This is a genomic window from Nitrospirota bacterium, assembly GCA_016195565.1.
Lineage (GTDB): Bacteria > Nitrospirota > Thermodesulfovibrionia > Thermodesulfovibrionales > UBA1546 > UBA1546.
Genome location: JACPZK010000028.1, coordinates 1 through 44568, shown reverse-complemented (window position 1 = coordinate 44568; position 44568 = coordinate 1). Strand labels below are relative to the sequence as shown.

Here is a 44568-nt window from a genome sequence, read left to right as displayed (position 1 = left end):
CTGCTACTGACGCCTCATTCCTCAAGCCTGCCAATACCATTTTCTGCTTCTCTTCTGCGCTCCATTTCTTTCTTGCCATCTGCTTCCTCCTTCCGGAGGACTAACTTACCAGTTGTTCCTAATTTCGTCAAACCCTACAACATTCCCAAGTTCAATCGCTGTAGCAGTACCAATCCCTGCCAGTATCCCACCAAAGAAAGCAGCTGATAACCCTGCTACTGACGATGCAACTAAATTTTTAGAATTCATGGTGGCCGATATAGCTGACAGGCATGTTTGAAGTCCATAATCTTTGCATGCTATTTTATAATCATCGATTTTTTTTAAGTCGTCCTCAATGAATTCTTTTGATTTATTCTGATAATTTTCATAAAAAAACAACCTAAGGTTTCTAAGCTTTTTTCTTGCATTTTCATCTTTTCTTATTTCTAGTATTTGATCCCAACTTGCTTTGCTGGTATCGATAAGTGCAAGGTTATTTAAACTTACAGTAATATCTTCGGAATCCTCATTTATTTCTTTCCCACAAACAGATGGCAATAAAATTAGCGGGTTGTTTATACCAATACTTTTGATCAGCAATAAATAAAAATCACGAAAGTTCATCCCTTTTTTATCTAAAATGGGGATAAATGGGTTGCTGAGATAATGTTCAATTATTTGAGTTTTCATATAGGCATACGAATTTTTGTTGAATTCTTCTAATGCCTCTTTCGAATTATCACCCTCAAATTTTTTCTGTAATAAAATACATTGAAACGAAATGGGCAACAAAAGATATTTTTCGAGAAAATATTTATTAATTTGATTATTTGCCGGTGTTTTGCCAAATGTGAGATCGTAGAAAACGTGTTCGTGAGTTTTACTCTTAAATTCAATTTCGTGAAATTTTAAAGCACCAGAAGCTTTTGATAAAAGTATTGTATGGCAAAATTCGTCCTTGGCAAGTATATAAAAAACACGGTCAAAATATAATGCAGCTTGTTTCAAATCCCCTAAACATACAGCATGTGCTTCTTTTTCATATTTCATACGTTCGATTTTAGGCGTCTACATTAATAAATATTGAGACACACCGTTTTTAATATTTCTTCGCTTATTACAGGGACACTTCCCGTATTATACGAACTATCTATAAATAAAATGTAAAGCTGCCTGCCTCTCTCTCCTCTCCCTCAATCCGCCGAAAAAATCTGTTAGTGCTAAAATTATTAAGAATCTCAGCCTATCGGCAGCGTTCTGATTCTAATTCTGTTATCCTCAAAAACAACAATACTTCCGGCAATCAATGCATCCTTTATTTCTGAAATATGAGTTAGGAGCAAAGAGATAGGGGAAAGGGCATTGTCTATAAGAAAATTCATGCGGTGACAAGAGGTATCTGACGTTCTTTTACAGCATCGGCGGCATAAAGTAAAGCCTCACGTATATCTTCGTGTTCCAAATCGGGATAGTCATCAAGGATTTCTTTTTCAGTCATACCATTCGCTACCATACCAACAATTGTTGCAATAGGTATGCGCAAACCTCTTATGCAGGGAACTCCGCCCATCTTGTCAGTATCAATTGTAATGCGTGTGAACCTCATAATGTTACCTCCCAAACTGCTTAATTTCATTATACCAAATATTTCCATTTGAATCACAAAAATTTAGTTGAATTTATTCATCGCCTTTGCAGCGCCGCCTGAGACAATCGCAGTGACAGCATCAACTGCACGTTCAATGGCATCTTTGATTATGGGGAGTTCGTCTTTCCGGAATTTTTTGAGGACATAGGTTTCAGGAGATATTCCAGTCTCCCTCCCTATCCCTATCTTGACCCTGATAAATTCTTTTGTGCCGATGCTCTGGATTATTGACTCAACGCCCCTGTGCCCGCCTGCGGAGCCGTTCCGTTTTATCTTGAGCTTTCCTGTGTCCATGTCAAGGTCGTCATGGATTACTATCAGGTTTTCAGAAGTGACATTAAATTTTCTGAGAACATCTTTCACGGCAATGCCGCTCAGGTTCATAAAAGTCAAAGGCTCTATGAGCAGAACGTCATGTCCTGCCATAGAGCCTCTGCCTGCAATATATTCTTTCTTTTCCTGTAAGGTTATATCAAAGGACTCAGCAACAGCCTCCAACACAATGAAACCGAGGTTGTGCCTGGTCTTTGAATACTTACTTCCATAATTGCCGAGTCCGATTATAGCCCACAATTATTTTTTCTCTGCTTTCCCTTCTGCCGCTTCCTTTTCTTCTTTCTTGCCTTTCTTTATTACTTCCGGCTCTACTATCTCAGGCGCAGCAGCAACAATGCCTTCAGCCGGCGCTTCAGGCTCTTTCTCAACAGCAGGAGCAACAATATTCACAATAATTTCATCAGGTGTGGTAAGAACCTCTATTCCCTCTCCTACCTGGATGTCTTTAACATGAATGGACTGGCCTATCTCAAGCTTTGATATGTCAGCCTCAAGATGCCCCGGTATCTTATCAGGCAGGCACGTTATTTCTATTTCCCTGAGCACATGCTGCAGGATGCCGCCGTCACGCTTCACGCCTATCGGCTCTCCATGAGTCACAATACGGACATTCACAGTCACCTTTTCCGTAAGAGATATCTCAAAAAAATCCGTATGCAGGATATCTCCCTTTAAGGGGTCTGTCTGATATTCCTTGAGAATAGCCAGTTTGCTGTCGCCTTCTGAAAACTTAAGATTAACAACTGTATGTTCACCTGCCGTAGAGTCAATAAATTCAGCCATAGCTTTTTTTGAGATCGCTATCGGCAGTGAACCGCCTCCCCTGTAGATAATTGCAGGTATCAAGCCCTGTCTTCTCAGCGCCCTCGCAATGCCCTTCCCTGCTTTATCTCTTTTTTCCACATTCAGTGTAGCCCTTTCCATCTTATCCTCTTCCTCCTTTATCCCCCGTTAATATCGGGGGTTATACAAAAAGCGAACTTATTGAAGATTCTTCATGAATCCTTTTTATTGCCTCGGCAAGCAGAGGCGCAATGCTCAGAACTGTGAGCTTTTTGCATTTCTCCTGCTTGCTGTCAAGCTGTATTGTGTTCGTTACAATCAGTTCTTCTATAACTGAGCTATTAATCCTGTCTATCGCGGGCCCTGAAAGGACAGCGTGTGTGCATGCTGCCAGAACCTTTTTTGCCCCCTTCTCCTTGAGCGCAGATGCAGCCTGAGCGATCGTGCCTGCTGTATCTATCATATCATCAAGTATAATTGTGTTCTTTCCCTTTACATCACCTATTACATTCATTACCTGAGACTCGTTTGCCCTCTCGCGCCTCTTGTCTATAATCGCCAGTGATGCGCTTAGCCTCTTTGCAAAAGCCCTGGCCCTCTCCACGCCTCCTGCATCAGGTGAAACTATAACAATGTCTTTAATATTGCTTTTTTTAATGTAATCAAGGATAACAGGCGAAGCATAAAGATGGTCCACAGGTATATTGAAAAATCCCTGTATCTGTCCTGCATGGAGGTCCACTGTCAGCACCCTGTTGGCGCCTGCCACTGTTATAAGGTCAGCCACAAGCTTTGAGGATATAGGGACTCTCGGCTGAACCTTTCTGTCCTGCCTGGCATACCCGTAGTAAGGGATAACCGCGGTTATCCTTCCTGCCGAAGCCCTTTTCAATGCGTCAATGAGAAGCAGGAGTTCTACAATATTATCATTTACAGGGGTGCATGTTGACTGAAGCGCAAATATATCAGAGCCTCTTACGTTCTCGTTTATTTGAACCATGATCTCGCCGTCGCTGAATGTGGTTATCAGCGTATCACAGACAGGAATGCCGAGATATTCCGCAACCTCTCCCGCGAGCTTCCTGTTAGAATTTCCTGTCAAAAGCTTTATGCCGTTAGGCATTGTTCCTCCATACAAAAGTTACAAATTAAAAGTTCAAAGTTTAAAGTGAAAAGTTTTAAAACTCTTAACTACTAACTTTTAACTCTTAACTCTCGATTTTGCTCTGCAAAATTGAGCTGGGGCGGGAGGATTCGAACCTCCATATGGGAGATCCAAAATCTCCTGACTTGCCGTTTGTCGACGCCCCAACATCAGGTTCAAAGTTAATAGTTTAAAGTTAAAAATTAACAGTTAAAAACATTATTATTCTACCCATTATTTCATCTCACTTTTAACTCTCAACTTTAAACTCATCACTGGTTAGCGTTTCGACAACCCTGCTCCAGCACGGCTTCATCGCCTCTGCGGCATCCCCGGCTTTTTCCCTGCTGCTGAATACACCGAAGACAGTCGGCCCGCTTCCACTCATAAGAGAAGCCTCTGCCCCCATGGCAAGCAGCCTGTCCTTAATTTCCCCTATAACCTGAAACTCCCCTATCACAGGAAGTTCAAGATCATTTTTCATCATTAAGGCAATGGATTTAAAATCCTGCCTCTCAAGGGCATGACAGAAAAGTTTAATATTATTATCTCTCTTTGTCAACTCCTGAAGCAGCTTGCTCATCTCTGAATAGGCCCATTTTGATGATACGCCGAGGGCAGGTTTGACAATGACAATAATATGTCTGCTGACGGCTTCAAGTTTTGTGACTATCTCGCCTCTTCCTGTAACCACAGCGACGGGGGCTTTAAAAAAGAAGGGGATGTCAGAGCCCAGCATTCCTCCGAATTTTATTAATTCTTCATCCTTTAGCCCAAGTTCCCACAGCCTGTTCAGCCCTGAAAGGGCGCATGCCGCATCGCTGCTTCCTCCGCCCAGGCCTGCAGATACCGGGATATCTTTCTTTAATGTTATGACTGCCCCTTTATTGACCGATAACTTTTCCTTCAAGAGAACCGCAGCCTTATAAACGAGATTTTCCTCAAGAGATATGTCGGCATCCGTTATTACCTCAATCCTGTCAGAATGTTCAAAAGTAAGATAGTCATAGAGGGAAATGCTCTGCATGAGGCTTAATATCTCATGATAGCCGTCTTCTCTTTTTCCCAGAACCGACAGAAACCAGTTTATCTTTGCAGGTGTTTTAAGCGTGAACATTTTAATTGGATAAAATACAGAAAATCGTCATTGCGAATGAAATGAAGCAATCTTTTTTGTATTATTAGATTGCCACGCCCCGATTTTATCGGGACTCGCAATGACTAATAAAGTTATCGTATGCAAAATTTAAAATTACGGAATTCACTTATTTTGTCACCTCGGCGACCCGCCTGGGGCGGGAATTTTTAATTTTAAATCTTGAATTTTCTTTTCTACTCTTCCCTTAAGCCCCTCTTCTTTTTCGTGGAACTTCAGCGCGTTCTCCCATGCATCCAGCGCATCTTTATTCAGGCCCTGAGAGAGGTAGACATCTCCAAGGTGTTCATAGATTACAGGGTCATTGTTTACTATGCTCTGGGCTTTCTGCAATGCCTTTACAGCCTCCTCATGCTTGCCCATCTTGAAATACACCCAGCCCAGGCTGTCAATCATATATCCGTTGTCAGGTTTTAACTTAAGCGCCTTCTGTATAAGAGAAAGGGCTTCCTCAAGGTTTATGCCTTTATCAGCGTAACTGTATCCCAGGTAATTCAGGGCGTCGGCATGTTCGGGATTTATCTCAATAGTGCGCCTGAGATATTTCACCATCTCTTCAAATCTGCCTGTTTTTTCATACGCCACTGCCATATTGAAATGGAGTTCAGTATCGTTCGGGAAAAGCCCCAGCCCTTCCGAGAATATTCCCTCTGCTTTTTTGTAGTCTTTTAACTGTATATAACTGACGCCGAGATATACGTACACTTCAGGCTTGCCTTTCTCAAAGCTCAGTATCTCTTCATACATCTTTACCGCATCAGTGTGCTGCCCTTCTTTTGAATAGATAAAGCCGAGATGCAGGAAGGCCCCTATATTTTTTGGGTCCACGGCAATAATCTTTTTCAGTTCCTCTGCCGCCTCTTTATATCTTTCCAATTCTTCAAGGGTAACAGCTAAGTAGTATCTGATCTGCACATCCGCCGGCTTGGCTGTAAGGACAATCCTGAATTCTTCTATGGCCCTGTCATACTGCTTGCTTTCTATATAGAGGAATCCGAGTCTTCTGTGTATATCAAGATTTGCCGGCTCCTGAAGGCTCATATTCCTGAGCTGCTCTACGGCCTTGTCAACGGTCTTATCCTTCAGATAAAGCTGCGTAAGCCGCTCCTGCGCAAGCGTATTATGCGGATTAAGCTCCACGCTTTTTTTATAATGCTTCTCCGCCTGTTTCAAATCTCCCTTAAGTTCGCTTATCACCCCGAGGTTAAGGTATGCGGCGTCAAAATTCGGCCTTACCTCCGCAACCTTGCTGAAATATTCGGCCGCTTTATCATAATCCTCCAAGTCCATATTTATGAGGCCGAGATAATACATTCCCATAGCATTGTCGGGGTCTGTTTTGAGAAAAGACTCAAGAATTTCCTTTGCATCGGAATACCGCTTTTCCGCAGCATACAAAACCCCCAGAAAAAGGTATGCATCTGCCTGTGTGTTATCAAGTTTAAGCGCCTTCTCAAAAATCCGTATTGCCTTGTCTGTATTTTTCTGGCTGTTATAAAGCTCGCCAAGCAGCATAAGCGCGGGCACATAATCAGGATTTGCCTTCACAGTCTCTTCTGTCATTGCGATAGCATCAGGAATCTTGCCTGTTCTCAGAAGCACATAACTTATCTGGGTTCTGATGTAGGGAGATGCAGGGTCTATCTTAAGCGCCTTTGAATAGTTATTCAGCGCGTCTTCCCATTTGCCTGAAAGTTCTGCCTCATAGCCAAGGATATAGTGATAATAAGCCTCTCTTGGAATATCAGGAGATTCGGCAGGCTCTGTACGGAATATCGGCGCACATGAAAAAACAAAAAGGACGGGCAGTATTAACAGGATTTTTCTATACACGTTGTTATTATGACACATAAACTATAGGGGGTCAACGTTCTGTAATTAAATTTGATTCTTGTTGAAACCCGCTGATTCATGATATATTCATTTGCATGCGAAAAAATATGCCATATCACTTTTTTATAGCATTCCGCTATCTTAAATCAAAAAAAAGACATAAGGGGATTTCTCTTAACACGGTAATTTCTGTCGGCGGCGTAGCAGTCGGCGTCATGGCGCTCCTTGTTGTCCTCTCAGTTATGAGCGGTTTTCATGAGGACCTGCAGAGAAAAATACTTGGTGTAAATGCGCATATTATAGTGCTCAGCTACAGAGGGGCTATGACTGACTACAAAGAAGTATTAGAGAAGGTCAGCGGAGAAAAAGAGGTTGTCTCTGCCTCGCCCTTTGTTCTCGGACAGGTCATGTCTTCATCAGGCAAAAGGGCGCATGGTGTATTCCTAAGAGGAATAGACCCTTCTCTTGAGGCAAATACCACAGAGATAGCCAAATACATAAAAGACGGAAAACTTGAGGACCTGAAATCCAAAGACAGCATCCCGGGCATTGTAATAGGGAAAGAGCTTGCGAGCAGTCTCGGAGTTTTCAGGAATGACATAATAAACATCATATCGGCTGTCGGAGAAATCGGGCCTATGGGAATGCTGCCAAAAGTTAAGCAGTTCAGAGTAGCTGCGATATTTGAGGTAGGAATGTTTGAATACGATTCAAACCTTGTCCTCACAGAACTTTCTTATGCCCAAGATTTTTTCGGAATGGGTAATAGCGTAACAGGCATAGAACTCAAGGTTAAGGATGTGTATAAGGCAGAGGAAGTAAGGGAACAGGTTCAGAAAACATTATCATTCCCCTATTACGGGAGGGACTGGATGCAGATGCACAAGAACCTTTTTTCAGCGCTGAAACTTGAAAAACTTGCGATGTTTGTCATACTTGTTCTAATAATTCTTGTCGCCTCATTCAATATAGTCGGCACGCTTATAATGAACGTGATAGAAAAAAGCAGAGAGATAGCAATCCTCAAGGCAATGGGAGCCACAAAAAAAGGCATTATGGCCATTTTTATGCTGCAGGGGCTTGTCATAGGGCTTGCAGGCACATTGCTCGGGATTGCCGGCGGATACATACTCGGCTATATGTTTAACAATGTAATCAGACTGCCTGCGGATGTATATTATCTCAGCCACCTGCCTATAAAAATGAAACTCATTGATTTCATAGCTGTATCTCTATCTGCATTGACAATAAGTTTTCTTGCAACAATCTACCCTGCATGGCAGGCGGCAAAACTGAACCCTGTGGAACCGCTGCGGTATGAATGAAAATAAAACCAAGAAATGATTGAAGTAAGGGGATTAAAAAAATCTTTTTTCCTGCCTGCAGGCGAAGTAAAGGTTCTGAGCGGCATAGACCTTTCTATAAGCCGGGGAGAGATGGCCGCAATAGTCGGCGTATCAGGCGCGGGGAAAAGCACCCTTCTGCACATCATGGGCACGCTGGATACACCAACATCAGGCAATGTCCTATATGAAAACAAGGACGTATTTTCTCTGGATGATTATTCACTTGCCGGTTTCAGGAATAAATCAATAGGCTTCGTTTTCCAGTTTCATCATCTTCTGCCTGAATTTACAGCAATTGAGAATGTATTAATGCCGGGGCTGATAAACATGTCTGGTTACGAAGAAATTAAAGAGAGAGCGGAAATGCTCTTAAGCGAACTGGGGTTATCTGAACGAAAGAACCATCACCCGGGAGAACTCTCCGGCGGCGAACAGCAGCGCGTTGCCGTTGCACGGGCCTTGATAAATGAACCAAAGGTCGTATTCGCAGACGAACCAACGGGAAATCTTGATACCCATACAGGCCAAGAACTTTTCAAGCTTCTGCTGCAGCTCAACGAAAAGAAAGGAATCACTTTCGTGATAGTCACGCATAACGAATCTCTGTCAAGACAGTGCCACAGGATTCTTGAGATGGCTGACGGAAAATTCAGGTAAATCCCGTTAGAAAACCTTGCCCTTCTAACGGGGTAAATTTTATTGATAAAACTTATTGACAATATGTGTTGCGTCTGGTAGGATTTTGGTAGTTAAGAGTTGGTATCAATAGCATCAGTAAGATGCTAAGAATTATAGGAGGAGGTAAGGTATGATTAAGAAAAAGGCAGCAAAGAAAAAAGCAGTAAAGAAAGCTGTAAAGAAAGTCGTAAAGAAAAAGAAGGCTAAGACAAAGAGGAAACCTAATGCTGCGTTCATGAAGCCCATGAAGATCAGCAGCGCCCTCGCATTAGTTGTAGGAGACAAGCCCATTCCAAGAACAGAGGTTACCAAAAAACTCTGGCAGTACATCAAGAAAAACGGGCTTCAGGACAAAGTCAACAGAAGGATGATAAATGCCGATGCAAACCTGAAAGCGGTATTCGGAGGCAAGGGCAAAGTTTCAATGTTTGAGATGACCAAGCTGGTCAGCAAACACATGAGCTAAGAATCAAATTAGCGATTTTTGTTAGTTTAAGTTAGAGGCAGGCAAATAAATCACTTTCCGTCTCAGTGAAAGTGATTTATTTGCCTGCCTTTTTATTCTTTCTGCTCCCGCATTATTTTTTAGCATCGGAATATATCCTGATTGCCTTGTTTCACTCAGAAATGGTAGAATGTATGAAATTTTTCAGAGGCAAGATATGATGATAGAACAGAAAATACCTGTAGGCTTAACATTTGATGACGTGCTTCTTATACCCGCGAAATCAGATATCCTTCCAATGGACGCTGACATATCTACCAGCCTTACAAAGAAGATAAAAATAAATATCCCCCTGCTCAGCGCTGCCATGGATACGGTCACGGAATCAGAGCTTGCAATATCAATTGCGCGCGAAGGCGGAATCGGAATAATCCACAGGGCCATGTCTGCGCAGAGGCAGGCGTCAGAAGTGGACAGGGTAAAGAAATCAGAGAGCGGCATGATAATAGACCCTGTGACAATCTCGCCTGACGAGCCAATCTCAGAGGCAATGGCTCTGATGGAGAAATATAGGATATCAGGCGTGCCTGTTACAGTAAAAGGAAAACTCGTTGGGATACTCACAAACAGGGACTTAAAATTTGAGACCGGGTTTAGCAAAAAGGTCTCTGACGTTATGACAAAGAAAAATCTGATAACAGCATCTATAGGAACAAACCTTGAGAAAGCAAAGGAGCTTCTCCACAAATACAAAATAGAGAAGCTGCCGATTGTTGATAAAGATTTCAACCTGAAAGGCCTTATAACAATCAAAGACATCGAGAAGAGAAGAAAGTATCCTCATGCATGCAAGGATAAGTTAGGAAGATTAAGGGTTGGCGGAGCAATCGGCGTAGGAGAGGATGCCATTTTCAGGGCAAGCCTTCTTGTAAAGGCAGGCGTAGATGTGATTGCAATAGATACAGCCCACGGCCATACAAAATCAGTCATAGAGGTCTTAAAGAAGGTTAAGAAAAAATTCGGAATAGAAGTCATTGCCGGAAATGTCGGGACTCAGGAAGGGACGCTGGATTTAATAAAAGCAGGCGCTGATGCAATCAAGGTTGGAATAGGCCCCGGCTCTATCTGCACAACGAGGATTGTTGCAGGTGCAGGAGTTCCGCAGATTACAGCTATAATTAACTGCTATTCAATAGCAAAAAAATACGGAGTCCCCATCATTGCAGACGGAGGCGTAAAATATTCAGGAGATATAACAAAGGCTCTTGCAGCAGGAGCGCAGTCTGTTATGATAGGCGGTCTTTTTGCCGGGACAGATGAATCACCGGGCGAAACAATCCTCTATCAGGGAAGAAGCTATAAAGTTTACAGGGGCATGGGTTCTTTGGGCGCAATGGAGCAGGGCTCAAAGGACAGATACCAGCAGGCAGGAGTTGAAAGTAAAAAACTCGTTCCTGAAGGAGTTGAAGGAAGAGTTCCAAATAAAGGCCCTCTCTCACAGAGCGTGCATCAGTTAATGGGCGGGCTCCGTTCGGGAATGGGCTATTGTGGATGCAAAAGTCTGAATGAATTAAGGCAAAAGGCAAAGTTCCTCAGAATTACAAATGCAGGCCTCAGAGAAAGCCACGTCCACGACGTTATCATCACGCGTGAAGCGCCGAATTACAGAACAGAGTGGTAGTCACACATTAAATCTGAAATTGATTATATCCCCGTCTTTTACTTCGTAAGTTTTACCTTCAAGTCTCAGCAGTCCTTTGTCACGCGCGGCAGACATGCTGCCGTGTGATATGAAATCATCAAATGATACAACCTCCGCCCTTATGAATCCGCGCTCAATGTCAGAATGAATCTTTCCTGCCGCCTTCTGCGCATCTGTGCCTTTCTTTATCGTCCAGGCCCTGACCTCATCCTCTCCTACTGTAAGGAATGATATAAGGCCGAGGAGGTCGTACGAGACATGGATTAATCTGTTCAAGGCAGGCTCATGGATACCGAGGTCATCAAGAAATGCACTTGCCTCTTCCGGAGACAACTGCGCAATCTCCATCTCAATCTTGCCGCAGAGGTTTAATACTTTTACCTGTTTGCCTTTGAAGAATTTCTGAAGTTCGGAAGTTGTTCCGGCAGTTTTTTCAGAGTTTAAATCTTTTTCCGAAACATTTAAAACAATAACCACAGGCTTTATTGACATGAACTGGAGATTCCTCATTGTCTTTTGTTCTTCCTCTGAGAATTCAATATCTCTGAGAGGCGTCTCCTTTTCAAGAACCTCTTTACACTTTAAAAGAATCTTCTTTTCTGTTTCATCCGGCTTCTTGCCTCTTTTTTGTCCCTGCTCCATCCTTTCAAGCCGTTTTTCAACAAGTTCCAAATCTCCGAAAATCATCTCAAGCTCTACAGTCTCAGCATCGCGGGCAGGATTTACATTCCCCAGCGGATGCACTATGGATTCGTCCTCAAAGCCCCTGATGACATGGACTATGGCGTCAACGTCCTTTATGAGGTCAGATACCTTTTTGTTCTGCTCAATATCGCCTTTTGTAATGCCTATATAATCAACATATTCTACTGCCGCGTATGTAGTTTTCTTCGGCTTATAAATCGCTGCCAGTTTTTCAATCCTTGAATCAGGAACTTTTACAACACCGAGATGAGGCTCTGCCGTAATAGTGGGATAAATTGTCGTCTCAAGGTTTAAGCCTGTCAGGGCATTAAAGATTGTCGTCTTTCCTGAATTCGCAAGTCCGGTAACTGCTATCTTCATCCGATTTCCTTTCTCATTGGGGAGTTGCTTCTTAAAAAAGCCCCTTAGGTATGTTTATCCCGAGATGCTGGTATGCATGCTTTGTGGCAAATCTGCCTCTCGGAGTTCTTTCAAGGAACCCTTCCTGCAGGAGATACGGCTCATAGACATCCTCTATTGTCTCTTTATCCTCTCTCAATGCCGCCGAAAGAGTATCCACGCCAACCGGCCCGCCGCTGAATTTCTCTATAATTGTAGAGAGGAGTTTCCTGTCTATGTCATCAAGGCCCTTTTCATCAACATCAAGGGCAAGAAGAGAGTCCTTTGTTATCTTCATATCAATTGCGCCGTCTCCTTTCACCTGCGCAAAATCCCTTATCCTTCTTAAAAGCCTGTTTGCAATCCTTGGAGTGCCTCTTGAGCGCAGTGCAATCTCAAGTGCGGCATCATCCTTAATCTCTATGCCGATAATCCCTGAAGACCTCAGCACGATTTTTTTAAGTTCAGAGTGCCCATAAAATCCAAGCCTGTTTATCACGCCGAATCTGTCTCTTAAGGGGGATGTAAGAAGCCCTGTCCTTGTTGTTGCGCCTATTAAGGTAAATTTTGGCAGGCTTAACTTCAGTGTCCTTGCATTAGGCCCCTGCCCTATGATTATGTCAAGCTGATAATCCTCCATTGCTGGATAAAGAACCTCCTCCACTATCCTCGGGAGCCGGTGTATCTCGTCTATGAAGAGGATGTCAAAGTCTGACAGGTTTGTAAGTATTGCAGCGAGGTCTCCCTGCCTTTCAAGCACAGGGCCTGATGTTGACCTTATATTGACTTTAAGCTCATTTGCAATTATCGTTGCAAGGGTCGTCTTTCCAAGCCCCGGAGGCCCGCAGAAAAGAACATGGTCTAACGGCTCATTCCTCTGCCTTGCAGCAGTGATGAATACTCCGAGATTTTCTTTTATCTTTTCCTGCCCGACAAAATCATTGAATGTCTTTGGCCGCAGATTTAGCTCATAGGTTAAGTCTTCCTCTTTTATGACGGGATTTAATGTCCTTTCGGGATTGTCCCGACTTGTCGGGACTCGCTGAGGTGAGTCGTCTTTACGAATCATTTGCATTACCCGTAAGATATTTTAAAGATTCTTTGACTAAAGTTTCTATCTCTTTATGCCCTTTTTTGTAAGCCATCTCAAGCGACTCTATCGCCTCTGCTTTTTTATATCCGAGATTAACAAGAGCTGAAAGCGTGTCTTCAAAAACCTTGTCTCTAACTTTTCCCAAACGGGGGAGTTTTTCTCTTAGTTCAAGTATTAACCTGTGCGCTGTCTTCTTGCCAAGGCCGGGTATCCGGCACAGGAGGGCCACATCTTCTTCTTCAATTGCGCGCATAAAATCATCATGCGATATTCCTGAGAGTATGTTTAACGCCATCTTCGGGCCTATGCCTGTTACGCCGAGAAGGGTTGTGAATATCCTTTTTTCATCCTCGGTTGCAAATCCGTATAGCTGTAGCGCGTCTTCACGCACATGAGTATAGATATTCAGAAAAACTGTGCTGCCTTCTGCCGGAAGATTAGAGAGTATGCTTAAAGGGACATTTACCTGATAACCCACGCCGCCGGCTTCCACGATGACATTATCGGGCCTTCTTGAAATAAGCTTTCCTCTTAATGAACCAATCATTACGCCTCTGCAAGCTGCATTGAGATAACCTTTGACACTCCCGGCTCTTCCATGGTTATCCCGTAGATGTAGTCGGATGCCTCCATGGTCACCCTGTTATGCGTTATCACTATGAACTGGATATTGCTTGAAAGTTCTCTCAGCATTCTGCTGAATCTTCCGGTATTGGAGTCGTCCAGCGGAGCATCCGCCTCATCAAGAATACAGAGCGGAGTCGGTTTTATAAGGAAGCTTGCAAATAAAATAGACAGCGCAGTCAGCGCCTTTTCTCCGCCTGAAAGAAGGGTTATGTTCTGCAATTTTTTACCGGGAGGCTGTGCGATTATATCTATGCCTGTTTCAAGAATATTATTTTCATCCGTAAGAATGAGTTCCGCCCTTCCGCCTCCAAAGAGTGAGAGGAAGACCTCCGAGAACTTTACCTTCAGCGCCTCAAATGCCTCTCTGAGTTTTTTCCTTGTTGTGCTGTTTATCTTTGTTATCGCCTCTTCAAGTTCGGCAATGGACCTGTTGAGGTCTTCCTGCTGTTTTGACAGAAACTCATACCTTGTGGTTAATTCTTCATACTCTTCAAGCGTGCCGAGGTTTACCGGCCCGAGCTCCTGAATCTTTTGCTTGAGTTCAGCCAGCCGCTCTTCGTCTTCCGGCAAGATAGGCTCTGTCTCAAGCGAATCTATTTCTGTCCCGTAATTCTGCCTTATATTTTCAGCAAGGTTTTCAATCTTCAGCCTGTGCTCTGCCCGTTCCACATCAAGACTTGAGACTTTAGATGTGAGAGCGTCTATCTCATGCCTGAGCGCCTTAACTGCCTGCTCATATGAGAGCATCTGCTGGTTTTCCTGTTCAAGCGCCTCTTTCCTTACAGATATGTCATCCCTAAGCCTGTCCGCATTTAAAACCATGCCTTTTATTTTCTCTTCGTTTTCTCCGGATTCTGCCTCTCTCTGTGAGATGCGCTCCTCAACAGACTTCATCTCTTCAGTCAGTAAATTGTCCTTCTGCGATAGTTCTTCCAGAGCATTGCCTGTTGTTTCTATCTCTTTCTGCGCCGCCTCTATCTTTTCTTTATGAGCGGTTATTGACAGCCTGAGGTCTGTTATATGCGAACGGTCTTCTTCATATCTCATCTTCTGCTGGATTATCTCTTCCAAAAGGCCTGTCATATCTTTTTCTATGGCGCTCTTTTCTGCTTCTCTCGTCCTTATTGCTTTTTCCTTTTCGCCTATCATGCTTTTTAGTGATTCCTTTTCCCTGATAATCTCTTCAACTTCTATTGCAAGATAGGCAAGTTTTCTGTCTGTCCTCTCTTTTTCTTCCTGATAGTTTGCAGAGGTAAGCTTTGAAAGTGACATCTCTTTTTCTGCATTAACAATAGCAGCCTCAAGGTCCTTTATACCTGATTCCTTCTCTGAAAGTTCCTGCTGGAGCCTGTTGATGTCTTCCTGCATTCTGGATATTAAATCTGTTTTCTGGCCTATTAATTCTTCAATCTCCCTTAACTCTCTTTTCCTCTTTAAAACGCCTCTGCCTTCTCCGCCTATGACTGCGCCCGAAGGCTCAACAATCTCACCGTCAAGAGTTACAAAAACTGTTGAATGTTGAATGTTGAATGTTGAATGAAGTTCAATGGCTGTCTTCAGGTCTTTTACAATGAAAATGTTTCTTAGAAGATTTTTTGCTATGCCTGCAAATTCTGCATCAACCTTCACAAAATCTACTGCCCTTCCGATTATGCCTGCAGGGACGTCAGACGACTCATCCATTATTCTGGAATCAAGCGGGATGAAGGACATCCTGCCGCTGCCTTTTGTCTTTAATGTGGAAACAGCGGTTTCAATATCAGCAAGGGTTTTGAGTATAAGCGAATTTATTTTTTCTGAGAGGGCGTTTTCAACTGCCTTTTCATATTCTGAGTCAACATTGAGTATATCCGACAGCGAAGTGACAATATGGAGATTAGACCCTTCCTGAAGTATTTCGCGGGTAGGCGCATCAAGCACGAGTTCCTTCAAGGAACCCATGCGGGATATGTTTGATGCAAGGTCTTCTTTTGTTTTTGACAGCTCATCCCTGAGATGTTCAATCTTCTCCCTTAGAGAGGAAACCGCTGAGGTATAGACGCTCTTCTTTTCACTGAGCAGAAGGGCCTCGGAGTTTCTGTCTCTGAGCGAACCCTCCACGTCCCTGATTGATAAATCAATCTCGCCTAAAACTTTCTTTGAATCCTCAGCGTCTTTTATAAGCAAAGCTTCTTTACGCTCCAGAGCCTCAAGAGACGTCTGCATCCTGCCTGTCTCGTTTCTGAGAGCGCTCAGTTCCTCTGATGCGCTGAATACATTTCTGCGCTTTGAATCTACAGAGCTTTCTTTTTCCGAGAGTTCGTTTTCCACCGACTCAATAAGCTCATTTTTCAGCCTTAGTTCCTCTTTAAGTCCTTCCATATCACCGGAAAGTCTTGCCTCTGTTCCGTTCAGCTCGCCAAGTTTTTCCGACAACTCATTTCTCTTAGTTTCAAACTCTTCTCTCTGAGTAAAGAGTTTTGCCAGATATTCTTTCAGATGGTCCCTGTCCGTATTCAGCACAGCGATTACTCTTTCGGTTTCCGCTATTGCCTTCTCCGCATCTCTGAATTCCTGCTGTATTATTTCAAGGGCTTTTTCTTTTTCAAAAATGCCAAGCCGGTTTGTTTCTGAAATGTTTTCAATCTTTGTGAGTTCAACCTTCTTCAGGGCTTCATTCTCTTTAAGCGCAGTATATTCTGCAAGTATCCTCTCAAGAGATTCCCTTAACGCCTGATGGTCTCTCTTTGCAAGCTTGAGTTCTATGGTCCTCATCTCCGCCGAAAGTTTTTTATACCGCTCCGCCTTTTTGGCCTGCCTGTCAAGCGCATTTATCTGCCTTTTCACCTCTGTGACTATATCGTTTATCCTCTGCAGGTTTAATCTTGACGCCTCAAGCTTATTCTGAGCCTCTGTCTTCCTGACTTTGTATTTCATTACGCCGGCTACTTCCTCTATGATGAACCTTCTGTCCTGCGGTTTGGAATTGAGTATGGCTGCTATCCTGTCCTGTTCAAGTATGGAGTAACTTTTCACTTCCAGGCCTGTGTCGAGGAACAGGTCTTTTATGTCTTTAAGCCGGCATACGGATTTGTTTGCCATATACTCGCTTTCGCCGGATCTGTAGAGCCTTCTTGTAACAGATGTGAAGTTCTGGGGGTCCTTGCCATTGTCCTGCGTGGGGTCTCCCATGCCTGACACAACAAGCGTTACCTCTGCCATCCCTTTGGGTTTTTTTGTTGAAGAGCCGTTGAATATCACTTCCTCCATCTTTTCGCCCCTCAGGCTCTTTGCGCTCTGCTCGCCCAAGGCCCAGCGGAATGCATCCACCACATTGCTCTTCCCGCAGCCGTTGGGCCCGACTATGCACGTAATCCCGGGATGGAGATTAAACGCAGTTCTTTCGGAGAAAGACTTGAAACCTATGAGTTCGATTTTTTCTATACGCATAAGAAAATTTAGCAGCGAATTTTATGTAGTATAACCTAAGAATATGTTCCTGACAAGCCTATTATTTGAGCGGCAAATGTAAAATCGGGCTGTTATTTCTGAATATGCATGCTGCCTGTCTTTGACCAACAGGCAGCATGAACGATGCTTATAATTTCTAACTATTACTGCTCAGGGGGTTGACTCTTACTATGGCATGTCTTCAATCATGCCTGTCTTTTCCGCTCCCTTTGAAAATGCGAGTATGCCGTAAAGCACAAGGTCAGCAGGCGGTATAAGTAATAAGAGCCCTAACCACTTGCTTTTGCCGCGGTTCTCCGATATGCACATCCAGAGGTATATGTATATTAAAAAATTTGCGAGCGGGATGAACAGAAGGAATATCCACCACCATGGTTTTCCTGCACAGGTAACGATAGTCCAAAGGTTGACAACTGGAATCCATGCTGTCCACGGCGCAGGGATGGCAAGTTTTTTGGCGATAAGGAACAGACAGAGCAGATAATAGACTACCCAAATTGCAACAATTGCAAGTATGACAATTCCGAAACTTGCAAGCATAGCAGTCAACATCTGAGGAGAAACTCCGGGCATTTCCTTCCCGGGTTTCGGGAATGTTGGGAATCCCGCAGGAGGCTGCATTGGTTTTAACGGCTCGACTTTTTGCGGCTCAACTTTCAGTGGCTCTTGTGCAGATGGTTTCTTTTCCGCAGCGGCAGTTGCCGATTTTTCCTTTGCATCTTTTGCAGCTTCAGGTTTTTGAGGCTGCTTTTCCTTTGCTTCAGAGACAGGCGGCTTTTCTGCCTCTTCAGGTTTAGCCTCAGGCGTTTTCTTTATCAGCCCGGCTTTTTCAAGCGAAAAATCAGGGTCAAGCAGGTATGCCTCTTTAAAGTATTCATTAGCCTCTTCAAATTTTCCGAGCTTATAAAGCGAATAGCCAAGCAGGTAATAGCCTGACGGGGTTGGATTCTTTTGCTCCTGCTCTTTTAAAAGCTCAACAGCCTCTTTGAATTTTTTGCTGTTGTAATATTTAAGAGCCTTTGAATATTCTGAGTTTTCCGCTGCAAAGCTTATGTCATATACAGCAGATAAGGCAAAAACCATAAGGACAATAAAAATAAGCTTTTTCATAAGCGTCTCCTTGTTCCATAAGGCATTTTTAAATTATATCCGGCATAAGCAGTTATTCTGCATCATGCCTGTTTCACTGTGTCTCAGTAATAGGATAATCCCAGTTGTAAAATTTTTCAAGCTATTATATTCTGCTTAATCCCCATTCTCTGTCTGTGCAGAGAAGAATCGCTCATTTATATCTTCTCACTCCGAACCCTTTTATCTCAAGGTCAGAAAGTATCTCATCCAGATGCTCCCTGCCTTTTACCTCCACTGTGAATACAACTTTGGTCTTGCCTACAGACAGATCGCCTGCAAGCCTGTCATGGACAACACTCAGCACATTGCCCCTGTGAGACGCTATGACTCCGGTCACGTAATGCAGGCTTCCCGGAATGTCATCAACAACAACCTCAAAGACCCCTATCCTTCCGCTTGATACAAGCCCTTTGTGGATTATCCTGTCGATAAGCGTGAAATCTATGTTGCCGCCACTGACAACAAGGACTATTTTCCTGCCTTTAAATTTATCCTTATTTTCTATCAATGCTGCCAATGGCACTGCGCCTGCTCCTTCAACAACAAGTTTTTTCCGTTCAAGAAAGAGCAGTATTGCCATTGCAATTGAGTCTTCTTTCACGAGGAGCACTTCATCAACATATTTATTCATTATCTCAAATGCCTTTTCTCCTATCCTTCCTACAGCGATTCCATCAGCGAGTGTTGGCGAGGGCAGCTTGTCAGATATTTTTTTGCTCTTGAACGAATCATACGCTGATGTTGCGGATTCTGTCTGGACGCCTATAATCCTTGTTTGTGGGGACAATGCCTTAACAGCAGCAGCTATGCCTGAGATAAGCCCGCCTCCTCCGACAGGAATAATTACAAAATCTATGTCTTTTAAATCCTCTATAATCTCAATGCCGACAGTCCCCTGCCCTGCAATGACCTTTTCATCATCAAAAGCATGTATAAACGTATAATCTTTCTGTGAAAGCGCATGGACTAATGCGTCGCTAAAAGTTTCTCCGTGAAGGACAACCTCTGCTCCATAGCTTTTTGTCGCCTCCTGCTTTACTATGGGAGATGTTACCGGCATGACTATCTTGGCGTGAATTCCGAGGGCATTTGCAGCAAACGCAACACCCTGAGCATGATTGCCCATTGACGCAGTTATCACCTTGCCGCCCTTGATGCCGGTCAGTTTATTGAACGCGCCTCTCACCTTAAAAGATCCTGTCTTCTGAAGGTTTTCCGCCTTAAGATAAACCTCCGCGTCAATAAGTTTGCTGAATGAATTCGAAAAGATTAGAGGAGTCTTGTGGATGAAAGGCTGAATATTCTTAAGGGCACCCTGAAGGTCCTTCAGATTAACCATAGGTAAATTATATCATCAGATTAGGCGCTTGTCTCAAAAAAACATAGCCTGTATTATTAAACATGCGGCGGCTTGGGGTTCATACATAAATAGCAGGCGAACTTTATAAAAGCATTGAAAGGGCGCGTGAACTGCAGGAGGCCGAAGGGATAAAGATAACTGTAGAGCTCATCCATCAGGTCCTTGAGACCCCCAGCGTAAAGGGTGTGCATATCCAGGCCATTGAATGGGAAACCGCAATTGCAGATATCCTCAAGGCGGCGGGGCTTTACCCAAGGCCGGACATCAAGGATGCGTAAAATATCATTCCTCCAAGTCACTCGCCGCTGCGGTTCTGCATCTCATCAATAGACGCGACTTGGGTCACATCATCTCCGTTCTCATCACTGTTTCTGCCGCTAAAATACCAGACATTGCTACAGAACTTACACCATAACCTGGATATGTGGTCTGTCCCGCCTGAAATAGTCCGCTGATTGGAGAATCGTGCGGGAAATATGCCCGGAGATCAGCGGTTGGTGACAATCCGTAGACCGCCCCTTTGTAAAGGTGCATTCTATCCTGAAAATCCTTTGGACCTATCACCCGTTTCACCGCGATATCAAGGTCGTGTATGCGAGAAAGCGCCCTGACCGCAGATATGACTATTCTTTCCTTTTTTTGAGTGTCCCAATCATCCGCTGGAATATTCTGTTGTATGGGGGGAAACACCTCGATGATGCTTCCACCACGAGGCGCCAGCTCCGGCATGGTAACCGTAGGCACTGTGTAAACAGGCCATTTCACATCATCCTCATCTGGCATAAACACTTTGTATTGGTCATCTATCATTGGAAGTATGCTGTTGGAATGGCTGCGCACATCTACAAGGTTTGATAGTCCCAACTGTATGACCAATGCTTTGTGTGACAACGGAGCACTCTGCACCTTTCGTCGCATACCATTTGGTATATCCTCATCATTCAGGAGTGAACTGAAAGTAGCCATACCGCTTGCCGTTGATATTACGGCATCAACCTCAACCAGACCTTGCCCATCAACTTTCAACCCATGAACACGGCCATTCTTGATGATAATTTTGTCCGCCTTCGAATTGAGGAATATTTCACCGCCATTATTCATTAAAGACTGGCTTAGTGCTTCGGGTATTTTTCCCATGCCTCCCTCAGGCAGGTAAAATCCCTCCGTAAGCATAGCAACAAGCCCCAAGATGGATAGAACCGGTGTTTTCTGAGGTGGCATGCCGGAAAAGAGCATCACGCCTGACATTGCAGAACGAACTGCCCCGTCGCTGAAGAGATTATTTATCTCCGAGGCAACTGACCCGCGGAATTTGGGCAGATGACGCCACCCCTTTACAATAAGCCGCGACCATGAGAACGGGTGGCGAAGAATATCGTCTGCAAAGAGACGGCGAACTGGCTCCCACTTTTTCAGCATGCTGTCAAGTTCTTTTTGGAGCTGCCCCTCTTTCGCCTCGCCTTTCCTTCTGATTGTCACTTCAAGCCCGTTGCCGAAAGACACAACGGTGCCGTCTGGTAAAGTCGTCGTCTGCATGGTGATTATTTTCCGTAACGGCAGGAGCGAAGATCGGTCAAGGCCTAATCTCTCAAATACATGCTCCAGGATCCCGGGAAAGGCCAGATACAGGGCGCCATCGTGAAAAGTGTACCCATCAATGTCAGTGTTGGCACAGCAGCCACCCAGCTTATCATTGGCTTCAAAGAGTTTCACCCTCATCCCTTTTTGAGAAAGTAATCCGCCGGCAGATAATCCCGACACACCACCGCCGATAATTGCCACAGTGTTAATTTTGCTCACAGCATTTTCCTCCTTGATTTTTTTCGTTGCAGCCCAACGAAAAAAGTTAACCGAAAGTAATGATAAGTGCGTGTGAGAACTGTTCAATGCCCTGCAATCCTTTGCAGTACCCCGGGCTCAGAACATCCTTACGGTCATCACCTGTGACAGATATGCTTAATTGAAAGCTTTCTTTTTTCCGGTAGCAGGACTTTTCTATCACAAGCATATTTTCTTTACCCTCTCTCCGCGACATATTCGCCTCCTGTCTACTCATACGTCAGTGCTTCCCGGGTCGATACCTTAATTGCCCTGCGCGCCGGAATACGGCTGGCTATCCAGCCGAAAATTAAAGTTGCAATCAGGGTTATCACAAAGCCGATCTTGCTAAATGAATAACGAAGCGCGACTTCCAGCATTAAGTTGCCGAAAAACTTTGAAGCAACAATACTGAGCGGCCACGATAATAACAATCCAAAGAAAATACTGATAACGCTCACTATCATTCCTTCGGCAACAAACAGATTGTAGATGATTTTAGGAGTGGCGCCGATTGCCCTCAGCACGCCAATCTCACGGGTCCTCTCCATGATATTAATGCTCGTGGCCGATGCCATTCCTATGGCGCTGACAACCAGCACCAGCAAGGCAAAGAAAACGATTGTCACGAAAATTATTTTCAAGTGGTCGTAAATAATTTTTACCCGCTCCGCCTGCATCATCACATAGAGAACTTGCAGGTTGGACGGTTCAATCGCCTTCTCTATATCCTTTTTCAGGGCTATTACCTTGTCATAGCTTTTGTCCTTGGCGACAAACATCAAGCTGTTGACATAGTGGTTCGGATTGGCGAAGGCATCATACTGCTCCTGGGCCATATAAATCTTCGGCTTTTCAAGTTCTTCAACGATCCCGACCAGCTTTGCCTTTAATTGGTTCCCCCTGACGCTCAACGTATGATAACTGCCGATTGCCGGATTATCGTAAATCTCTGCCGCCTCATGGTTCATCACTATCTCAGGCTCGGTCGGACCGCTCAGCCAGCGCCCATTGATGGACCTGAAGGCAAGGAGATCACTGTTGTAAGGAAGGGCGATGATTCCTACTCCGGCATCCGTTGAGACGACCATGGATTGCATTCCGCCGCGGCCGCCATTCCATGTTTCTATCCGGCTTATGTTGCCAATGCCGCTAAAATATTTCAGCGCCTCTTCTTTCGGTATCTGGTTGATCAACACCACCTGGACATCATGTTTCATACTGTTGTTCACGTCCGACAGGAGGTCATTGAGGGATTGCTGCACATTGAACCCTGTGCTAAAAATCGCCACGCCGAGGGCCATAGCAGCTACCGTAATCGCAAGACGTTTTTTGCGGCGCATGGTATTCTCGAAGGCCAATACGAGATTTCTCGGAAGCGGCAATTTATCAATGATCCTGGACTTTTTCGCGACCGCGTCCTGTTGAATGCCGTAATCGCTTAACGCTTCGCGGACCGATATCCTCGTCCCTTTTAAAATAGCCGGAAGGGACAGTAAGACCGGCAGCAACAGGCTCGCGGCTATGAGATAAAAATACAAATGATGCGGCAGGGATGTGGTAAGGACTTCGAAATTAAGGACATCCGCCACAAAGTAAGCGTATGCATAGCCAAACTTGACCGCAAGCGGTATTGCAATCACGCCGGATATAACTCCTAAGACCAATACCATCGCCAAATAGATTTGAAAGACTTTGAACTGCGATGCACCGATGGCCTTGAGAATGCCGATTTGCCGTATTTGCTTAGCCAGGATAGCCGCTATTAATTGAGAAACCAGCACAGCGCCCAAAAAAAACGCAAGGAAACCGATGCTCCCCTCCATAAACAGCAGGGTGTTTAACTGCCACTGGTGGGGATGCTCCATAAATTTAGGTATCTTAACTGCATCAACTGCTATACCCAGAGATTTAAAATAATTAACAAGACCGTCTGCGGCAGCCTGAACTTCTTGTTTTGTTTTTACATTCTTAAAACGAATGATCAATCGCTGGTTGGCTGCCTCGCCGGTAATTTCCGAGTACGTCTTTTTATTCACATACGCATAAATCAAGTGGTCTTGTGTGCCCGGCGACTGGGCTGGATCAAAACTGATGCCAGCAACCGGAACATCAACGACCCTGCCGCCTGCACGAACGCGTGCAGGAGAACCGGCCTTCAAATCAGAGAAGCGAAGTCCGTCACGTTCGATTAACATAGCCCCGTCTTCGGGTGTCGTAGTCCCACTGTTGCCTTTTTGGTCAAAAATTCGCGCTAGATTAAAATTATTGAAATCTTCCACGCCGAATAACCACAATGGTATCCAGTCATCCGGGTGCGTCTCGATCCTCAGCGTGGCAAAATCCCTGAATTCAGCCGTCTCAATCTCCGGTCGGTTTTTTAGTGCCGCCAAATCCAGCCGACTAAAATCTTTGGATGTTATGGCAACGTGAAGAGGGTTGATCCTGATAAAGTTTTCATTTAGATCGCGACTCAGGATTGTATACGACACAAGGATGGACCCGACTCCCCAGAGACCGATTATTAAGGCAAAGATGACAAGCACTATGCGGCCCGGATTGACCCGAAAATCGCCGATAACTTTTCTAACTTTCATGTTCATGGGAATAATTCCTTTCAATTTAGCTACGACTGCCGCAATGATAATTACAATGGCTGCATGCATATAAACCTTCCGTTAATTCTTTCTGTCGCTTACAACCGCTCCGTCGCTAAGCGATATGATACGGCTGTATTCAGAATTGGATATGTTTTCGTGTGTCACCACAATGACCGTTTTACCGTTTTTTACCAGATCGGCAAACAGTCTTTGAATGGCCTCGGTGGTCTTGCTGTCTAAATTCCCGGTAGGTTCGTCCGCCACCAGAATCGGCGGGTCATTGGCCAGCGCGCGGGCAATGGCGGCCCGCTGCTGCTCCCCGCCGGACAATGCGGCAGGCAGCTTGTCTGCATGCTGCAAGATGCCTACCTGCGCAAGCAGCGCCTCAGCCCGATTGTTGCGCTCATTCTTTGGAATGCTACCGACGAAGTCCATGGCCAGCAGCAGGTTTTCCCGGATGCTGAGGGTTGGAATAAGCTGAAAGAACTGAAAGACTATGCCGACATTCTCTCCCCGCCACTTTGCCAAGCGGCTTTCGTTCAATGTGTGGACATCGGTGGAATTAATCTTGACGGTTCCCTGGCTGGGATGGTCAATGCCTGTCAACATATTGAGCAGGGTGGATTTGCCACTCCCCGACTTGCCGACAATCGCCACATGCTTCCCCTGTTCGATATGGAGGTCAATGTTCTTCAGAGCGTCAAAGTGGCCTGACGCCGACTCGAACCACCTGGAAACATGATTGAACTGAATAAAATTTGACATATCATTTCTCCTTGATGAATTTATACCCGTAATACGCAGCAAACATGCTCACAACGAAAGTGAGCATCCCCACACCCTCAAAAAAGAAGCTCCCTAATTGAGGAGTCATAAAAAGCTTCGCCAGAAAAGGCGGCAAATATCCGTTGTGCAGGTAATTAAGAAACACTTTGAACACGTGGTTCCAAAAACCGTTGAACAGACCGAACCCGATAATAACCCAGGCATTGAGTAATCCATAGAATACGAGAAAGATCTTGTTGCTCGTACGCCGACACATAATGTTCAAAACGCAAAGAAGAGAGATGAGGATAAACCCGGCAATGAATGCGCGGTGTCCAAACTCATAGGCATGAGTTATGGACGCCAGGATTACCGTAAGCGCAATGCTTAACAAGAACAGCTTGGCAATCGGCGTTGTTTGTTTAGTCTCTTGCAATAAATCAGTCATAATTTATTTCCACCTATTTTAATTTGTTATAATCCATGATAACCTCTTCACTCCATCTGAGAAGCGCTGAAATTGTCATGCGATATTGTTTAATAATCGCCTTGGCTGCAAAAGACAGATTGTCAGATTCTTCTTTTTCATGCTGAGGGATCCATTGATTGAGAGCAGATAATTCATCCCTTAGATTCCTTAGCATTTTTAGGCCATGTTTTTTTTCGACCTTTTCAATGTTCCAGATGAAAGCATTACAATCTAAAAGGAAGGGCGCAAAATGCGATGAGAAACGTTCCATTAAGGCAAGAAACCTTTCCCTCCCCTTTTTATTGATCCTGTAAACAGTTTTTTCAGGCAGACCGCTTTTCTTAACCGCCTCTCCATCTAAAAACCCAGCTGCATAAAGGCGTTTACAACTTTTATATATAGCAGGAGCACTAATTTTCAGAAATCGGCCAATTTGTTTTTCAGTTATAAAGGAAGCGAGCTCATAAGCATTCATCGGCCTGTCTAACAGAAAACCCAGAATGATTAAATCGATTGTTGACATAAATTCCCTCCCTCATGGATATACTATACTGTATATCACTATCCTGTATAGTATGTCAAGTACTATTTTATATCAAAGCGCAATTCAGCTTACTCGATGCTCCTCCTCGATCCATGTTAAAATAAAATAGTTTCGTTTTTAGAGAGGTGTAAGAATGCCGGTTATTGCAAAAACAACTTTACTGCTTATCCTTTCAAATGTGTTCATGACATTTGCGTGGTATGCCCATCTGAAAAACCTTAACAACAAGGCATGGTATATAGCTGCGATGGCAAGCTGGAGCATAGCATCCGTTGAATACCTGCTTCAGGTTCCGGCAAACCGCATAGGATATACTGAGATGAACCTTTCACAGCTTAAGATACTTCAGGAAGTCGTAACACTCTCTGTCTTTATTCCTTTTGCGGTCTTTTACATGGACCAGCCTGTTAAGATGAATTACCTCTGGGCAGGACTCTGCCTTATGGGCGCGGTTTATTTCATATTCAAGGGTTGAAACACTTTTGATGGCATCCATTCCCGTTTACCCGCAAACTGCATATTGCTTTATCTTCTCAGCCCTTCTGCCTTTTATCCCTAAATCCTCAATGCCGAAGATTTTTCTCTCACGCCTTGCCTTTAAAATCCGCGCTACCGACTCAAGCCCGAGTCCGGGGACTCTGAGCAGAGCCTCTTTATCCGCGATGTTGATTTTTATGGGATAAAATTCAGGATGCGTATCTGCCCATATCTGCTTTGGGTCTTTATCAAGACTCAGGTTGCCGCTTTTGTCAAAAACAATATCCTCATTTTTAAAGCCGTACCTGCGAATAAGAAAATCAGTCTGATACAGCCGGTGCTCACGCATGAATATGTTTTGAGTATCTGGAAGCAATCGCTTCTCCCCCGGAATGTCGGGATGCCCCAAGCCTTTCTGATAAGCTGAAAAATAGACACGCTGAAATTTAAGCCGCTTGTAGATGCCGAACATTGATTCTATAATCTCCGAGTCAGGCTCGTCCGATGCTCCGACGATAAACTGGGTGGTGCATTTAACCCTTGAAAACCTCTGAACCTGCATTGTGAGCCTTGCCATGAGCTTTAAGGGGCGGACGATATCATTGATATAATCCTTTTTATCTGAAAGCAGGTCAAAGCGCTTTTTGCCCGGAGCTTCAATATTGAGCGACACTGCGCTTGCGAGTTTCATGGAATCTTCTATGGCGGCATCCGAGGCCCCGGGAATGACTTTCAGATGGATGTAGCCCTTGAAATTATGCTTGTATCTCAGAATGCGCGCAACCGCATTGATCCTGTCCATCGTGTAATCCGGATTACCGATGACACCTGAACTCAAAAACAACCCAAAAACTTTTTTCTTTCTCAAATATTCCATAAAAATATTTGCGACTTCCTCGGGCCGGAGCGTACAGCGACGCACGCTGTTTTCAGACCGCAGGGGGCAATATTTGCAGTCGTTTGAACAGGCGTTGGAAAGAAGGGTCTTCAAAAGTATGGAATAACCGCCATTTGGAAGCGTTACGGGATAGAGCCATTTGCCGTCAAGCCCCCTCCTTCTGCGGTCATCTTTATTGGTTCCGCAAGCGCAGGCGAGGTCATATTGCGAATCATTTGAAAGGATTTTAAGCTTTTCTATCGTGTCCATGCAGAAATACCTGATGGATTATAACATGGATATTTATCCGTCATACAGTGTGGGGAGGCATAGCAAAGGCTTTTCATTCGGGGCTTACTGTTTTCGGATATGAATAGTGAGCTATTGCAAATTATTCTGATTTCTGATATTCTGAAATCAGAATTTGTAGTATAAGGAGGAACTATGGAGACTGTCAAAACAGCAGTGACTGAGATAAAGTCCAGAGGGCAACTGACTATCCCAAAGAAAATAAGAAGCGCAAGCCATCTTGAGGAAGGACAGGTAGTTTCTATAATTCCTGTGGGTGACTCTGTAATAATCACGCCCAAAAGGCTCGAACTCGACGAAGCGAGAAGACAGATTAGAAAGATTATCAAGGCTTCCGGGCTTTCAGAGGAAGCGCTGCTGGCAGGCTTAAAAGAAGAAAGAGAAAAACTTTATAAAGAAACCTATGCCAAGAAAAAGGTTTAAGGTTTTTCTTGATTCAAACGTTATAATTTCAGGCCTTTTCTCGGACAAAGGTTCGCCGCGCATTATCCTTGACATCTTATCTCTTGACCTTCCCCTGCTCTCTGCCGCAACAGGCGAATATAATATTATTGAGATTGAAAGGAATCTCTCTAAAAAAATGCCTAATGTCCTTCCTGTATATAATAAGTATCTTCACATGCTTAACCTCGAGGTCATACCGCTGCCTTCGTATAGAGATATAAAAAACCTGTCCGGGCATATCGCGGACAAGGATGTTCCTGTGCTTGCGTCAGCCATAATGAGTAATTCTGATTTTCTTGTGACAGGAGATAAAAAGGACTTTTCAAAATTAAGGGGCAACTATTCTTTTAAAATCCTTAGCCCGTCAGAGTTCCTTGATATAATTCTTCCTGAGATTCTGGGAGCTTTAGAATCTGATTAATCTTAATACGCACATTTTTCTTGACACAAAAATAAGCGAGGAGTATATTTAAAGCATGTTTTACAATCCGATGACAATTAATAAAGCCGTCCTTAAGAATGCCTGGCACATAGATGCCGTGGCTGAAGGGGAATTCTATTAACTGTTAATCGGACAAAGAGAAAACTTCAAAGGCCACGGAATAAACCCCGTGGCTTTTTTATTTTTGGAGGCAGAAGAAGATAGTTAACAATGGCGTGGCATTTGAGCGGCTTTTTTGCCTGCCTCAATGCAGAATGCATGGACAGGCAAAACCTCGGAGGTCGGAACGACCGAGAATGAGCGAAAATGTTATGCCATTGTCTAAACTTATTACCTTTTTGGGAGGTGCATTATGAGATGGGATGCTGAGAGGTATGACAGTGCACATGGCCCGCAGATAGATGTTGGCAGGGAGCTTATTAAGATGGCTACCGTGCGCGCTGAGGATTCTATACTTGACATCGGCTGCGGAACAGGGAAGCTGACTATTGAGCTTGCACGCCGAACATCCAAGGGATGCGTTATTGGAATTGATCCGTCTGAAGAGATGCTAAAAAGGCACACAGTGTCTCTAAAAACATAAAGTCTCTAAAAACATAAATAACATAAATTTGCTGAAGGTTGCTGCACAGTCCATGAATTTTGCTGAACAGTTTGATCTCGTATTTTCCAACTCGGCATTTCAGTGGATTAAAGAGCAGGAAAAAGTAACAGCGCTCTCGCATAAGGCTCTTAAAAAAGGAGGACGGATTGCTGTCCAATTGCCTGCAAAAGATTTCTGCTGGGCGATGATGGATAATATATACAGCGCCATTTCAGCAAACGGGCTTGAATCGGTGTATTCCAAGATGGAGTCTCCGTGGCGTTTTCCGTTAAAGGAAGAATTCGCAGGCTTTCTTAAGGACTCCGGATTCGGGAATATAAATGTCTTTTACAAAGACTACAAACTTTTATTTGAAAGCATAAACGATGTGCTTGATTGGGGATTGGCTGCGGGCTTAAGGCCGTATCTGGCGCTTCTTTCTGAAAAGAAACAGGCGCGCTTTAAATATGCCTTTGCAATAGGCTTTGAAAATTATAGGACAGAAAAAGGCATTGAGTTTGATTTCAGAAGGCTGTTTGCACTTGCTGAGAAATAATAAAGGAGAAATAACTATGCGTCAGAGCAAAAAAGAGATCAAGGATAAGGCGGTGATAATTGACCTTTTGAGCACCTGCCATGTGGGAAGATTGGGGACAATAGGCAAAGACGGTTATCCGATGGTAAAACCTCTTAACTTTGCATATCATGAGGGAAAAATTTATTTTCACACTGCGAAAGAGGGAGAAAAGATTGATGATATTAAGAAAGATAACAGGGTCTGCTTTGAGGTGGATCTGCCTATAGCCTATGTGAAAGGAACTGCGGCAGACCCCTGCAAGGCTGAATACCTTTATCGAAGCGTGATTATTAAAGGCAGGGCTTCTGTTGTGGAGGACAGGGAAAAGCGAATATTAGGCCTTAAGTGTCTCATGCAGAAATATCAGTCTGAAGGAGGCTACGGAGATTTCCTTGAGGAAAAACTACAAATAACAGGTATTGTCAGTATAGATATTGAGGAGATGGTGGGTAAGGAAGACCTCGGCAAAGATAACTTGAGAGAGGCGGTATTAAAGGCATTGAAGGATAAGGTGCAATTACCGATAGTTCTTGGATAGGAATTATGAATAAAATGAGCAACTTAAAAGATAAAGACATCAGGGTCAAAGTGCTGATAGCATTGCTGTCTGTCTATTTTATCTGGGGTTCAACCTATCTGGGCATTCGTATAGCATTGGAAGGCTTTCCTCCTTTTCTGATGGCTGGTGTGCGATTTCTGGTGACCGGAAGTGGACTTTATCTTTTCCTAAGGATCAGAGGGACTCCAAACCCCGATCGTTCTCAATGGATAGGAGCAACAATTGTTGGAGGTCTTCTGTTATTGGGCGGCAATGGCGGAGTGGTATTTGCTGAGCAGTGGGTGGCATCAGGACTGGCTGCACTGGGAGTAGCTACCGTACCGCTCTGGGCAGTGCTTTTCGCTGGAATCTGGAAACGCTGGCCTGCCAGTCTCGAATGGACCGGACTGTTATTAGGCTTTACTGGGATTATACTTTTAAACTTTGAGGGCGATTTAAGGGCAAGCCCTGCAGGTGCAATAGCCTTGATAATAGCAGCCATATGCTGGGCCTTCGGCTCTGTATGGAGCCGCCATTTGTCTCTTCCGTCAGGACTAATGGCAAGCGCAGTGGAAATGATAGCCGGAGGTGCATTGTTACTCGCAGCAAGTTTTCTTACAGGTGAGAAGATGAACGGATTCCCTGCATGGCGTTCTGTAGGAGCGCTGTTTTACTTGATGATATTCGGTTCACTAATAGGTTTCAGCGCCTATACTTATCTCTTAAGAAAGGCACGACCGGCACTTGCAACCAGTTATGCATATGTTAATCCTGTTATCGCGGTGGGGTTAGGTGTTGTACTTGCAGGGGAACGGATTACAATGGTGGGAATTACAGCAATGTTGATAATTATTGCAGGCGTGGTGCTTGTATTATTTGGCGGAAAGAGAAGTAATTAGGCTAAACAAGAGGAGTGATGGGCATCAATTTCTTTCTTAAGGGTATAATTATTTTCGGGTTTGGCATTATTGCTTTTTTAGGGCTTAAGGGAGCGAGGCTTTTCTAATATTTTTTTTAGAATAAATATTTGAAAGGAAGGTAACTATGTTTAAGCAGAACAAATCAAAGGCGCCCCGGCGGGAGCGCGATGGGCTCATATCTCATATTCTACTTCAACAAGGAGATGTTCCTGGTGATCAACTTGCTATAACCTGGGTTGACGTTCTTCCAGGCTCAAGCCAGAAACTGCATAGCCATGCACCAGAGCAGGTATATGTGATTATCAAGGGAAAGGGACGTATGCAGGTGGGCAGCGAAGAGCAGGATGTAACAGAGGGTGATCTGATTTATATCCCCCCGAATGTGCCTCATGCTATCAAAAACATAACCAATGAAATGTTCAGTTATATTTCAGCATCGACACCTGCCTTTGATATAAAAGAGCTTTACGATAAAAAGGTGATTTAAGACATACAATGAAAGAACGAGATCAATTAGACATAGACCGCATTGCTTTCTTCGGTCGGACATACGCTGAATATATGGACATGTTCGGTCTTGATGAATCACTTCTCAGGAATGGCCGAATATTGGACTGCCCTGCAGGGGCATCGTCGTTCGCAGCAGAAGCACACAAGCTGGGTATTAATGTTACTGCATGCGATATTTTATATGACTTGACTTCTGGTGAACTCATGGAGAAGGGCAAAAATGACTTGCAGCATGTCTTTGAGAAATTTGCTGAGGTATCGCATCTTTACACATGGAAATATTACAAAAACAAAGATGAGGTTATGGCACTGAGAAGTAGGGCTTTAGAAATATTTGCAAATGATTTCCCCGTCGGCTCAAAAGAAGGGCAGTATGTTCAGGCAGAGATGCCACATCTACTTTTTTCCGACAAGACATTTTCGCTTGTGCTTTCAAGTAATTTTTTATTTCTGTATGGCGACAGGCTGGATTTTGATTTTCATATTGCGTGTTTAAAAGAACTTGTGAGAGTAGCCTCTGGAGAAGTAAGGATATTCCCTCTGGCCGGCCTGGATGCAAAGCCGTATCCTTATTTAAATGACGTTCTGGGTTTTCTTCATTCGGAGAGGATAGGTTTTGAAATAAAGAAAGCGCCTTTTGAATTCCAGCGTGGGGGCAATCTGATGCTGAAGCTGTACGCTGATAAACGATGTTTTGCAAAATGAAAAGGAGGTAATGAAAGATGAAAATCTATCAGGTTGACGCTTTTACGGACAAGATGTTTTCAGGCAATCCGGCGGCTGTATGCATACTGCCTTTGCCAAAAGATGAGGCATGGATGCAGAATGTTGCAGGAGAAATGAACTTATCGGAAACCGCTTTCTTGATCAAACAGGATGACGGTTTTAATCTGAGATGGTTTACTCCCAAAAGAGAGGTAGGCCTCTGCGGACATGCCACTCTTGCGAGCGCCCATGTTTTATGGGAGACAGGGATATTGCCATCGGATAAAGAGGCAAGATTTTTTACAAAGAGCGGGCTGTTGACAGCCGTGCGGAAAGATGGTTTTATAGAGCTGAATTTTCCATCTGAAGAGGACAGGGGAATATCTGCGCCAAAAGAACTCATTGAGGGGTTGAAGGTTATGCCTAAGTATGCCGGCAAAAACCGCATGGATTATATTGTGGAGGTCGAATCTGAAGAGATAGTTAAGGCTCTGAATCCTGATTATGAACTTTTAAAAAGGCTTGACGCAAGGGGCGTGATGGTAACGAGCATTTCAAACGCAGACGGAATTGATTTTGTTTCAAGGTTCTTTGCTCCGGCATACGGCATTCCTGAAGACCCTGTGACAGGTTCTGCGCATTGCTGTTTAGGGCCTTACTGGAAGAGGAGGCTGAACAAGAATGAATTAACTGCATTTCAGGCATCGGAAAGGGGCGGATTCCTGAAGGTCAGAGTTGAAAAAGACAGAGTCTTTATAAGCGGTAAGGCAGTTACAGTCTTTTGCGCGGAATTAAGAGAACATTAAAGATTCAAACAAGGAGAAGAAAAATAAATTTTTTCAAGGAATCAGATTTGAAGGCAAAACAAATTCTTGAAGGCATCACACTCAGGGCTGTCTCAGGTGAAAAGACAATGATGACCTTCTTTGAGTTTGAGCCTAATGCAGTGATTCCATCACATAAACATCCGCATGAGCAGATAACATATATAATTGAAGGAGCGATAGAATTTACCGTTAATGGAGAGACAAAGGTTTTAAAAGCTGGAGATGGGGTTGTAATTCTATCCAACCAGGAACACAGTGCAAAGATTTTAGACAAGCCAACAAGGGCAGTGGATGCATGGTATCCCATAAGAGAAGACTACTTATAAAGGAAGGTAACTCATGAAAAGGGCATTACTGGTTATTGATGTGCAAAATGAATATTTCACCGGCAAGCTGCCGGTATCCTATCCGGCAGGAAGTTTTGAAAATATTCTGCGAGTAATGGATGCTGCCTCCGAGCATGGCATTCCAGTTGTTGTTATTCGACATACAGCCAAGGCAGCAGATTCTCCTGTCTTCAGAAAAGGAAGTCCTGAGTGGGAGCTTCATCCTGAAATTGCAAAACGTCCGCATGACCTTTTTGTAGAGAAAAACCTGCCGGGAAGTTTTACCGGCACAATACTGGAATCATGGCTCAAAGAGAGGGATATTGATACTGTAGTAATCTCTGGATATATGACACAGATGTGCTGCGATACAACAGCCAGACAGGCTTTTCATTTAGGGTTTAATGTGGAGTTTCTGTCTGATGCAACAGGAACCCTTCCCTTCACAAATAATGCAGGTTTTGTAACTGCCGAGGAACTTCACAGGGCTATATCGGTAACTCAAGCGATGAGATTTAGTAAGATAATGAAAATCTCGGAGTGGTTACAACTTATTTAAGTTTGCAGCCTTCCCCCATTTATTCATGTCCATGATAATTGAGCTGAGGCTCTTGCCCCTTTTAGTAAGACTATATTCAACTCTCGGAGGAACTTCAGGATAAATCTTCCTTGTAACGATCCCTTTTTTCTCCAATGTCTTCAGTCTCTCCGATAATGTCTTCGGACTGATTCCTGTAAGTGATTTTCTAAGTTCACCGAATCTTTTTGTCGCTTGAAGAAGGTCCCTGATTATCAAAATCGTCCACTTGCTGCCGATGATTTTTAATGTTCTTTCTACAGGACATTCCCCGGTACATGCCTCATAGCCCATTATACACTCCTCCAATAGTATCTTTTTTGTAACTGTATAACCTAAATGTAACTACTTGACAAAGTATACTGATGTTGATATTGTTTGTCAATATTAACTTTAAAAAGGAGGAAGAAGTCATGAGTCTATTTGTCGTGGATAAGGAAAAATGCAAGCGTGATGGTATCTGTGTAGCGGAATGCCCTTTGCAATTAATCGAATTGAAGGATAAAAAGTCAGTCCCCATTCCCATTAACGGGGCCGATGAGATGTGTATCAACTGCGGACATTGTGTTGCCGTATGCCCGCACGGAGCCATGTCTCTTGCAACCATGAAATCAGAGGAGTGCATACCTGTGCAGAAGGATTTACTCCCCGGATCGGAACAAATTGAGCATTTAATGCGGTCTCGCAGGTCCATTCGCACTTACGAGGATAGGGCTGTAGAGCGTGAGGTTCTCACCAAACTGATAGATGTCGCCCGATATGCTCCCACCGGCAGCAATACTCAACCGGTCAGGTGGCTGGTTATAGATGATAAGGATGAGGTCAGGCGGTTGGCTGGATTGATCATCGACTGGGTTAGACATTTACTTAGAGAACAAGAACCCGATTGCAGTCAGGAATCGTTTGGACCGCGTTGTGGCCGACTGGGAGGCGGGGTTTGACAGGGTCTGCCGCAGCGCACCTGCCCTCATTGTTCCCCATGCCCCAAAAGACTATTCTACTGCCGCAACAGACTGTGCCATAGCTCTGACCTATTTTGAATTAGCTGCTTCGGCCTTTGGCCTTGGCGCCTGCTGGGCCGGATTCGTTTATTTAGCTGCAAACCAGTGGCCGCCATTGCAGCAGGCCCTCGGACTGCCCGAAGAAGATACATGTTTAGCGATGATGGTTGGATATCCAAAATATAAATACCACCGGATTCCACAACGAAATGCCGCCATGGTTGAGTGGCGGTAATATTAAAATGAGAAGGAGGAGGTTACAATGAACGAGCTTTTTCAGAAGGCATTTATCGGAAACATGGAGTTAAGAAACCGCTTTGTGAGGTCAGCCACATGGGAAGGGCTGGCTGGTGAAAACGGTGAAGTAACCGAACCGTTAATTGAAATCTACAGAGACCTTGCAAAGGGCGGAGTCGGTCTTATACTGACCGGGTATTCCTTTGTCACCAAAAGAGGCAAGGCGCTTTTTGGCAAGCTCGGCGCTGACAACGATGCCGTAATCACCGGCCTCAAACGCCTTACAGAAGCAGTCCATGAGCATGGCGGTAAAATTGTACTCCAAATTGCCCATGGCGGCTCACAGGGTATGTTTGATACCGGCATGCCCCTTGAAGCTCCGTCTGCTATGAAAGAGAGGGCAACCGGCAATATGCCTGTTGAGATGAGTATTAACGACATAAAGCGTGTCGTAAATGAATTTGCAGAGGCAGCAAGGAGGGCAAAAGAGTCTGGATTTGACGGTGTGGAAATACATGCTGCCCATGGTTATTTGCTTTCGCAGTTTCTCTCTCCCTATTCAAACAGGCGCACTGACGAATATGGCGGCTCCATTGAGAACAGGGCAAGGATAATCTTTGAGATATACGATGCTGTAAGAGAAAAAATCGGCAGGGATTATCCTGTAATGATAAAGATAAATTCATCGGACTTTGACGGAGGAGCCGGACTTTCCCCTGAAGATTCTCTGTGGGTCTGCAAAAGGTTATCTGATATGGGTATCGATGCCATAGAATTAAGCGGTGGAATACTTGCATCAGGAGAGCTTATGCCTGCGAGAGCCGGGATTAATAGCCCGGAAAAGGAGGCATATTTCAGGGATTATGCAAAACAGTTCAAGCTTCACCTGAAATGCCCGCTGATACTCGTGGGAGGACTTCGCTCCCTTGAGGTAATGGAGGATATTTATCGCGAGGGGTCAGCACAATTTTTCAGCATTTCCAGACCGCTCATATCAGAACCTGATCTCATAAAAAAATGGCAGTCCGGCGACAGGAAGAAGGCAAGATGCATATCATGCAATAAATGCTTTGGCGCTGCTGTTAATGAGAGGAAGTTTTACTGCGTGACTTTCAATCAAAGGAGTTAATATTGGAAACCGGACAGTCCCATACTATCAATATATAGGTGAAAGGGAGAATCTCCTTGAATGGTGTAAAAAGGCGACCGTTACCGGAGAGATTAAAAAGTATATGTAGTCCTTTTAAAAAGAATTGGAGGATAGGTTATGAGTAAAAAGATTATGATTTTAAGCGGCAGTCCGAGAAAGAAAGGCAATACCAATACTGTTGTAGGATGGTTTGTTGAGGGAGCAAAGGATGCAGGAGCAGATGTTGAGGTTATAGATGTAGCCCAATTGAAAAGTAAGAATAACGGCTGCATCGCCTGTTTGGGATGCCAGAAGTCGGATAAATTCGAGTGCGCTGTGGATGATGAGATGAAGCCTGTTCTGGCAAAAATACCGGATAATGATGTTGTTGTATTCGCAACTCCTGTTTATTTCTTTGGGCCGAGCGCACAGTTGAAACTGCTTATGGACAGGATGTATTCGCTGATTAAACTCGATCCGGAAAAAGGAAACTACTATCACAATCTCGGCAAGCTCAAACTTGGGCTGATCGCAACAGCAGGAGGCGACATCAATCCCGGACTCAGCCTTGTGGAACAGACCTTCAAGGCAACTGCCGGATTTGCAGGTATCGAAATAGACTCACTACTCGTTCCTTTTGCATCCATGTATAACGATGACATCAAACAGGACGGAGAACTTCGCGAACGGGCAATGGCCTTTGGCCGTAAGCTTGCCAGATAAGGTGCAGGAGGCGCTGAAATGCAACCAATACAAATACCGATAACAGGAAACGAAAATCAGGAAGACCCGTCATCTCTTTTTTGCTCGCTTGTTCAGTTTTACCGCGCCTTCAATACCCGCGATATTATGCTCATGTCCAAAAACTGGGCACAAACCGAGGATATTGCAATGGATAACCCCCTTGGCGACATTAAGAAGGGATGGGATGAAATAAAGGCAGTTTATGAACGCATATTTAATGGACCAGCAAGGGTTTATGTTGAATTCTATGACTATACAATACATGAGACAAAAGAAATGTTTTATGCTATAGGCAGGGAGCGTGGTGAATTCCGCATCGGTGACAATATTGTCAAACTGGCAATAAGGACTACCAGAATCTTCAAATTATTTGACGGACAGTGGCTGCAGGTTCATCATCACGGTTCAATTGATGATCCAACACTTTTGGCTCGCTATCAGACAGCGGTCAGAAATAATGCATAAACAAATACAAAGGAGGAATTAAAATGAAAAAGCACAGTGGCATCAAATGGCTGGCAGTATTGGTTGTTATGGTTTATGCCGTATTATGCGGAAATGTATTTGCTGCAGAAAAACTGACAAAGATAGCTGATGGCGTTTATTCGTATGTGGATACGAAAAACAGCACCCCTCAAAACAGCTACGGTGCGAATGCGGGCATAATTATCGGCAGGGAAGGTATTGTGGTGATTGATACGCTTATATCGGCGAAAGAAGCAAGGCGATTTATCGGGGATATAAGGGCAATTTCGAAGAAGCCGATAAAATATGTCATCAATACTCACAACCATCTCGACCATACATTCGGCAATTCAGAGTTCAAGAAACTTGGCGCAGTAATTATTTCACAGGTAAAAGACGCAGAGAAAATGAAAAAAGAAAGCGAAGCCACCCTTAAAAACTCAAGAGTATATGGACTTGCAGAAAAAGATATGAAAGGCACGAAGATTGTATATCCTGAATTGACCTTTACTGACAGAATGGAAATCGATTTGGGCGGCCAGAAAGTAGAACTTATCTATACCGGTTCTTCGCACACAGAGGGAAGCATTATGATCTATCTGCCTGAAAATAAAATACTGTTTGCAGGGGATATTTTATTCACAAACTACCACCCGTATATTGCTGATGGAGATATTGAAAGCTGGGTCAAAGTGCTCGATTACATCATGACAATTGATGTGGAGAAAATAATTCCCGGACATGGGCCTATTTCGAGTAAAAAAGACATTGAGGACATGAAGAATTATCTGATTGCCTTTGACAAAAAGGCCAAGGAACTTGCGGCCAATTCAAATGATGTTGCATTCATCTCAACAGAAATAAAAAAGGCACTGCCGTCAAGAGCAGAACTTGAGTCTCTTATTCAGTCAAATATTCAGATGAAATATCTGAAGAAATAAAACATAGGAGGCGGAATAATGGTTACATGTTATTTGCGTTATGTTATTGATCCATATAAGGGTGAAGACTTTGAGAAGTATGCAAGGATGTGGATTCCGCTCGTAAATAAATTCGGCGGCAAGCATCATGGCTATTTTCTGCCGCATGAGGGCGCGAATAATATAGCAGTGGCTTTATTCAGTTTTCCGAGTCTGACAGAATATGAGAAATATCGGGAAAGGATTAAAACGGATACTGATTGTCAGGCTGCATTTGCCTATGCAGAAAAGACACGGTGCATTATAAGCTATGGGCGTAGTTTTATGCGGCCTGTGTTTGAATGAAAGGGTAAGGGGGTCTTATGAATAAAATAACCTTATATCGAAAAACTGATCTACAATTAAAACCCAGCGTTTCTGGCGCAAAGATGTGGGCTGTGGGATTGGAAAAAACAATGCTCACCTATTTTGAGATGGAGCCGAATACTGTATTTCCTGAACATCATCATGAAGCTGAACAGATAACGCTGGTGCTTGACGGGGAATTAACTTTTACCTATGGAGGGAAGACAACTGCGCTGAAGGCAGGGGATGTTATTGCAATACCATCAAATGCCGTTCATTCGGCCTTTACGGCCAATTCGCCTTGTAAAGCCGTAGATGCATGGTCGCCTGTGAGAAAAGAGTTTTTGAAATAAAGGCTCGGATGAAAGGAGGATTCGTATGGCACGAATAGGCATCCTCACATGCTCTAATGCAACGCAGGATTTAGGATGCTCCTCTGCAAGCTGTCTTGCCGATTTCAGAAAGCGCAGGGGAGCCTTTGCAGATTATCCAAAGGATGAGCCCTTGGATTTAGTAGGCATTATCAGTTGCCCCGGCTGTCCTACTCTAACAGGCGCTGACAAACTGCTTCAGCGTATCAGGGCGCTTACCGAATTCAGGGTTGATGCCATCCATTTCACATACTGCATGAAGGCGCTCTGTCCGTTCAAAGAAAAATATAAGGCAGCCTTAGAGGAGGCGTTCCCTAACATTAAAATCATAATCGGCACGCATCAGGAGCGTGTTACACCGGAAGAATACCGCGAGAGGGTCAAAAAGCTCTTCTGCCAGCCCAGGAAAATGATGGTTGATTTGATTTTGGAGAAGGATTAGTTTATATGCCGAAAATTCAAAAACAAATCTACGCTCTGAGAGATGAGTTAAAACGATATTCAAACAGTGAACGTGCTGTGCAGGAAAAACGCTATCTGAAAAGCCCGTTTAAATTTTTCGGCGTCTCACTGCCGCTTACCGATAAGATAGCAAAAGAATTCAGAAAATCAAATAGTGATGCAAGTCGCAAGTATATATTGGAACTTGCACAAAGGATGTGGGATTCGGAATATCATGACGAAAAGCGTCTCGGACTAAGAATGCTGCAATTCTATCCCGAATGCCTCAATCTTTCAATAATGCCGGTGCTTGAGAAAATGCTCATGCAGTCCACGGGATGGGACCTCGTGGATGATATATCAATCCACCTTGTAGGCGCGGTTCTTGAGAAAAATAAAAAGGCATTCAATTATTTGAAAAAATGGAGCAAGTCTGAAAATTTCTGGATGAGGAGGGCATCCTTGATTTCACAGATACTTCTTTTCAGACAGGATATGGGCGACAAAAAACTGTTCTTTGAATTCGCAGAGCGGATGGTTTCTGAGAAAGAGTTTTTTATCAGAAAGGCCATTGGCTGGGGATTAAGAGAGATGGCAAAGGCAAATCCTGATGAAGCTTTTAATTTCCTCATGAAGATAAAGAATAAAGCATCGGGACTTACGCTTAGAGAGGGCTCAAAAAGACTGCCTGAAAAGATGAAAAAAGCGATTACAGGGAAATGAATTATGTCCGGTGATTGAGGAATTTCTGAAAAATACTTAACCGAACAGCTAAAAAACAATGAAGGACAATGACCTGAAGAAAATAAGCAAGCTTATGTGGTCTTGTACGAGAATGTGATGAGATTAGTGCTGAGTATATCGAAGAGTTTATGTTGCATAGTCGTGAGTCTGGAATTGAGTTGGTGGCTTTGGATAAAAATTCTGGAGACATTGTGGGAGAATTACATGCGTATCAACTGAGGCTTAAGGTCTTTGATCACATATTGGGGAATTTGACAATTGCGATTGATCTCAAGTTTCAGGGAAAGGGTATCGGACGGTCTCTTTTTAGTGAATTTTTTGCTTTGATTAAGAAAGAATATCCAGAGATAATACGTGTTGAACTTATTGTTCGGGAGAGTAACAAGCGTGCAATCGCATTATATAAATCTTTTGGTTTTCAGATCGAAGGGAAGATGAATTGTAGAATTCGTGGAACCACTGGTCAATTGGAAGCAGATATTCCGATGACATGGTTTTTCTCAAAGATACTATTGCAGAAAGATTAGGCGGCAGGAAATTTGGTGATGAAACAGAGATATATAAGTTTGAAAAAATCAAACGGATTAGGCAAATAGCGGAAAAAGAACATTCCAATATTCCTCTTATTGACATGTGGATAGGAGAACCTGATAGACCTGCACACTCCAATGTTGTGAGAATACTTGCTCAAGAGGCAGGGAAACCAGAGAATAGATGGTATACAGACAGATATGTCCGAAAAGACTTGGATTTGGAAAAGGATAAGATTATGACAGAATTCAACAAATCTAATTACGGTGATGATACAATGCGCAGATATAAAGACAATAAGGATAACAAACCCGATACACTGGGTAATCAACTGGGCGCCTTGAAAAAGATTGGCTTCAAGGAAGTTGACTGCTTTTACAAATATGGGATATTTACGATGTATGGAGGGAAGAAATAAAAAATCATAGAAGTAGACATAGTGCTTCTAAGAGGAGTTAAAATGGCACTTGAAGAAATAAGACAAAAAATAGATAAAATTGATGACGAGATAATAGAGCTTTTATCAAAAAGAGCAAAACTGGTAATTAAGGCAGGAAAGCTGAAAAAAGATGAGCAAGGAGTGCGAGACCCAAAGAGGGTTGAACAGGTCATAAATAAAGTTAAGTCAAAGGCAGCAGAGGCAGGTCTTGACCCTTATATAGCAGAACAGATTTACAGAGCTATTATCGGTTGCTTCATTGATAGAGAGCTAAAGGAGTTTAAAGGCGAATAGCCCCTAATTGAGGCTATTCGCCCAATGCATGTAAAAGCCTATTTTGAAAGTAATTTGACCATCGCCCTTCCTACCTGCTCAGCAGAGGCAGGGTTTTGACCTGTAATGAGTCTTTCGCTTACCTCAACATGCAACTGCCAGAGTGGAGCTTTTGTATGCCTTGCCCCTCGTTCAATCAGCATGGACTCAAGCAGAAACGGAACCACATTGTTAAGTCCTACGGCCTTTTCTTCTTCGTTTGTAAAGGAAGATACTGTTTTGCCATCCACCAAATATTTACCATTGGGCAGTTTGATATTTACCAATCCTGCAGGTCCATGGCAAACGGCTGCTACCACCCCGCCATTCTCGTAAACAGCAGATGCGATTTTTGCAATCTTCTCATTATCCGGGAAATCCCACATTGTACCGTGTCCTCCTGCATAAAAGATTGCGGCATAGTCGGCAGGGTTCACCTGATTCGGAGTAAGTGTGTTTTCCACTTTGGCAACATAGCTCTTGTTGTTAAGAAAGGATTTGTTGATTGGGTCATTGAGGTCAATCCCATCCATTGGAGCCTTGCCGCCCTTCGGGCTCACAAAATCAATTTCAAATCCTTTCTCGGTCAATACCTTATGTGGATGGGAAACTTCTGACAGGTAAAAACCTGTTTGTTTCCCAGTATTGCCTAATTTATCATGGTTTGTTACTACGAATAATACCTTTTTCATTGCTACACCTCCTTGTTGTTTTAATTGTTTAAGGTCAAACCCTACTATGCTAAATGCTGGCTCAGGTGGGCCTAATTCTTCGGGCTTAAAAAGGTGGTTAAATTGACTGTTGACTACAAACAGTCTACCGTCCGCAATCGTTATAGTGGTCGGCACCTTTATTCTTGGCGATTGAAATTTCTTGGAAACAGTGGCTGAACTATAATCTTTTGAGAATATGAGGTTTGCGATTCCTGGTTCTTTGGCGCCAAACCCCTCTACCACAAGTAATTCGTGCTTGTCAGAAAAAATCATACCATCTCCGGCATCAATCGGCCGATTTAATTTTATTTCTATCACTGCTCTGTCTTTTAGTGAGATTCGGAACAACTGGCCAGAATTCATTTTGACAGTAATTAAATACTTTCCATCCGAAGTAATTTGAATCCCATTCAAATTGAAGCCCTCGCCACGGAATCTGTCATCATTTACAAATTCACTTAAAACAAAGGTTGTACTATCCACTTTCCAAATGATAGGACTGAAAGAATCCGTGATATAAGCATTGCCATTTGCATCCAGAGCAATATCATTGCAAAAATGGCCTGATTGCTGAGTTAAAGCAACTTTTTTTAGCAGCACCTTTCTATCTAAATCATAAATATGAACGCTTGCCTTGCCGATTGATTCAGGTGTGGAGCGTTGACTTGCCCCTGCTTCAGAATTACATACCCATAGACGTCGTCTTTTAGCATCTGCGAACAGACCAACTACTGAATGAAGCTCATCCTGTCCAGCAGGGACAAAAACAGTAACATTCCCTTTTTGTATATGTTGAATTTCGCCTTTATAAAAACTACCTACAAACAACGATTCGGTTTTTGCATCATAAGTAATACCTTCAGGATAAACATTTTCACCATGCAGCGTGTACGTTACATCTGGTATTTCTTGTGCCCAAGTATAATTTATAGAAGCAAAAAATAACACAATTATTGTTAATAATCCTTTAAAAGTAGTTTTTGATACCATTTTGTTCTCCTTATCTGTTTTCACTAATCATCCGTTTAGTTATTTTTTTACCAATACCCTTCAGCACTGAAAAATTATGAATGTGTTAAAGCATTTCGGCTTCCCTCCTTTCATTTTCTTTTTTATTGCAATATAACTTAGAATTATCTATAATTCAAATAATATAATCTTGATATATATATAAATATTTTTATGGTAAATTTAGAATGGTATCGCAGCTTTACTGCTATTTATAAGATTGGCACAATAACTGGAGCAGCAGAGGCGTTATATATGACCCAGCCGGGCGTTAGCCAACACCTTTCTGCATTGGAAACATTAATGGGTCGCAAGCTATTCATTCGCACACCCAGAAAGATGGTGCCTACTGAATATGGCAAAGAGCTTTACAGCCAGTTAATCGGGGCTATTGAGGGGCTTGAAAGGGTTGAGCAGAAATTCAAAAGAATTAGCAAAGAACTGCCGCTCATACGCATTGGCACCCCATTGGAGTATTTTCATCAAATTGCACTGCATAAATTAAAAAATTCTATTTTCAGGTTTTGGTTCCAGTTTGATATAACTGCCAAATTAATTGAGAAATTGGAAAAAGGAGATTTAGATATTGTGATTGCAACGCAAAAGCCTGACAAAAAAGATTTTGAGTTTACAAAATTAGCTGATGAGAGTTTCTTGTTGGTGGGCGCATCGGATATTTTACTGCCAAATTTTAAAAAGAGCAAAAGAGATGAGCAAAATAATCTATTTGAACATTGGCTTACAAATCAAAAATGGATTACTTACGATACCAATTTGCCGATAATCAGACGCTTTTGGCTTGAAAATTTTAAAAAGAGGCCCAATATACAGCCAACAATGGTAATTCCAAACCTGCATGCAATTAAAAAGGCTGTTGAGTTAGGGTTTGGCATTAGTCTGCTTCCAGACTATTTATGTAGTGGAGAATTAAATAGAGGCAGAATAAAGATGTTGTGGAAGGGTGGAACGGCAATTAAAAACGAGATATTTCTTGTTTATAGAAAAATTGACAGAAATAATGAAATGATAATGCAGATTAAGGCAGAACTGTTGAAATCAAGAT

Annotated in this window: 51 protein-coding genes, 1 tRNA gene and 1 pseudogene; 30 read left to right on the top strand and 23 right to left on the bottom strand. The window is 43.4% G+C overall.

All coding sequences use genetic code 11. The annotated features are described in order from the left end of the window. Positions 1-105: 105 nt before the first annotated feature. The 8 genes from HY035_09275 to HY035_09240 all read right to left on the bottom strand — a co-directional run bounded on the left by HY035_09275 (position 106) and on the right by HY035_09240 (position 6882). The gene (locus HY035_09275; GenBank protein MBI3378570.1) at positions 106-1032 is read right to left on the bottom strand and encodes a hypothetical protein; all 927 of its coding nucleotides are present in this window, start codon (positions 1030-1032) and stop codon (positions 106-108) included. Positions 1033-1360: 328 nt separating this feature from the next. Next, positions 1361-1588, bottom strand: a complete 228-nt coding sequence (locus tag HY035_09270; GenBank protein ID MBI3378569.1) for a DUF433 domain-containing protein — start codon at positions 1586-1588, stop codon at positions 1361-1363. A gap of 63 nt (positions 1589-1651) precedes the next feature. Continuing rightward, positions 1652-2203, bottom strand: a complete 552-nt coding sequence (locus HY035_09265; GenBank protein ID MBI3378568.1) for an aminoacyl-tRNA hydrolase — start codon at positions 2201-2203, stop codon at positions 1652-1654. Continuing rightward, complete coding sequence (locus HY035_09260) at positions 2204-2890, bottom strand: 50S ribosomal protein L25 (GenBank protein MBI3378567.1); 687 nt, start codon at positions 2888-2890, stop codon at positions 2204-2206. It abuts the gene before it with no gap. A 40-nt stretch (positions 2891-2930) separates the two neighbouring features. Continuing rightward, a complete protein-coding gene (locus HY035_09255) occupies positions 2931-3872 on the bottom strand; it encodes a ribose-phosphate pyrophosphokinase (GenBank protein MBI3378566.1) in 942 nt (313 codons plus the stop codon). 116 nt (positions 3873-3988) lie between these two features. Then, positions 3989-4060 (bottom strand) — tRNA-Gln (locus HY035_09250). 83 nt (positions 4061-4143) lie between these two features. After that, entirely contained in the window at positions 4144-5010 is an 867-nt protein-coding gene (locus tag HY035_09245; protein ID MBI3378565.1) for a 4-(cytidine 5'-diphospho)-2-C-methyl-D-erythritol kinase, read from the bottom strand. Positions 5011-5166: 156 nt separating this feature from the next. Then, complete coding sequence (locus HY035_09240) at positions 5167-6882, bottom strand: tetratricopeptide repeat protein (GenBank protein ID MBI3378564.1); 1716 nt, start codon at positions 6880-6882, stop codon at positions 5167-5169. Between the two features lie 107 nt (positions 6883-6989). On the opposite strand from HY035_09240, the gene HY035_09235 reads away from it, so the two are divergent. The 4 genes from HY035_09235 (at position 6990) to guaB (ending at position 11032) form a co-directional block, all read left to right on the top strand. Next, positions 6990-8207, top strand: a complete 1218-nt coding sequence (locus HY035_09235; protein ID MBI3378563.1) for a lipoprotein-releasing ABC transporter permease subunit — start codon at positions 6990-6992, stop codon at positions 8205-8207. 15 nt (positions 8208-8222) lie between these two features. Further along, positions 8223-8885, top strand: a complete 663-nt coding sequence (locus HY035_09230; GenBank protein ID MBI3378562.1) for an ABC transporter ATP-binding protein — start codon at positions 8223-8225, stop codon at positions 8883-8885. Between the two features lie 151 nt (positions 8886-9036). Further along, positions 9037-9372: an SWIB/MDM2 domain-containing protein gene (locus HY035_09225; protein MBI3378561.1), complete on the top strand. Its 336-nt coding sequence runs from the start codon at positions 9037-9039 to the stop codon at positions 9370-9372. A 199-nt stretch (positions 9373-9571) separates the two neighbouring features. Next, positions 9572-11032 (top strand): IMP dehydrogenase, encoded by a 1461-nt coding sequence (gene guaB, locus HY035_09220; GenBank protein ID MBI3378560.1) that lies wholly within the window; start codon positions 9572-9574, stop codon positions 11030-11032. On the opposite strand, the gene ychF is transcribed toward guaB, so the two are convergent. The 6 genes from ychF to HY035_09190 all read right to left on the bottom strand — a co-directional run bounded on the left by ychF (position 11033) and on the right by HY035_09190 (position 19776). Next, the gene (gene ychF, locus HY035_09215) at positions 11033-12118 is read right to left on the bottom strand and encodes a redox-regulated ATPase YchF (protein MBI3378559.1); all 1086 of its coding nucleotides are present in this window, start codon (positions 12116-12118) and stop codon (positions 11033-11035) included. Between the two features lie 31 nt (positions 12119-12149). Further along, complete coding sequence (gene ruvB / locus HY035_09210; GenBank protein MBI3378558.1) at positions 12150-13205, bottom strand: Holliday junction branch migration DNA helicase RuvB; 1056 nt, start codon at positions 13203-13205, stop codon at positions 12150-12152. After that, on the bottom strand, positions 13195-13776 hold the full coding sequence (ruvA, locus tag HY035_09205) for a Holliday junction branch migration protein RuvA (protein MBI3378557.1): 582 nt from the start codon (positions 13774-13776) through the stop codon (positions 13195-13197). Before ruvA ends, ruvB begins: the two co-directional genes overlap by 11 nt. Then, on the bottom strand, positions 13776-17285 hold the full coding sequence (gene smc, locus HY035_09200; GenBank protein ID MBI3378556.1) for a chromosome segregation protein SMC: 3510 nt from the start codon (positions 17283-17285) through the stop codon (positions 13776-13778). Before smc ends, ruvA begins: the two co-directional genes overlap by 1 nt. A gap of 189 nt (positions 17286-17474) precedes the next feature. Further along, the gene (locus HY035_09195) at positions 17475-18416 is read right to left on the bottom strand and encodes a tetratricopeptide repeat protein (protein ID MBI3378555.1); all 942 of its coding nucleotides are present in this window, start codon (positions 18414-18416) and stop codon (positions 17475-17477) included. 172 nt (positions 18417-18588) lie between these two features. After that, entirely contained in the window at positions 18589-19776 is a 1188-nt protein-coding gene (locus HY035_09190) for a threonine ammonia-lyase (protein MBI3378554.1), read from the bottom strand. Between the two features lie 89 nt (positions 19777-19865). Here HY035_09190 and HY035_09185 point away from each other — a divergent pair, with 89 nt between their 5' ends. Beyond that, the gene (locus tag HY035_09185; GenBank protein ID MBI3378553.1) at positions 19866-20075 is read left to right on the top strand and encodes a methylenetetrahydrofolate reductase; all 210 of its coding nucleotides are present in this window, start codon (positions 19866-19868) and stop codon (positions 20073-20075) included. Positions 20076-20139: 64 nt separating this feature from the next. On the opposite strand, the gene HY035_09180 is transcribed toward HY035_09185, so the two are convergent. The 6 genes from HY035_09180 to HY035_09155 are packed head-to-tail and all read right to left on the bottom strand — an operon-like array spanning position 20140 to position 25972. Continuing rightward, a complete protein-coding gene (locus tag HY035_09180; GenBank protein ID MBI3378552.1) occupies positions 20140-21597 on the bottom strand; it encodes an NAD(P)/FAD-dependent oxidoreductase in 1458 nt (485 codons plus the stop codon). 46 nt (positions 21598-21643) lie between these two features. Next, positions 21644-21832 carry a hypothetical protein gene (locus HY035_09175; protein ID MBI3378551.1) on the bottom strand — a complete coding sequence of 63 codons (189 nt, stop codon included), beginning with the start codon at positions 21830-21832 and terminating at the stop codon, positions 21644-21646. Between the two features lie 13 nt (positions 21833-21845). Continuing rightward, positions 21846-24281 carry an ABC transporter permease gene (locus HY035_09170; protein MBI3378550.1) on the bottom strand — a complete coding sequence of 812 codons (2436 nt, stop codon included), beginning with the start codon at positions 24279-24281 and terminating at the stop codon, positions 21846-21848. Positions 24282-24293: 12 nt separating this feature from the next. Beyond that, complete coding sequence (locus tag HY035_09165) at positions 24294-24980, bottom strand: ABC transporter ATP-binding protein (protein ID MBI3378549.1); 687 nt, start codon at positions 24978-24980, stop codon at positions 24294-24296. A gap of 1 nt (position 24981) precedes the next feature. Further along, positions 24982-25428: a hypothetical protein gene (locus tag HY035_09160; GenBank protein ID MBI3378548.1), complete on the bottom strand. Its 447-nt coding sequence runs from the start codon at positions 25426-25428 to the stop codon at positions 24982-24984. Between the two features lie 13 nt (positions 25429-25441). Next, complete coding sequence (locus HY035_09155) at positions 25442-25972, bottom strand: PadR family transcriptional regulator (GenBank protein ID MBI3378547.1); 531 nt, start codon at positions 25970-25972, stop codon at positions 25442-25444. 154 nt (positions 25973-26126) lie between these two features. Between HY035_09155 and HY035_09150 the strand changes: the two genes are divergently transcribed. Further along, positions 26127-26468: a DMT family protein gene (locus HY035_09150; protein ID MBI3378546.1), complete on the top strand. Its 342-nt coding sequence runs from the start codon at positions 26127-26129 to the stop codon at positions 26466-26468. Between the two features lie 27 nt (positions 26469-26495). Here HY035_09150 and HY035_09145 read toward each other — a convergent pair whose 3' ends face one another. Then, positions 26496-27617, bottom strand: a complete 1122-nt coding sequence (locus HY035_09145; protein MBI3378545.1) for a radical SAM protein — start codon at positions 27615-27617, stop codon at positions 26496-26498. A gap of 174 nt (positions 27618-27791) precedes the next feature. Here HY035_09145 and HY035_09140 point away from each other — a divergent pair, with 174 nt between their 5' ends. The 11 genes from HY035_09140 (at position 27792) to HY035_09090 (ending at position 34087) form a co-directional block, all read left to right on the top strand. Further along, positions 27792-28079: an AbrB/MazE/SpoVT family DNA-binding domain-containing protein gene (locus HY035_09140; protein MBI3378544.1), complete on the top strand. Its 288-nt coding sequence runs from the start codon at positions 27792-27794 to the stop codon at positions 28077-28079. Then, on the top strand, positions 28060-28521 hold the full coding sequence (locus HY035_09135) for a putative toxin-antitoxin system toxin component, PIN family (protein MBI3378543.1): 462 nt from the start codon (positions 28060-28062) through the stop codon (positions 28519-28521). Before HY035_09140 ends, HY035_09135 begins: the two co-directional genes overlap by 20 nt. Before the next feature lie 373 nt (positions 28522-28894). Further along, positions 28895-29125 carry a methyltransferase domain-containing protein gene (locus HY035_09130; protein MBI3378542.1) on the top strand — a complete coding sequence of 77 codons (231 nt, stop codon included), beginning with the start codon at positions 28895-28897 and terminating at the stop codon, positions 29123-29125. 28 nt (positions 29126-29153) lie between these two features. Continuing rightward, the gene (locus tag HY035_09125) at positions 29154-29681 is read left to right on the top strand and encodes a methyltransferase domain-containing protein (protein MBI3378541.1); all 528 of its coding nucleotides are present in this window, start codon (positions 29154-29156) and stop codon (positions 29679-29681) included. 16 nt (positions 29682-29697) lie between these two features. Continuing rightward, entirely contained in the window at positions 29698-30240 is a 543-nt protein-coding gene (locus HY035_09120) for a pyridoxamine 5'-phosphate oxidase family protein (protein ID MBI3378540.1), read from the top strand. Between the two features lie 14 nt (positions 30241-30254). Then, on the top strand, positions 30255-31139 hold the full coding sequence (gene yedA, locus HY035_09115) for a drug/metabolite exporter YedA (GenBank protein MBI3378539.1): 885 nt from the start codon (positions 30255-30257) through the stop codon (positions 31137-31139). A 145-nt stretch (positions 31140-31284) separates the two neighbouring features. Continuing rightward, on the top strand, positions 31285-31647 hold the full coding sequence (locus tag HY035_09110) for a cupin domain-containing protein (GenBank protein MBI3378538.1): 363 nt from the start codon (positions 31285-31287) through the stop codon (positions 31645-31647). Positions 31648-31655: 8 nt separating this feature from the next. Then, complete coding sequence (locus HY035_09105) at positions 31656-32375, top strand: class I SAM-dependent methyltransferase (GenBank protein ID MBI3378537.1); 720 nt, start codon at positions 31656-31658, stop codon at positions 32373-32375. 17 nt (positions 32376-32392) lie between these two features. Then, on the top strand, positions 32393-33181 hold the full coding sequence (locus tag HY035_09100; protein MBI3378536.1) for a PhzF family phenazine biosynthesis protein: 789 nt from the start codon (positions 32393-32395) through the stop codon (positions 33179-33181). 47 nt (positions 33182-33228) lie between these two features. Then, positions 33229-33528 (top strand): cupin domain-containing protein, encoded by a 300-nt coding sequence (locus HY035_09095; GenBank protein ID MBI3378535.1) that lies wholly within the window; start codon positions 33229-33231, stop codon positions 33526-33528. 13 nt (positions 33529-33541) lie between these two features. Further along, on the top strand, positions 33542-34087 hold the full coding sequence (locus tag HY035_09090; GenBank protein MBI3378534.1) for a cysteine hydrolase: 546 nt from the start codon (positions 33542-33544) through the stop codon (positions 34085-34087). Here the strand turns inward: HY035_09090 and HY035_09085 are convergent. Next, positions 34073-34399: a helix-turn-helix transcriptional regulator gene (locus tag HY035_09085; GenBank protein ID MBI3378533.1), complete on the bottom strand. Its 327-nt coding sequence runs from the start codon at positions 34397-34399 to the stop codon at positions 34073-34075. The genes HY035_09090 and HY035_09085 overlap by 15 nt on opposite strands. 119 nt (positions 34400-34518) lie before the next feature. Here HY035_09085 and HY035_09080 point away from each other — a divergent pair. The 12 genes and pseudogenes from HY035_09080 (at position 34519) to HY035_09025 (ending at position 41766) form a co-directional block, all read left to right on the top strand. Continuing rightward, positions 34519-35341, top strand: a pseudogene (locus tag HY035_09080) (nitroreductase family protein). A 27-nt stretch (positions 35342-35368) separates the two neighbouring features. Next, the gene (locus HY035_09075; GenBank protein MBI3378532.1) at positions 35369-36472 is read left to right on the top strand and encodes an NADH:flavin oxidoreductase; all 1104 of its coding nucleotides are present in this window, start codon (positions 35369-35371) and stop codon (positions 36470-36472) included. Between the two features lie 138 nt (positions 36473-36610). Further along, positions 36611-37195, top strand: coding sequence for a flavodoxin family protein (locus HY035_09070; GenBank protein ID MBI3378531.1), 585 nt, complete (start codon positions 36611-36613; stop codon positions 37193-37195). An 18-nt stretch (positions 37196-37213) separates the two neighbouring features. After that, the gene (locus HY035_09065; GenBank protein MBI3378530.1) at positions 37214-37681 is read left to right on the top strand and encodes a nuclear transport factor 2 family protein; all 468 of its coding nucleotides are present in this window, start codon (positions 37214-37216) and stop codon (positions 37679-37681) included. Between the two features lie 23 nt (positions 37682-37704). Continuing rightward, entirely contained in the window at positions 37705-38622 is a 918-nt protein-coding gene (locus HY035_09060; protein ID MBI3378529.1) for an MBL fold metallo-hydrolase, read from the top strand. A gap of 18 nt (positions 38623-38640) precedes the next feature. Then, positions 38641-38946, top strand: coding sequence for an NIPSNAP family protein (locus HY035_09055; protein MBI3378528.1), 306 nt, complete (start codon positions 38641-38643; stop codon positions 38944-38946). 17 nt (positions 38947-38963) lie between these two features. Beyond that, positions 38964-39299, top strand: a complete 336-nt coding sequence (locus tag HY035_09050; GenBank protein ID MBI3378527.1) for a cupin domain-containing protein — start codon at positions 38964-38966, stop codon at positions 39297-39299. A gap of 25 nt (positions 39300-39324) precedes the next feature. Continuing rightward, positions 39325-39759, top strand: coding sequence for a CGGC domain-containing protein (locus tag HY035_09045; GenBank protein MBI3378526.1), 435 nt, complete (start codon positions 39325-39327; stop codon positions 39757-39759). Between the two features lie 5 nt (positions 39760-39764). After that, positions 39765-40481: a DNA alkylation repair protein gene (locus HY035_09040; protein MBI3378525.1), complete on the top strand. Its 717-nt coding sequence runs from the start codon at positions 39765-39767 to the stop codon at positions 40479-40481. A 149-nt stretch (positions 40482-40630) separates the two neighbouring features. Next, positions 40631-41029 (top strand): GNAT family N-acetyltransferase, encoded by a 399-nt coding sequence (locus HY035_09035; GenBank protein ID MBI3378524.1) that lies wholly within the window; start codon positions 40631-40633, stop codon positions 41027-41029. Beyond that, positions 40993-41451 (top strand): hypothetical protein, encoded by a 459-nt coding sequence (locus tag HY035_09030; protein ID MBI3378523.1) that lies wholly within the window; start codon positions 40993-40995, stop codon positions 41449-41451. Before HY035_09035 ends, HY035_09030 begins: the two co-directional genes overlap by 37 nt. A 42-nt stretch (positions 41452-41493) precedes the next feature. Then, a complete protein-coding gene (locus tag HY035_09025) occupies positions 41494-41766 on the top strand; it encodes a chorismate mutase (protein ID MBI3378522.1) in 273 nt (90 codons plus the stop codon). Between the two features lie 38 nt (positions 41767-41804). Here HY035_09025 and HY035_09020 read toward each other — a convergent pair whose 3' ends face one another. After that, positions 41805-42476 carry a type 1 glutamine amidotransferase domain-containing protein gene (locus tag HY035_09020; GenBank protein ID MBI3378521.1) on the bottom strand — a complete coding sequence of 224 codons (672 nt, stop codon included), beginning with the start codon at positions 42474-42476 and terminating at the stop codon, positions 41805-41807. 1203 nt (positions 42477-43679) lie between these two features. Here HY035_09020 and HY035_09015 point away from each other — a divergent pair. Next, a partial coding sequence (locus HY035_09015) for a LysR family transcriptional regulator (protein ID MBI3378520.1) occupies positions 43680-44568 on the top strand: 889 nt, incomplete at its 3' end.

What these genes read in the sequence shown, in the direction of transcription:
- ruvA (MBI3378557.1), bottom strand. Translation starts at nt 13,776, where the DNA reads ATGATTGGTTCATTAAGAGGAAAGCTTATTTCAAGAAGGCCCGATAAT.
- HY035_09070 (MBI3378531.1), top strand. Translation starts at nt 36,611, where the DNA reads ATGAGTAAAAAGATTATGATTTTAAGCGGCAGTCCGAGAAAGAAAGGC.
- HY035_09235 (MBI3378563.1), top strand. Translation starts at nt 6,990, where the DNA reads ATGCCATATCACTTTTTTATAGCATTCCGCTATCTTAAATCAAAAAAA.
- HY035_09245 (MBI3378565.1), bottom strand. Translation starts at nt 5,010, where the DNA reads ATGTTCACGCTTAAAACACCTGCAAAGATAAACTGGTTTCTGTCGGTT.
- HY035_09025 (MBI3378522.1), top strand. Translation starts at nt 41,494, where the DNA reads ATGGCACTTGAAGAAATAAGACAAAAAATAGATAAAATTGATGACGAG.
- HY035_09195 (MBI3378555.1), bottom strand. Translation starts at nt 18,416, where the DNA reads ATGAAAAAGCTTATTTTTATTGTCCTTATGGTTTTTGCCTTATCTGCT.
- HY035_09065 (MBI3378530.1), top strand. Translation starts at nt 37,214, where the DNA reads ATGCAACCAATACAAATACCGATAACAGGAAACGAAAATCAGGAAGAC.
- HY035_09045 (MBI3378526.1), top strand. Translation starts at nt 39,325, where the DNA reads ATGGCACGAATAGGCATCCTCACATGCTCTAATGCAACGCAGGATTTA.
- HY035_09145 (MBI3378545.1), bottom strand. Translation starts at nt 27,617, where the DNA reads ATGGACACGATAGAAAAGCTTAAAATCCTTTCAAATGATTCGCAATAT.
- HY035_09110 (MBI3378538.1), top strand. Translation starts at nt 31,285, where the DNA reads ATGTTTAAGCAGAACAAATCAAAGGCGCCCCGGCGGGAGCGCGATGGG.
- HY035_09270 (MBI3378569.1), bottom strand. Translation starts at nt 1,588, where the DNA reads ATGAGGTTCACACGCATTACAATTGATACTGACAAGATGGGCGGAGTT.
- HY035_09135 (MBI3378543.1), top strand. Translation starts at nt 28,060, where the DNA reads ATGCCAAGAAAAAGGTTTAAGGTTTTTCTTGATTCAAACGTTATAATT.
- HY035_09225 (MBI3378561.1), top strand. Translation starts at nt 9,037, where the DNA reads ATGATTAAGAAAAAGGCAGCAAAGAAAAAAGCAGTAAAGAAAGCTGTA.
- HY035_09085 (MBI3378533.1), bottom strand. Translation starts at nt 34,399, where the DNA reads ATGGGCTATGAGGCATGTACCGGGGAATGTCCTGTAGAAAGAACATTA.
- HY035_09020 (MBI3378521.1), bottom strand. Translation starts at nt 42,476, where the DNA reads ATGAAAAAGGTATTATTCGTAGTAACAAACCATGATAAATTAGGCAAT.
- HY035_09105 (MBI3378537.1), top strand. Translation starts at nt 31,656, where the DNA reads ATGAAAGAACGAGATCAATTAGACATAGACCGCATTGCTTTCTTCGGT.
- HY035_09255 (MBI3378566.1), bottom strand. Translation starts at nt 3,872, where the DNA reads ATGCCTAACGGCATAAAGCTTTTGACAGGAAATTCTAACAGGAAGCTC.
- guaB (MBI3378560.1), top strand. Translation starts at nt 9,572, where the DNA reads ATGATAGAACAGAAAATACCTGTAGGCTTAACATTTGATGACGTGCTT.
- HY035_09030 (MBI3378523.1), top strand. Translation starts at nt 40,993, where the DNA reads ATGGTTTTTCTCAAAGATACTATTGCAGAAAGATTAGGCGGCAGGAAA.
- HY035_09160 (MBI3378548.1), bottom strand. Translation starts at nt 25,428, where the DNA reads ATGACTGATTTATTGCAAGAGACTAAACAAACAACGCCGATTGCCAAG.
- ruvB (MBI3378558.1), bottom strand. Translation starts at nt 13,205, where the DNA reads ATGATTCGTAAAGACGACTCACCTCAGCGAGTCCCGACAAGTCGGGAC.
- ychF (MBI3378559.1), bottom strand. Translation starts at nt 12,118, where the DNA reads ATGAAGATAGCAGTTACCGGACTTGCGAATTCAGGAAAGACGACAATC.
- HY035_09155 (MBI3378547.1), bottom strand. Translation starts at nt 25,972, where the DNA reads ATGTCAACAATCGATTTAATCATTCTGGGTTTTCTGTTAGACAGGCCG.
- HY035_09120 (MBI3378540.1), top strand. Translation starts at nt 29,698, where the DNA reads ATGCGTCAGAGCAAAAAAGAGATCAAGGATAAGGCGGTGATAATTGAC.
- HY035_09130 (MBI3378542.1), top strand. Translation starts at nt 28,895, where the DNA reads ATGAGATGGGATGCTGAGAGGTATGACAGTGCACATGGCCCGCAGATA.
- HY035_09140 (MBI3378544.1), top strand. Translation starts at nt 27,792, where the DNA reads ATGGAGACTGTCAAAACAGCAGTGACTGAGATAAAGTCCAGAGGGCAA.
- HY035_09230 (MBI3378562.1), top strand. Translation starts at nt 8,223, where the DNA reads ATGATTGAAGTAAGGGGATTAAAAAAATCTTTTTTCCTGCCTGCAGGC.
- HY035_09150 (MBI3378546.1), top strand. Translation starts at nt 26,127, where the DNA reads ATGCCGGTTATTGCAAAAACAACTTTACTGCTTATCCTTTCAAATGTG.
- HY035_09260 (MBI3378567.1), bottom strand. Translation starts at nt 2,890, where the DNA reads ATGGAAAGGGCTACACTGAATGTGGAAAAAAGAGATAAAGCAGGGAAG.
- HY035_09035 (MBI3378524.1), top strand. Translation starts at nt 40,631, where the DNA reads ATGTTGCATAGTCGTGAGTCTGGAATTGAGTTGGTGGCTTTGGATAAA.
- HY035_09090 (MBI3378534.1), top strand. Translation starts at nt 33,542, where the DNA reads ATGAAAAGGGCATTACTGGTTATTGATGTGCAAAATGAATATTTCACC.
- HY035_09175 (MBI3378551.1), bottom strand. Translation starts at nt 21,832, where the DNA reads ATGTCGCGGAGAGAGGGTAAAGAAAATATGCTTGTGATAGAAAAGTCC.
- HY035_09165 (MBI3378549.1), bottom strand. Translation starts at nt 24,980, where the DNA reads ATGTCAAATTTTATTCAGTTCAATCATGTTTCCAGGTGGTTCGAGTCG.
- HY035_09100 (MBI3378536.1), top strand. Translation starts at nt 32,393, where the DNA reads ATGAAAATCTATCAGGTTGACGCTTTTACGGACAAGATGTTTTCAGGC.
- HY035_09275 (MBI3378570.1), bottom strand. Translation starts at nt 1,032, where the DNA reads ATGAAATATGAAAAAGAAGCACATGCTGTATGTTTAGGGGATTTGAAA.
- HY035_09040 (MBI3378525.1), top strand. Translation starts at nt 39,765, where the DNA reads ATGCCGAAAATTCAAAAACAAATCTACGCTCTGAGAGATGAGTTAAAA.
- HY035_09075 (MBI3378532.1), top strand. Translation starts at nt 35,369, where the DNA reads ATGAACGAGCTTTTTCAGAAGGCATTTATCGGAAACATGGAGTTAAGA.
- HY035_09170 (MBI3378550.1), bottom strand. Translation starts at nt 24,281, where the DNA reads ATGCATGCAGCCATTGTAATTATCATTGCGGCAGTCGTAGCTAAATTG.
- HY035_09190 (MBI3378554.1), bottom strand. Translation starts at nt 19,776, where the DNA reads ATGGTTAATCTGAAGGACCTTCAGGGTGCCCTTAAGAATATTCAGCCT.
- HY035_09055 (MBI3378528.1), top strand. Translation starts at nt 38,641, where the DNA reads ATGGTTACATGTTATTTGCGTTATGTTATTGATCCATATAAGGGTGAA.
- HY035_09050 (MBI3378527.1), top strand. Translation starts at nt 38,964, where the DNA reads ATGAATAAAATAACCTTATATCGAAAAACTGATCTACAATTAAAACCC.
- smc (MBI3378556.1), bottom strand. Translation starts at nt 17,285, where the DNA reads ATGCGTATAGAAAAAATCGAACTCATAGGTTTCAAGTCTTTCTCCGAA.
- HY035_09060 (MBI3378529.1), top strand. Translation starts at nt 37,705, where the DNA reads ATGAAAAAGCACAGTGGCATCAAATGGCTGGCAGTATTGGTTGTTATG.
- yedA (MBI3378539.1), top strand. Translation starts at nt 30,255, where the DNA reads ATGAGCAACTTAAAAGATAAAGACATCAGGGTCAAAGTGCTGATAGCA.